Genomic DNA, 43,351 nt, shown 5'->3' with positions numbered 1-43,351 from the left:
TGATGCAGAAGCGTATAAAGGCAAAGCTGATGCATATTATCACTTAGCTAAGAATAATTATAAATATTCTAGCTTAGCTATAGAATGTTATGACAAGATGATAGAGTTAAACCCTAATTATGTGGAAGCATATAAAGGAAAAGCTGATACTTATTATCAATTAGCTAATAATACTTATGACAAAGAAAAATATTATAACTTGGCTATAGAATGTTATGATAAGGTTATAGAATTAAATCCTAATGATATAGAAGCATATAAAGGAAAAGCTGATATATGCAGCCATATAGGTAGTAAGTACGACTTAGCTATAGAATGTTATGATAAGGTTATAGAATTAAATCCTAATGATGCAGAAGCCTATAAATGGAAAGCTGATACTTGTTATCAATTAGCTGATACATATAGCGATAGTTATGACAAAGAAAAATATTATAAATTGGCTATAAAATCTTATGATAAGGCTATAGAGTTAGAGCCTAGCAGTGGGCTTTATTATGGTAAGAGGAATGCATTAAATAGTCTAAACAGGACATCTGAAGCTGAAGAGTGCTATAGAAAATATAATGAGTTAAGGGAGTTAGGATTGTGATTTTTTAGTGTATATTTATTTTTTGGCTGCGTTTTAGGGGGGATTTTTTATTTATATTTGTTGGCTTTCTAGTTCTAACTTTGTCTTTTAGTATTTGAAAATCTTTCCCAGCTTTTTTTAGAAAAAAAGCTCGCAAAAAAATCTTACCTACTTTTTTGTAAAAAAGTAGGACAAAAAACAATTTTTATTACTGTTAAGCTCGCCTACGCCTATAAATATCAAATAAATAAATTTATTTGATGGCTTCGGCTCGCTATTATTCTTGGGGGAATACTTTTTTACTTTCTGGGTTTGCTTTTTAGCATACATTATCTTTTATTTATTTTTTTATTGCTATTTAGTTATGGTATTGCTTTTTATTGTTAGATATCTTTTTATATTTGTTTTCTTTTTAGGGTTGGGAATGCATTTTAATATTTTATTGCTTATTAATTTATTCTTTTTGGTGTAATGAAAGGTAAAAAACCGCACCTATACTGGACTATCCTAAATATTAAGCAATGCGGTGCGGAATGCCAGTACGGCGAGTACAAAAAAGTAAGACAAAAAACAATTACAATCTTGAGGTAATACTTTTTATTTTTGGGTTTGATTTTCATTATTCGTTATATTTTTTTATTGCTATTTAGTTATGGGATTGCTTTCTAGTATCAGATATCTTTTTTTTCGTTCTTTTTTTGTTTGTACGGAACGCAGAGTGAGGGGCTTCGTCAAATGCAGTTCTTCGCGACTGCGGGCTGTGCCTGGTTCTTTTATACCAATAAAAGAACTGGGGTGTGGGGCAAAGCCCCGCAAATATATAAATTTAAAAAATTAATTTTTTGATAAACTATATTTGTTTAGGTATGCATTATATTTTATTTATCCTATAATTACTGGATTGCTTTTTGCCTGTCATTTTTTACTATGTAAATTTAGTCAAAGTTGATGCCAAAGCACACAGCTTAACAAAATAAGTGGGGGTTCTCTCTCTAGTTCCCGAAAATAATAAAAACTAATTTTTTACAAATTATAATTCTTTAGATATAGGTGATGATATGGATATACTTCAAAATGTGAGCGAGGTTCAGAGAGAAGGTATTTTGCATAGGGGTAGCCCTCTTCTTCTTCTTTCTGGGGCTGGAAGCGGTAAAACTTTGGTGATTACGAGAAAAATTGCCTACCTTATTAATGAGCTTGAAACTCCGCCCGAAAATATAATGGCTGTTACTTTTACTAATAAAGCCGCTTATGAGATGAAAGAGAGAGTATCGGCTCTTGTACCTGATATAAAGCCTAGCAGATTATTTATAAGAACTTTTCACTCTGCATGTCTTAGGATATTAAAAGAGAATGCTCATTTTTTGGGTTATAAGTCTAACTTTCTTATACTAGATGAAGGCGATAAATTATCCGTTATTAAAAGAATAATGAAAGAAGAGAAAGTACCTAAAAGTATTACTCCAAAAATGATAAACAAATTTATATCCGCTGTAAAAAACAATATGGATGACGGAATTACTTTTGACAGGGATATTTTTGAAAATGTATACAAAAAATATACAGAGCATGAATTAAATGAAAATGTGATGGATTTTGACGACCTTATATTAAACACCATAAAATTATTTGAAGAGGAGAAAAAAGTTCTTAACTTCTATAGAAACAGATTCAAATATGTTTTGGTAGATGAGTTTCAGGATACAAACCCTCAGCAGTACAAACTCATAAAATTATTAACGCAGAATGCTGATAATGATTTAACAGTTGTAGGAGATGATGATCAGAGTATATATGCATTTAGGGGTGCTGATGTTCTTAATATACTTGATTTTGAGAAAGACTATCCAAATACAAAAATAGTACGCCTTGAAGAAAATTACAGATGCCCAAAAGATGTAGTGGAAGCAGCTTTAAGCGTTATAAAAAATAATAAGAGCCGCCATGAAAAAAATGTATTTTCCAACAAGCCTAACGAATTTAAAATAGAAAATTGGATTTGCTATAGTGATTTGGAAGAGGCAAGAAGTGTGGTTAATGAAATAGAGAGTTTATTTGATAACGGATTTGAGGCTAAAGACATAGTAATACTATTTAGGACTAACAGCCAATCAAGAGCCTATGAAAAAGAATTACAACTTCATTCTATAAATTATAAAATAGTAGGAGGCGTAGGATTTTTTGAACGCATTGAGATAAAAGATTCTATTTCTTTTTTAAGGCTTATGATGGGCTTTGGAGATAATTTCAGCGTAAGACGTACTATTAATGTGCCTCCTAGAGGAATAGGCGAGAAGAGTTTTAACAGTATAGAAACTTTTGCTAATACCAGAAAAATAAGTCTTTATGAAGCTATCGATTATGCTGATGAAATATCATTAAGCAAAAAGGTTTCTTCATCAATTAAAGCATACAAAAGCATAATAGAAGAATACGGTATAAAAATAAAAGAAGATATTGCAAATGAAGACGGAATACATATAGAAGAAATATTTTTTAACTTTTTAAAAGATATAGATTATTTTTCAATATTTAAAAGCGAAGGCAATGAAAGAGTAATAACAGCAGAGGAAAATATAAAAGAGCTTTTCAGAGGCTTTTACGATTATAAAAATACAGAGCCTAATGCTTCACTCATAACATTTTTGGAAGAAAACACCTTATACAGAGACCTCAACACAGAAAATGAAAATGAAGATTACATTACACTTATGACAGTGCATAATGCAAAGGGGCTAGAATTTGACGCTGTATTTATAACAGGTTTAGAGCAGGGAGTTTTTCCTCATTATTTCTCGCTTGAAGAGGAAGGAGGCATTGATGAAGAGAGAAGGCTTCTTTATGTAGCAATAACAAGGGCTAAAAGAAAACTTTATCTCACCTACTCTAAAAAAAGAAGAATAAGTTCTGGAATAATGGAGCAGATACCTTCATCATTTTTAATGGAGATACCAAAGCGTTTAATGCTTATAAAAGAAAAGGCCAATTATTACTCTGGAAATTACATGGATATAGATGAAGATGCTTTTGATTATTAACCCGCACGCAAAACGCATTTTTAAAATATGTATTGATTAATAATTCTTATTAGCATTATTCATGATAAAAAAGCTAAACGTGCGTTGAATAATATTATAAAATTTAAAAACTCACTTGGGCGGGCAGCTAGAATAACAGTAAAAGTTAAAATATAAAAATAAGCTAAAAATAAAAAATAGTATTCAAAAATTTAAAGGGTGGGAATGAGAATAGATTTTTAAACTTTATCCTAATTCCCGCCCTTTTAGATTTTAAAACTTTATTTTCTTAAATAGAATTTTAATTACACCCAGATGTCAACACATTGAAAAGCAAACCCGCCCCAAAAATTTTTTTTAAACTTTGCAATTTCATTAACGCACGTTGAGCGGACTTTTTTAATATAATTAATTTAATAATTCTAATTTTGCACTATATAAGAATCGATTTAACGTGCGTTGAATAGCATTACAAATTTAAAAAGCACTTGGGTGGGCAGCCAGAATAACAGTAAAAGTTAAAATATAAAAATAAGCTAAAAATAACAAATAGTATTCAAAAATTTAATGGGTGGGAGTGAAAATAAATTTTATACTTTGACATTTATAAAATATTTCATTATAATATATGTTATGGAAAAGAAATTAAATACTAAACAAATAAAATATTTTAATCCTTTGAATGATTATTTTATAAGATATCTTTTTACTGATAAAGGAAGCAGTGAGACTATACTTTTAGATTTTATCAATTCTATAATGATTAATGCAAATATGAAGACATTTCACTCTGTCGAAATACTTACACCATTTAACTTAAAGAAAAATAGAAATTTAAAAGAAACAATTGTTGATGTTAAATGTATCACTCAAAACGGTTCAGTCGTTATTATAGAGATACAATTACAAGGCAATTCAAGATTTCCAGAACGCATACTCTATTATTGGGCAGCTAATTACAGTAAATTATTAAAGCATGGTGAAAGATATGATGAATTAACACCTGTAATAAGTATTAATCTTCTTAATTTTAATTTGGATAAAACTAAAAATATACATTCCTGCTATATGCTTTATGAAATGAATAATAAAAAGTTATTAACAGACCATCTACAGATACATATAATAGAATTAAAAAAGTTCAGGAAAAATGTATTGTCTAAAGATTTGAATTATTGGCTCAAAATATTCACAAGTAAAAATTTGGAGGCGTCTATGTCTGAAATAGTAAAAGAAAAACCTATAATGGAAGAAGTACAAAAAAAATATAATAATTTTGTGAAAAGCAAATTGATGATGATGGAATATGAGAAAAAAGAGGCTTATCTTTATGGCAATCAAATAATGCTTGATGAAGAAAGAAAATTAGGAAGAGAAGAGGGTATAAAAGAAGGTATAGAACAAGGAATTGAAAAAGGTAAAGAAGAAGGTATTAAAGAAACACAAATATCTATGGCTAAAAATATGAAAAATAAAAATATTGATATAAGTCTTATCAGTGAATTAACAGGATTAAGTATAGAAGAAATAGAGAAGCTATAATAAAAATATAAAAATTTTACTTTAATCCCCGCCCTTTTAGATTTAAAAGCTTTATTTTTTATATTGAGTTTAATTAAATATATAAGTCTATATTTCTTAAAGTACGCCCGCCCAAGCGTTTTTTAAATTTAACACTTTCCTAAATACAAGCAAAAGCAATAAATAAAAAAAGCGAAGCTCAAATATAAATATTCAAACTTCGCTAGTAATATGTTATTTAAAATTTATTATAATATCATATCTTAACGTCCAGACTATAATCAATACCCTCTTCATCAAAACCATGCATATTCATATAATCTTTTCTAAATAATGCTAAATCCGCTATTTCTTTTACATTATCTTTTGTAAGTTTATTCCACTCATCTAATACTTCTTTCTGAACATCTTCTCTTAATTCCCAGTCATCTAGTCTTATTCTATTATCACTGTCAACTGGTACTTCTCCCCCATTAAAAAGTTTTTCACTTATAAGTCTGTACATCTGCTCTATACAGCCCTCATGAATGCCTTTCTTTTGCATAACCTTAAATAATATACCTATATAAAGAGGAACTGTAGGTATAACAGCAGAAGATCTAGTTACAACAGCCTTATTTACTGATACATAAGCATGCCCTTTTACTTTCTCCTGCATCTCTTTGTCTAATTCATGAGCAGTTGCCTCAAGATGATCTTTAGCCTTTCCTATAGTACCATCTCTGTATACAGCTTTAGTCATTTCAGGACCTATATAAGAATATGCTATATTTATGGCATTTTCAGAAAGCATATCAGCATTAAGCAAAGCATCAGTCCATAATTTCCAGTCCTCTCCGCCCATAACTTTAACCGTAGATTTTATATCATCTTCATTTGCAGGCTCTATTGATACCTCAAGAAGCTCTTCAGTCATAAAATCAACACCTATACCATTATATTTTTTTCCTATAGGTTTTAATGATGAACGATAAACTGTTCCAGTAGATTCATCAGTTCTTACAGGTGCTGCCAAACTGTATATCACTAAATCTATTTTCTCTCCGTTAAAAAATGATTTAGCCTCTTTAATTACTTCCTCTTTTGAAGCATTTAAAAAAGCATCAAGTATCAAGTTTTTATCTTTAACTCCGTCTTTTTCAGCAAATGAAGAAAAAGCTTCATTATTATACCAGCCCGGTGTAGCAGTTCTTCTTTCTGTAGCAGCCTTCTCAAAAGATACACTCAAAGTTTTAGCCCCAAGTCCGTAGCTTATAGCTATTCTGCTTGCAAGTCCGTATCCGCCTGAAGCTCCTAATATAAGAGCATTTTTAACATTTGATTTTACTTTAGGTTTTGATTTCACATAATTAATCTGCTTTTCCACTTCTTTTGCACAGCCTAGAGGGTGAGCAGTAATACATATATTATTTAAAATTTTTGGCTCTACTACCATATATTTATTCTCCTATCATTTTTATTATATTCAACTTAACTTCAATACTTTATAATAAAATTGATTTTTTTTCAATTATATTAAAAGATTAATAATTATATCATTTCCAATTTTTCTCAGCAAGTTTATCCAAATTAACTTTTTTATACTTCTCTCTCAAAGTAATAGAAGGTATCCACCAAGCAATATCAAATACTTTTTTCTTAATAGATTCTATTTTGTCTAAATATACATTATAATCATCATAAGTTTTCATTATGTACATATTATAAGCATAAAAAGCATGTTTTTTTCTGTCTATTTCTGGATTAAGAGCTTTCATAAGTTCATGACATTTTTTATAGAACTCATTTTTATTATCAGCCTTATAATTATTAAACACAAATAAAAAAGAAGTGAAATTATAAAAATTACATTCTCCAAGCAAACTTATATCTTTTTCTTTGTAAAAATTAAATATATTTTTAAATACTTTCAAAGAGTCAGAAGCCATTTTATTATCTTTTTCTATAGAATGCGTTATAGATGACTTTCTCTGTACATAATAATATTGAGCATTATTGTTATAAAACATTTTTGGCATATAAAGCAGATATTTATAAAAAAATTCTGTGTCTTCAGATACTATAAAATTCTGAAATTTCATGTTATTTTTTATAATAAATTCTCTCTTAAATATTTTATTCACACTTGAAACCAAAGGATATTCTGGAGTATTTTCTTTTTCTGGTGTGCCAACATTAAAATTGCTTATTCCCTCCTGCCAAGTATTCTTAAACTTCTTCTTCCATATATGTATTCTATTATGATAGTAAGGCTTTATTATATTATCTCTAACAATATTAATATTATTAGTAAAAACTATATCTGCATCATATTTTAAAGCTGTTTTATAAAGCTCTTCTAAATAATTGCAAGAAATATAATCATCAGAATCTATAAAAGAAATATACTCTCCAACAGAAGTATTAATTCCTTCATTTCTCGTAATCCCTATACCAGAGTTTTTTTCATTACTAATAAGTTTTATTCTTTTGTCTTTTTGAATATACTCAAGAACGATATCTTTAGAACCATCTGTTGAACAGTCATTTATGCATATTATCTCTATATCTTTTAATGTCTGATTTATCACACTATCCAAACATTTTTTTAAATACTTCTCTACATTAAATATTGGAACAATTACAGAAACTTTTATCATAATAAAAACCTTATCAAAATACATTCATATTATCATTGCCAAGATATTCTATACTCTTCATCTTGTTTATTATACTGAGAATACGAAGGATCTGTAATATTGAAAGTGAGTTTCAGAGCATTGTCAGTAAAAACGAATTTAAGTGTAAAATTATAAACTGTTCCACTTTTTTCATTGGTAAAGCTCGCTGTTTTTGTAAAAACTGTATCTTCAGTGTATGGATTAGTTATATCAATATAAGCATCTGGAAAATAGCTCCAAGATATTCTCTCAGAGTTTACAGTTATATTATATAATTTATCCTTGCTATAATAAACACCAATTCTTTCACTTATTTTTATATTTGTACTGTCTGATTTTTTTTGAAAATTTACTTCATTTCCTGAATATCTCAATGTGTAATAAAAAAAATCTATAAAATACGTGTTAGGTTCTACTCCGTTTATAGTCTCTTTTATATCAAATGAAAAAGTTTTATTTGTGCTTTCAGGGTTTCCTAAAAAATATGTTCCTAAATTATTGGCAATATTATTTCTGCTTCCTATAAAATTAATATCTCCAGTATCAAATACTATAAAGTCAAGTTTAATATCTTCTTCAAAGTTTACATTAAGAGAATATCTGCCCGCCCTATCTTTCAGTTTCTGAGCACTTTTAATACCTGTAGTCAAATTACTGCATGATAAACATGATAAGAAAAAGATGAAAACTATAAAAAATATTATAGAGTTTTTAATGTATTTCATAAATATTATCCGAACATTATTATAACAATATTATATCAAAAATATAATAAATGTAAATTAATAAACCTTAATATTATTTTCAAACCTTTTATCTGATATTAAACTATTTAAATCGTTTATATCATCATATGTAATAAATATATTTCTTTTTCTATTTATAGTTTCCAAGAACGAATCAATTAAATTATTGCTGTTTTCTTCTTTTTTTATTTCTTCTTCTATGAATGAAAAATTTTCTACAAATACATTAAATGAATTATAATTTTTTAAAAACATTTTTATAAGTTCATATCTATTTTTTATATTATAATTACTATTTTTTTTATTATTATTTTCTTTTAAGTTAATCTCATGAACTTTGTAAATAAAATCTCTCACAGCCATATTCTTTTTAATAGCATAATCAAAATTAAAATCATTATAATCAGCAATATATGCGTTTCTATATATATTTCCCGTAAGAAGTATTTTTATAATATGCTCAATAACAAAAATAAAAATATCTATTTTCCTGCTGAAGAAAGCTCTTGAAGAGAAAGAAAAACTATTATTATAAATAAAAACTATATCTATAATATTGCTTTCATTATTAAAAGAGGAGTTAATATTTATATGATTATCTGAAGTACATAATATTGATAATTTTTCTATGCTTTTATTTCTATTTTCTGGAAACAATTTATTTAAAATATTATCTTTATTTTTTTCAAGTATATCATTGACAAAGTCTATGCATTCTATAATCATATTATTATCAATTACAGCAGAATACTCATAATGCTCTATTATACCGCTTATAGTTTTACTTATAGACATTATCTCATAATCATTAACTTTATAAAACTCAAAAAAATGCAAATCGCTTATATACCAAATTAAATTAGCCAAATAATTATATTTATTTGAAATCAAGGTAAGAGGATAAATTGATATTTCTTTTTCTTCTATTATAATACTATTATCAATTATAAAATTTTTTATATATATTTCTTCCATAAGATTAAACTTTTAATTATATTTTAATTTTTCTATTTTATAGAATGCAAATCAACTTTATCTCTCATACGTTCAAGCATTTTTATAGGTCTTATACCCAAACTTTTTAATATATTTTCTATATTAGCATAATCAAGACTAGGCACAAATATATGAACTTTGCTTATAAGATTTGGAGATAATACAATATTTTTGTCCATTTTTTTATCATTATTAATAACCTCTTTCCAGCCCAATATTTCCAAATTAATAAGTTTTATACCAAACCTGTCAAGTTCTGTTTCTATATCTATTTTGGAAGAACATTCTATTAAATAAATTATTGACTTTTTCTTATTTGCTATGAAGTATGGAATAAAAAATCGATAAATAGAAGTGCTTAAAAATATACAAATACAGCCTATAGTAGATAATACCCACTGACCAGAGCCTATAACTATTCCAAGACAGGCGGTAACCCATACTATAGCGGCTGTTGTTATGCCATGAAGTTTACCCCTATTTTGTATAATCATACCCGCTCCGAGAAATCCTATACCAGATACAATCTGAGCAGATATTCTGTTGTAATCGGGTGTAGTATACAAAAGCTCGCTTCCAAGCCTTATAAGCTCTTCATTTTCAAGCATAATAGCATGAGCGAAAACATCTTCATAACATGATAAAATAGCTGCCCCCATACATACTATACTTGTAGTTCTGCTTCCTATAGGTTTTTTATGCTGTGCTCTCTCCCAGCCTATAAATATACCCATGATATATGCTACAAATATTCTTCCAGTAATCTCCAATATACTGTAGTCAGCTAATACATGTTTAATAGATTCTTTTATCATAAAGTTTATTATACACTAAAGAAATTAAAAATCTATATCCTTATATATTTCATTTTCATTTTTAGAGTATAATGTTATAGAATCTCTGGAAACGCTTATAAGCTCATCAATAAGTTTCTTTGTATTATCATGCATATCTGAAGAAAAATATTCTATTACCATATCGAGGTTTACTCCGCTTATAAGGCAAATATTATCATTTTTTCTGTAGAATTTACTTGCTATATTAAAAGGTGTTCCGCCGTATATATCAGTCATTATTAAAATATTTTTATCTTTATGTTTATCCAGTACAGATATTAATTTTTCTTCTACATCATTAAATGTATCATCAAGCTGCATAGCAACTATATCATAATCTGACAAATCACCCAGTATCATCTTTGCTGACTCTATAAGTGCAGATGCCAAATTACCATGGCTCATTAATATTAAATTTGGCTTCATAATAAAAATCCTCCTGTACTTAAAAATCATTCATACAAATATCATATATTATAAATATAATAATTGTTTTTAATTATTCAATCTAAATGTAAACAAAATTCATTTTTTGTCTTAATATTTTTACAATATAGCCATCACAAATAAAAGTAATTGACAAAATAAAACCTTTGATTATATTATAAAAGGAGTGTGTAAATATGCAGAAATTATATAATAACCTTTATGTAGGAGGAGACAGCGACTGCAGAAAATTTAAAGGTGCTATAGTGCATGCATGTCAAAGCTGTTTTGTCAATGGTGTTCATGGTAATATAGGAGATAAAAAGGTTTTTGAAAGTAATAATAATCTTTATTTGAATCTATTAGATATATCAAGCCTTTCATTTGATTATGCTTTTCCTATGATAAAAAGATCGATAGAGTTTATCGATGAACATATAAAAGATATGGAAGTACTAGTGCACTGCAATTTTGGAATGTCAAGATCGCCTTCTATAGCATTATTATATATGGCTAGAAAAGGCTATATTAAAAATACTTCTTTTAAAGATGCCTTAAATGATTTCCGTAAGATATACAATTACTATTCGCCTGGTATGGGAATGTATAATTATTTTGACAGATACTGGAAAGAAATTATGATATTTTGAAAAAACTAATAAAGTTCAAAAATAATCAGTAAGTTTTTTATTATAATTTTTATATTTTAGTATTGAAATCTGCTTTTCCTTATATACTTTATATTAATTTTTTTAAATTACCGCTTGACAAAAAATAATTTTGTAGTATAATACAAGCATTCCTTAACTAGTTTGGAGTTGTAGCTCAGTTTGGTTAGAGCGCCTGCCTGTCACGCAGGAGGCCGCGGGTTCGAGCCCCGTCAACTCCGCTTTTTTTTATTTAAACCACGGAGAAATATAATGCCTAATATAGCTTCAGCATCTAAAAGATTAAGACAAAACGAAGTTAAAAATCTTTATAATAGAAAAATTAAAAGTTTCTTAAATACTCAAAAAAAGAAAGTTGTTAAGTCTATAGAAAGTAATGATAAATCTGCAGCTATGACAGAATTCAAAAAATATGCAAGTGCTTTAGATAAAGCTGCTAGAAAATCTGTTATACATTCTAATAGAGCTGCTGCCAAAAAATCTGATATGATGAAAAAAATTAATGCTATGAATTAATTTTTGATTTGGAATTTTATGAGACCTGTATGCTTTGTGCATATAGGTCTTTTTTTTTACACTATTAATATTTTTTTAAATTTTATGTAAAAAGTTATTGCATTTATCTGCTTATTTCTTATATTAATAATATAAGAGATTAATTATTAGTTACAATATATAATAACTTTATCACATAAAATGATTAGAATATATTAATTAAAAAACGGAGGATTTTATATGACAAAATTATTAAATAGTATAAATAATGATTGCACGGTTATAGATGATGAAGAGTATAATTTATTAATTAATGAATATAATGATATACTAATCGATAGTATAGAAGAATAAATAGTTTAAATTTTTTTTTCCTTTTTTATTAGCCTGTGCTTAATGCATGGGCTTTTTTATTTAATATTAATACTACAGAGGATTGTAGAAATTAATATATTTTTTACTTATAATGTTATAATATTTGATGACGATAATTCTAGTATTTCAGGATAATTTCTTATGAGATTAAAAATATCTAACTTTGCAAAGATAGAGAAAGCAGATATAAAAATAGACGGCATAACTGTAATATGTGGAGATAATGATACAGGAAAAAGCACAATAGGTAAGATTTTATTTTCAATATTTAGTTCAAATTATAATAGTGCTAAAAGAATACGAGGCGAGAAAGGTTTAAGCGTAATTAATAACATAGCTAAATTGCAATTAATACCATTACAATTAGATAATTTTTCAGACTTTGCAAATAAATGTACAAATGAAATATTAGATACATTAAATATAGATAATGTAAATATTAATAATATAAAAAATATTATTATCGATACTATACCTGAATCATTAATATCATTAAATAATATAGACAATGTAGCAAATGATATATTTAAAATAATGTCTGCACCGTATAATAAATTAATGATTGAAATAATAAATAGATATTTTTCTAATATTTTTTGTAAGCAAATTGATAATTTATTTAATAAAAATGCAAATGCTAAATTAGAGTTGGAAGTAAAAAAACAAAAAATGAATATAGAGTTTAAAAATAATGAATGTACAAGATTTGATTCAGAATTTAATATAACACATAGTATATTTTATATAGATAATCCTTTCATATTAGACAATATTTATGCTGATAATTTAAACTTTATATCAAGTAAATTAATCTCTAATTTAGTAAAAGAGAATTTAGAATATGAAGGTATCATTGAGGCAGTAACTAATAGAGAAATTTTAGAAAAAGTTTATGATGTATTTAATAGTGTTATGAATGCAGAAATTATAAATAAAAATAATGAGTATTATTTGCATTACAATGAAAATAATACAGAAATAAAATTAGAAAATCTTTCTGCTGGATTAAAATCTTTTGTAATAATAAAAAGGCTTTTAGAAAATGGTTCTTTGAATGAAAAAGATGTTCTTATATTAGATGAGCCTGAAATACATCTTCACCCAAAATGGCAGTTGATTTATGCTGAGTTAATTGTTTTATTACAGAAATATTTTAATTTAACTATTACTATAACTACTCATAGTCATTATTTTTTGGAGGCTATCAACAGATTTTCCAAAAGGCATAATATAGATGAAAGAGTTAATTTTTATATTACTGAATTAGCAGAAAATAAATGTAATGTAGTATTTAAAAATGTTAATGATAATTTGGATATAATTTATGAAAAAATGTATGAACCTTTAGAGATATTGTCTAATATGAGAGAAGAGCAGGATAATGAGAGAAATAATCCTTGATGAATTAAAACAGTCAATATTATCAGAAATTTATAATTTGGATTATTACAATTTAGAAGATACTTTAAAAGAAACATCTTTAAGCAAAGTTAAAAGTGATACTTTAAAAGATTATATTGTAACTTATATGACTGATGCAGAAAATAAAGTTATAAATGGAGATAAATTAATAAAAAAATATATTTCAAAATATAAATTTAGTTTAAAGGTAAGTTCTGTAGATGCTATTTATAAATTTACAAATGGCATTATATATTTAATAGAGTTTAAAAGCGGTTCAGTAAATAAAGAAGATGTGTACAAAAAAGCATATGATACTTATATTGCTTTATCAGAATTAAAATTAATAAAAGATATTAATGATTCTAAAAGCAGGGTTTTTTATATTATGGTTTATAAAGAAGAACATTCTGATTATAATACTAAAATAACAAATACTTTAAAAAAATATTTAAATAATATTCGTAAGAATAAAGATTATTATAAAATAGGTTATTTTGAAGGATATTTATTTAAAGAATCTTTTGCATGCAGTCAAGATGATTTTAATACATTTATAGTTAAAGAATTTGATAATGAAGAAAATATATAATACATATTTTATTTTAAACTAAAAATAATACATAAAAACTAATAAATCTTCATAAATATTCATTTTATACTTATCATACTTATATATTGACAAATAAATAAAAAATGTATATACTATATATTGATATAGTTTTTATTGGAGGATAAATTATGAACTTAGAAGAAAAACTTGAAGCATACTATAAGGTCTCTTCTATAGAAGATGATATGGAGAAATGTGAATCTACAAATGATTTCAGCAAAATAAGAAGGAATCCTTATGATTATTTTCATTATAAAGATGCTTTTTTGCAAGATTATTTTACTATAGAAGATGAAGCATTAAAGAAAAGATATGAACATTTTATGAAGATACTTATTTACGGAAACGATAAAGAAGGAGAAGGCGGAACTAGATATGTTATTTTTGATTATATAGTTAATAGAGATTTTGAAAAGTCACTCAGATATCTTGTTTATGGATATGAGAAAAGATATAAAGAGCAGGCAAGAACTTTAAATGGTGAAAAATTAATATATACAGTTTTTGAAGATTTTAATAAATACTTCAGTAAAGAGTTTGAAGAATACACAGATAAATATATTGATATTATTAATAACAATGACAATAAAAAAATATTAAAAAAAATGGACAGAGATGCTGTAATACCATTGATTGCAATATGTTCTGTTATAAAAAATAATAAAGAATGCGATGATAAATACATAAATGCTGCTATAAAATCATTTGATGTTTTGCCAAATCTTTATGACACTTTAAATGTAATTGCTTCTCTTTTAGATAAAAACGAAGCTATAAAAAATAAATTTGTAGAAGTATTAAATAATAATGAAGAATATATTATTGATATGAATATTGAACTTGGACAGTATTTAAGATTATTAGATTACAGTAATCCTTATAAAGCCAAAGATAAATTCCTCAAAGCAATAAATTATCCAAACTCTTTTATATTTATAGCAAAACATTTTGAAGATTATTTTCGTTATGAGTTTATTTATGGAGCAAGAGATTTATATTTAAACTATAAAGAAGATTTTTATAAAGTTTATAATTTAGTAGGAAATGATTTAAAAAATGATAGAAACAAAAGAATATTTATAGTACTTAGCGGTGTTTTATTAGAGCATAATGATAATAATATAGACGCAAATAATTTAAAAAAGTCTATACCTGTATTTCAAACTATAGTTAATAAATTTACAGAAGATAAATCTAATAGATATAATAAGAGACCAACATTTACAACTACAGTAAAAATAGAAGAAATATTTGATAAAGATAAAAATAAACTCTTTGATACGCTTATTGAATATTATACAGACAAAAAAAATGCATACAATCTATATAGCAACAGATGGGATAGCCTTCCTGAAGTTAGTCTTGATACAGAACTTTATTATTTATACTCTTTATTTAATTATGACAGCGATGAAATGAAAAACTATAAAAAGTTTGCTATTGATATTTTTAAATATTTACCAATTCAGCTTGGAATAAGAAAATATATAGAAGTGCAGGCATCTATAGGAAAGAAAACTTTAAAAGAAGTTATTGATAGTTTATTAAATAATAAAGAATTAAATATTACATTAAAAGAAATTCTCACTTCATACTATTTTGATTATGCAGGAGATTTTTCAAATTATTATTACGACTATGGCGGAAAATGTCTTCCTACATTATATAAAGAGCTTAGATGCGTAGATGAAAATAATAATGTTATTATAAATAGCGTAAAAGATGAATTATTTAAAAGCTATTTTGATGAAGTGGTAAATATATTAAATGATGATAAGTTTATAAAAGATAATATAGCATCAAATAAAAATACAGCATTAGATATATTAAAGACTTTGTATAATAAATGTCATTATAATGATTATCATTTAGTTTATACAGTTCTTGAAAATACAAAGAGAGCCGAAGTAAAAAGATATTGTATTAAAGCTATTTCTGATAATGAAGCTATTACAAGAGAATATGTTGAAAAGATGTCAGAGAAAATAAGATCATCAGAACTTAAAGGGGCATTAAAAAATATTATTAAGAATTGGAATCTTAAAAAATACGGCGATAATTTCAAAAGTATTGATGAGGCTTTGGAGTTTATAGATACTTATTACAATACAAATTATGAAAAAAATATTAAGTTTTTAGATGATGTTCATTTGACAAAAGTTTTATACAATAATGGAAAATTGGCTGATGAGAGAATATTTAAATATATTATTATGGAATATATGAACTTAGTTGAGCCTGCCAGATTAAAAGACTGCGATATGCTTACTGAGATTCTTGATATTGATTCATTTACCAATGCTTTGGAAATGTTATATATTTATTGGAAAGATTCTAATTACGAAGCAACAAAGAAAAATATTTTAATACCTTATCTTTTATATTCTAATAATTCAAAGATAGATAAAGTTTATCCTCTTATAAAAGAGTTTGCTAAAGGTTCCCGTACTGTTATGGGGGCATTTATTGTAAAATGTATCGCATTAAACGGAAAAAGCTATGCATTAATATTGGTAGACAGCCTCACAAGAAAAGCACCTACTGCAAAAATAAAAGAAGTAGCAATAGAGACTATGGAAAATGTTGCATACTTACTTGATATGACAGCCGATGAGCTTTCAGACAGAATAATACCTAATTTCGGATTTGACAGAAAAGGAGAAAAAGTTTTAAGCTATGGAGGAGAGGCAAAAAGAACATTTACATTATCAATAAACAATGATCTTGAACTCACAATAACAGATAATGACAAACAAAAAATAATAAAATCGCTCCCAGCTCCAAACAGCAAAGATGACAAAACAGAAGCAGATAACGCCAAAAAAGAATGCACTGCTCTCAAAAAAGAAATAAAAACTTTAATACAGAGTCAGAAAATAAGACTTCAGAAAGTATTATTAAACGGCAGAAAATGGACTTATAATAATTTCAAAACTGTATTTGTTGAAAACCCTATAATGAATCTATTCGCATTAAAACTAATATGGGGCGTTTATGATGAGAATAACAATTTAATAGAAAGTTTCAGATATATGGAAGACGGCACTTTCAATACAGTTGATGAAGAAGAATACACTCTCAAAGAAAATGCTTTAATAACTTTAGTACACCCTTCAGAATTAAACTCTGACACTATAGCAAAATGGAAAACTCAATTATCAGACTATGAGATATCACAGCCTATAGAACAGCTTGATTTCAAATATTCTGATATTACAGAAAAAGATATAAGTGAAAATAAAATTACTTCTCTTAATTCCAAAAAAATAAAAGCAGGCGTATTGATGTCATTAGCAAATAAATATGACATGGCTAGAGGCGAGACTATGGACGGCGGAACTTTCTCTGAGTACATATTAAAAGATACTTATCTTAATATTGCTGTTCATATTTCATTTGATTATATGTATTTTGGAATGGACGCTAATGAAGATATTGAGTTTGGCGATATAGAGTTTTGCGAGATAAATGACGGCATTGAAACTCTAATTAATCCTCTAAAAGTAGAAAAAAGATTTGCTTCTTCAATTTACAGTATAGTGAAAAGTGTTTTTGGAGATTAATTTTTATTTATTATAATACGCACGGTAAATAGATTAAAAAAATAAACTAGTTAATAATTCAGAGCGGATTATTAACTAGTTTTTTATTTATCGTGCGATGTATAAATTACAAATTTAAATAACGCTTGGGCGGGTGCACTTTTTGAAGTGAAGACTTAAAAGATTTAATCAAAGTTTATATAAAAAATAAAGCTTTTAAATCTAAAAGGGCGGGGATTAGAATAAAGTTAAAAAATAATGGCAGGGATAAATTGTAATACTATTTTTTAACCCTGCCTTTATATTTTATGACAACGATGTTTTACTGAGCATTAGGATTTAAAGAAGGTAAATACCAAGTTATACCAGTGTTGGCACCGAATGCTATAGGCAAACTATTTACTGGAGACTGTATTTTAGGTACTCCGTTATTTACGTCCATTTCAAAATACCATTCCAAAGCCTCTATAGGTCTTACATAAACTTCTCCGTATGCTGACCAATATAAACTGTGTACAAGTTTGCTTCCTTTTATTCCGTCATCTTCAACCCTATATCCTAAACCTGGTTCAAATATAAAGTTTACAATATCAGTATTAACGCTTAAAGATATACTAGGTAGTATTCTCAAGTCATAAGGGTTTCTGTCATATGCTTCCTGGCCAGCAGTTGCTTTAGAGGCACCTGCAACAGTCCATGCTTTAATATCAGTAGTATAACTGCCATTAAGAGTTCCAACTATAGCAGCTTTTCCTTTAGCATCTAAAGCAGAAGCGAAATCTATTCTTATAAATGGATTAACAACTACATTGTCTATTATAGTATTTAAGAAATGAAGTCTTAATTGGAAACTTAAATTTTTAGCTGAATATTCTTCTCCACCTTGTTTATAAGAGTTTTGACCATAGTTAAATTCAAATCTTATATAATTGAAAGCATCTATTCCAGTGTAGTATCTTACCTGTGCAGGTATGCTCAAACCTAAATAGTCAGTTCTTCCATTTCCTACATCATCTTTTTTACTTATACTTACAGGTATTGCCACTCTTAAATTATTATTAACAGCATTAAATACTACTACAGGGGTATGAGCATCAACCATTTTAATACCTGAAACATTATTCATAGTATAATTGTATCCCACGCCAACTCCGAAACCATCACCAGTATATCCTATACCTCCAGATATAGTAGCTTCTAAATTTGTATTTGCTCTTGATGTAAAAATCTGACCAGTTAATCCAGTATTAGCTTTAAAACCAAAAGTACCTTTAATAGTGCCGTTTCCTAGTGTAAAGCCAAGCTGATTCATTCTAGCTCTTAATTGATTTCCATGAATGAGGAAGAAAAGCCAAGTATTATCCGCACCGTACATACCAAACACTGAACCGCATGCCAATACAAAAATAGCCATTACCGTTAATAAAAATTTTCTCATTTTTCTCACTCCTAATGTTTTTTATTTTATAGCTTTAGTCTAGGAAAATTATTTATAGAATTCAAATTTTTTTCAAAAAATTTTTTGATTTTTTTAAAAAATCTAATTTTTTTTAATATTGTTTTTATATGCATTTTTCAAATAATCATTAATATATTTTCCAGAAAGTATAATAATAAGCCTGTATTTCATATAAGGATACGAGGTGAAAAAATAATGTAAATTTTATTTACAATCTACTGTACCCGCCCCCCCCCCCTTTATAGTTAAACAAATTTTTTTAACAAAATAAGCCAAGAAATGCTAATTTTTTTAATATAAATTTTACATATTAGAGCTGTGCCTACAACAGCCTAGCCACAGCAGCTATAAATAGTTTTGAAACAAGCCAATTATTTTTTATAGGCTAAAAATAATAGGTATTTGAAAACCGCCTAATGAAAAATGAATATTTTAATAATGAATTTAAGGTTATGACCTGTATTAATTGAAAGTTATATATATGAAGAAAAAAGAGGCCTAAACTATCGAAGTTTAAGCCTCTGTATAAAAACTCTATGAGTTATAGTCTGTCAAACTATTATTGATCTCCGCCCAAAGAAGGAAGATACCAAGTGATACCAGTAGAAGTTTCAAAGTATACTGGAGTAGAACCTTGTCTAACATATACAGTAGAATCTGTGTTATTAACATCAAGCTCGAAATACCATTCAAGGTCTTCAACAGGAGTCAAGTATAATTCAGCATAAGCACCCCAAGCAAGTTTGTGAGTCAAAGCAGAGTTTTTAGCACCACTTACACTGTAACCTAAAGAAGGTTCAAACCATACGCTTACTATATCGCTGTTAGCACCTAAACCCAATACTGGAGCTATAGTAAAGTCATATGCACCTGTATCGCCTGCTGATCCTGATGAATATGGACCATTAAAAACTCCTGCAGTATTAAGACTATTGTAAGAACCAACACTAGCAGAAGAACCTTTTATAGCTGTATTGTATACCAATTTGATGTATGGGTTAACATTAACATTTCCTATAGTAGTGTTTAAGAAATATAATCTTAATTGTAAACCCAAAGAAGAAGCAGCATATTTATTATCATATAAAGCTCTTGTAGAAGTAAATCCAGATTGACCGTATTTTAAGTAGAATCTTATAGCATTGAAAGCATCTATACCAGTATAATATCTTACTTGAATATCAGTTCTTATACCCATATAATCTTTTATACCATATGAATCTTGATTGTCTTTACTCATAGCAGCTATTTGGAAAGGTATAGCTATTCTTAAGTTGTCATTTAAAGCATTTATAGTTAATACTGGAGTATGTATTCCAGAACCATCATTAGCTTTCATAGTATAGTTATAACCAACACCTATACCAAATGCATCAGAAGTGTATCCTATACCAGCAGAAAGTGTTGCATCTAAACGAGTCCAATCAAACTCCTTATTGTCGTTTCCTGTTTGAGCAACAAGAATAGAACCCATATATCCTGTGTCAGCTTTGAAACCGAAAGTACCTTTAATAGTGCCGTTGCCTAATGTGAAACCTAATTGACCCATTCTAGCTCTGAATTGGTTGCCATGCACAAGGAAGTCAATCCAAGAATCAGCGTTACCATACATACCAAACACAGAAGCACTTGCTACGGTTAATATAGCCATAGCTGTCAATAAAACTTTTTTCATTGTTTTTTCTCCTAAATTTTTTATAGTCTTTTGACAGTGTCTACTGAGAGATTGCTTAAGTAACTCAATAGACACCATAAAGATCCTCTACTTATTAGTCTACATAATTTTTATAAAAAGTCAACATCGTAAGTATGAATTATTAGGAAAAATGTTCTGTTAACCATACAAATAATGAAAAAAATGTATGATTTATTTAAATTTTTCCGTATTTCCAGAATTTTTTAACATTATCTTTGATAAAAATTATGAATTTTTTTCAGTTTTTCGTAATTATATATATACATTTTAAATTTATTATGAAATTATAATATTATAAAAATAATGTTTTATATGCTGCATAGTCATATTTTTTCATATCTATTTTTTTATATCTATACATAACGCAGCAGAGCATTCATAAAAACTTATAAACTATCGACTAAAAAATGAATTTGTACAGCTTAAATATATAAGCCATACAAATGCTGAATTATTTATGCAGTAATATATCATCTCTGCTTAATACATAAAAATACTTTTACATATTAATAAAACCAGAATATATTTAAAAAATTAATTTTTGATAAATTATAGTTGTTTAGCTATATACTCGCATTTATGCTATACTCCAAAATTGCCAAATGTTAGTTAAACAAATTTTTTTATAAGAATAAACCTAAAATATATAACTTTTTTAGCTAAAAGTAGTATATGTATTATACCAATTAACAGTACGTAAAAAATGTCGTAATATGAAGCTTTATATCTAATTTTAAAGTTTTTTGCTTATAACATTAACCTTATTTAATTTATTGCTTAATATATGTAAATAGTATGTAATAAATATAAAAAGCCCCATTATAGCTAAATGATCAATAAGAAAAAATATAAAAGCCTCTTCATAAGGAGGTACTCTTGTAACTGAAAATAATCTTATATATATACCTCTCTTTATAAATGAAACCACTCCGTATACAGCTACTAATAAAGCAGTTATCATATATATTTGCTTTTTTATATTTATCAATTTCTTACTCATATTTATAAACATACCCCAATGCATGCCTAAATGTACAGACATCAATACAAGTCCCCAATAACAGCAGATTATATGCAGTCTTTTATTAAATACTTTAATGCCTTCAAGATTAAAAAATTCAACTACATTTCTATTAAATAATATTCCGCTTATAATTAATCCAAGCATACATATAAGAAACATAGAGTTTATAAATGTATTTAATATTCTATTTAAACTATATTTTCCTTTATTAAGATTTCTATACCAATGAAAATTCAGTATATGATGAAGTATAAAAAATATAAAAATCAAATAGCCCAAATATTCATGTATAGTACGACCTGTAAAACGATACCCAATTAATACAAAAAAAAGAACAGTCATTATTATATCTATAAGTATTTTAATTTTATTTTTCATATATAATTTTACCCCTATTGTGAAATTATGTAGTTTTAAGTTGTTATAATATAGCATGCTATTTAATCTATTAGACGAATTGTATTATTAAAAGTTCCTTATAATTTATTTTTAAGATAATTCTTTTATATGAAATTTATCAGATTTATATATTTTATGAAGTGTCAAGAGATTTATTATTTTTATACCACATAGATTATGAAATTGTATTTAAAAAACGGATCCATAGAAATCAAAATATAAAATTAAGTTTCTATGGATCATGGAGTAAGTATGAGCTTTTATAAACTAATTGTATTTTTATTTACTTGGTTTAAAAAAGTTAAGTCTTAAAGCATTAGTAACTACAGAAACAGAACTCAAACTCATAGCAAGAGCTGCAAATATAGGGTTCAAAAGTAAATCCTTACCCATAATAGCAACTAAAAAATCTCCTATAGAAGAAGCTATTAAAGGCTCTCTAAATACATGCAAAACTCCTGCAGCTATCGGTATACCTATAACATTATAGCAAAAAGCCCAAAAAAGATTCTGTTTAATATCTCTCATAGTGGCCTTGCTCAATTCTATTGCTGTTACTACATCATTGGTGTTTGACTTTACCAATACTATATCAGCACTCTCTATAGCAACATCAGTACCGCTTCCTATAGCAATACCAACATTAGCCTGAGTTAGAGCAGGAGCGTCATTTATACCATCTCCTACCATAGCAACAATGTTTCCTTCGTCCTGAAGTTTTTTAACCTCTTTGGATTTCTCTTCTGGTAAAACTTCGGCAAATACTATATCAATGCCTGCTTCTTTTGCTACAGAATTAGCAGTATTTTTATTGTCTCCTGTTATCATAGCTGTTTTTATACCCAATTTATGAAGTCTTCTTATTGCATCAATGCTTTCTTTTTTTAATTTATCAGCACAAGCTATAACACCTAAAAGTTCATTATCATAGGCAACATACATTGGGGTTTTGCCCTCTTTTGAAAGGCTATCCATATATGAATGATAATTCTCCGTATTTATATTTTCTTTATTCATAAGTTTATCATTACCCATTAAAACTTTTTTATTATCAATAAAAACTTCTATACCGAAACCAGCTATAGCTTTAAAATTTTCTATATCAAGGAGTTTAATATTTTTTTCTTTAGCCTCTCTTACTATAGCCTCCCCTAATGGGTGTTCGCTTCCGTTTTCAGCACTAGCTGCTATTAAAAGAAGTTTATCTTTATCATCAGAAATAATATCAGTAACATAAGGTTTGCCCTCTGTAAGAGTACCTGTTTTATCAAACATCACCGCATTTATTTTTTGAGATATTTCCAAAGCTTCAGCATTTTTAAAAAGTATTCCAAGCTCAGCACCTTTTCCAGTACCCACCATTATAGCAGTAGGAGTAGCAAGCCCCAAAGCACAAGGACAAGCTATAACTAATACTGACACAAATACGGTTAAAGAGAATACAAAATTATGCAAAGCTATAAACCAAATTATACCAGATATCAAAGCTATAGTGATAACAGCAGGTACAAAGTACGAAGATACAACATCAGCAATATGTGCAATAGGGGCTTTTGAGCCTTGTGCATCTTCTACTAACTTTATAATCTGAGCTAATGCCGTATCAGCACCAACTTTCTGTGCCTTAAACTTAAAACTTCCAGTCTTATTAATTGAAGCACCAACAACTTTATCACCAACACTTTTTTCAACTGGTATACTCTCACCAGTGAGCATTGATTCATCTACACTGCTGTATCCTTCTATAATCTCTCCGTCAACAGGTATCTTCTCCCCGGGTCGTACCAAAACTATATCATTAACTTTTACTTCTGAAATTTTTATCTCTTTCTCTTCACCGTCTTTTATAATAGTTGCAGTTTTTGGCTGAAGTCCCATAAGTTTTTTAATAGCCTCTCCAGTCTTTCCTTTGCTTCTAGCCTCTAGATATTTACCAAACTGTACCAATGTGATTATAACAGCAGCTGACTCATAATAAAGATTTTCGCCATGAGGATTAAGCCCCATAAATGCCAAAATACTAGAATATATACTATATACAAATGCTGCAGTTGTACCTATTGCTACAAGCGAGTCCATATTAGGTGATCCTCTGAAAAGTGCAGGATAACCTAATGTATAAAACTTATAACCTGATATCATAACAGGTACGCATAAAAGTATAGCTACTATAGAAAAAACCTGAGGGTTTATATGATGAACCAAAAAACTAGGTATAGGAAATTTAACTATACTAACCATCGGTGCCATAGATATATAAAAAAGAGGTATAGAAAATACAGCAGATACTATTAATCTTATCTTCTGCTCCTTTATCTCTTTAGCCTTTCTTTCAGCAGGATCTTCCTCCTTACCTACTACCTGATATCCAGCATTTACTACTACATTTACTATATCATTATATTTTAACTTCTTATCGTCAAAATTAAGAACAGCTTTTTCTGTAGCTATATTAACATTAGCTTCTTCAATGCCTTCTGTTTTTTTTAATGCTCTTTCTACTGCCCTAGAACAAGCAGCACAATGCATTCCGCCTATTCTTAAAGTCATTTTCATAAAACCAAATCCTTTATTATAAAAAATTAATCATTCAATTATACATCATTTAAATGTTAAAGCAATCTAACAATAGAATTATATCATAGCTTACATATTTTTTCAAGTAGGGTATATGGGTATATTGAAAAATATTGGTAAAAATTGATAAAAAATTAATTACATGTCTAATATGATAAAATGAATATTATATAAGAAATTATTTTTAGAACTTTCCTCCACGCACGCAGAGCAAATTCCTAAAATACAGATTGATTAATAATTCTAATTTTGTACTATATAAGAATCGATTAAACGTGCGTTGAAGAGTATGATAAATTTAAAAACCGCTTGGGTGGGAAGCCAGAGTAACAGTTAAAGATGAAAAATAAAAACTGTACAGAAATAACAGGATAATATTAAAAAATTTAGAGGGTGGGAATTAGGATAAATTTTTAAACTTTATTTTAATCCCCGCCCTTTTAGATTTTAAGGATTTATTTTTTAGTATTAGTTTGATTAAATACATAAGCTAATATTTTTTTAAGTACGCCCGCCCAGAGCATTATTTAAATTTAAGGCTTCCTAAACGCATGCAGAGCGGATTTTTAAAATATTGATTAATTTATAATTCTAATTTTATTACTTATAAGGATAAAGTTAAACGTGCGTTGCATATATCATAAATTTAAAAACCGCTTGGGTGGGAAGCCAGAATAACAGTAAAAGCTAAAGAATAAGAAATAATTCATAAATAACAAATAGAATTAAAAAATTTAGAGGGTGGGAGTTAGAATAAATTTCAAAATTTTATTTTAATCCCCACCATTTTAGATTTAAAAACTTTGTTTTTTATATTAGTTTGATTAAATCTTTTAAGTCTCCACTTTAAAAAGTGAACCCGCCCAAAGCATTATTTAAATTTAAGACTTTCCTACACGCACGCAGAGCGTGTTTCTTTAAATAAATTTAATTTAAAATACTGATTTATCTTATATATAAAATTTTGTTCTACGTGCGTTGAATTGTATTATAAAAGTTAAAAAGCAAAGTATATAAAAAATAAAAAATAAAAAATATTTTTTATAAATATTTTTACTACACTTTTTTATTTATATGTTTTGATTAATTTGTAATAAAATGCAATGCTTGAAATTGCAATAAAAAATTATTAGCTGTAAAATACATAAAAATTATACAAATAAATCAAAACTATGAATGAACATAACTCTAAACAAAGATATCTTGGAGAATTTTATACTCCACTCAATTTTGCTAATAAAGCTATGCATTATATTTACAATGTAATAGATGAAAAAGAACTTAAAAGCGGTAGATACAGAATATGGGATATGGCATGCGGAAGAGGTAATTTAGAATATTATCTTGATAAAGAATGCTATAAATATTTATATATGTCTACAATAGATAATGACGATATAAATTACTGCCAAAATAGTTTTGAGTGTTCATGCCTATTTCAGTATGATTATTTAAATGATGATATAGAAAACGATTCTTTTAACTATAAAAAACTTCCTCAAAAACTTCAAAATGATTTGAATAATAAAAATATAAAATGGCTTATACTTATAAACCCGCCTTATGCTACAAGCCAAGTTGCAGGAGCTAATTCTAAAAGCAAAAAAAGTGTAAGTATAAGCAAAATAAGAAATATTATGCATAGAGAAAAATTGGGTGATGCTTCAAGAGAACTTTATACTCAGTTTTTGTTTAGAATACATAAGGAGTTTGAAAATAACGATAATGTTTATCTTGCTTTATTTTCAAAGACTAATTATATAAAATACAATAACAATGAAAAGTTCAGAAATAAAGTATGCAGTTATAAGTTTAAAAAAGGATTTATATTTTCATCTTCAAATTTTGACAACACATCAAAAACAACGCCATTTCCAGTAAGTTTTATAATATGGAAAATAGATAAAAAAGAAAATATAAAAACACAGGATATAATATTAGATGTATTAGATGATAACGGAAATTTTATATACAAAAAAAATTATAGTGTAGTAGACAGCAGCAGACTTCTCAATAAATGGATAAATAGGATAAGAACTTCAAAAACATTTGTGCCTTTATCATCGGCTATAAAAGTAAAAAGTGACGGCAAAGATATAAGAGATAAAGTATGCGATGGATTTATAGGTTCTCTTATGAGCTGCGGAAGTGATTTGCAGAAACAAAATCTTACTGCTATATTTTCTGCTCCTCAGGCTTCGGCAGGGTCTCTCTCTATTACAGAAGAAAATTTTGAAAAGGCTATGATTATACATGCAGTAAGAAGATGTGCAAAGGTTGATTGGCTTAATGGAAGTGATCAGTTTTCCATACCTAAAAAAGAACTTAAAAAAACTTTTGTACTTGACTGTGTGGTTTGGACTTTATTTTCCACATCAAATCAAAGCTCTGCTATGGATAACATTGTTTATAAAGATAAGTATTACAGAATAATTAATCATTTCTACCCTTTTGATTATAAAGAAGTATATTCTAACTGCAGTATTTTTGAATATGATAATGAAACACGTTTTGCTTTTATTTATCTCAAAGAAAATAAAAAATATATTTCAAATGAGGCGTCTGAACTTATAAATGCTTCTAAAGAGCTTTATAAATATTTTTATTCTAATATAGATAAAATAAACACTGATAAGTTCAAAATAAGTTTATGGGACAGCGGATTTTGGCAGATAAGAAAATCTCTTAAAGATGCCAAATTAGCTTCAGACATTCTAAAAAATATAAAAAGTAAAAGAGAAGCCTTAAAGAAAAATATCTTAAAAGAGATAGATAATTTTATAAGCTAAATGTCCCATAATTTATTTTTATTTAAGAAGTCCTAAAATATATAAAGCAAGATCAGCAAATTCAATACCGCAGTTTTTTGCCATGGCAGGTACATCAGAAGTATCAGTCATACCGCTTTGAGTATTAACTTCCATCAAATAAACCTCATCATTAGCAATAATAGCATCTATTCTTGAAAGACCGCCGCATCCTAAAACTGTATATGCTCTCTTGCAGGTTTCTACAACTTTATCTTCAAGCTCTTTTGATATTTTGGCTGGAACTTCTAATTCTGTTTTACCAGGTGTGTATTTAGCGTCATAATCATATATTTCATTTTTTGAATTAATACCTAATATAGGAAACACATAAATATCATCTTCTTCTTTTACCAAACCTACAGTTATTTCTTTACCTTTTATATAAGGCTCTAAAAAATAATTATTAATATCTTCTATTTTTTTTATGGTATTATCAAACTCTTCTTTATTTTTTATTAAAGATACTCCTACACTGGAACCGCTTGATATAGGCTTTATTATAATAGGGAAGTTTAATCCGCCAGCAGAATTGTTATTAACATCTTTTACATCTTTAAGAAGTACAAAATCGGCAGTAGATACATTTGAAGATTTCCATATTCTTTTTGTATAAACTTTATTCATACAAACGGCACTAACTAAAATATTTTCGCCTGTATATTTTATATTAAGGCTTTCTAAAAGTCCCTGTATAGTTCCGTCCTCTCCAGAAGTACCATGTAATATATTATAGCAGTATTCTATATTATTTTCTTTAAGAGTTTTTACCAAATCATAAGTGTCTTGAACATCTATAAGTATGCAGTTGTCTTTAAGCTCTTCAAAACTTGTTAATGCTTTATAAACATTCTTACCGCTTCTTAAAGAAACTTCTCTCTCTTCATTTTGTCCGCCATGAAGAACTGCTATTTTTTTATTTTTAAATCTGTTTAATATATCTTTTCTTAATTTTTCATTTATCATCATATTATTTATCCATTAGTTTTATAGATTTATCGTATTATTCTGTAATTTTATAATTTAAATTTTATATAAAATAATAATTTTCATTTTCATAAAAATATTATAAACCTTATATTAATAAAATCAATATATACTAAAAATTTTTAAGTTTGTCAATTTTTTATTGTTCTTTTTCCCGCCGCAAAAAGAACCAAAAAGTGCAAGTATAAAAATAATACTAAATAGTACTAATTTATGTTTTACATGTAGAATAAATTACTAAATTTATACTGAAATGTAGCCTTTTTGATTCTTTGTGGCACACCGAAGGCGGACAGCGTCACAAAAGAAGTGGGGGTTCGGGGGCTAGTCCCCGAAAATAATAAAAACATAAAAACTAGTTTTTACAAATTATAATTGTTTAGGTATAAACACTTAATTATAGTATAAAGTGTTATAATTAGAAATAGTCCATCAGTGAAAAAAATTAAGGAGTATATAAATGGAAAAGTTAGATTTTAAATGCGTTGATTTTTTTAATAGATATATTGTAGAAGAAATTGTTTATAAAGATGACGGAGAAAATATTGTACCTGTTAAAGTGTTCAGCCGCTCTACTTTAGGAAGTAAGTTTAAAAGTGATGATGTAATATCTATTAATCGCCCTAGCTTTAATGAAAATATTAAATATGTAAGAGAGAAAGAAGAGAAGATTATTGATGATGATATTTTTAAATGGCTTGATGTTAGAATAAATGGAACACTTGCTGTAAGTCTTCTTGATGAATGGAGTACTAAAGATATTAATGAGTTTGCACAGGTGATAAAAAGTTTTTTACTAGAGAGAAGAATTATGTAGCTAGTAATTTATCTCAATTTTCTATAATAGAGCAGACAGAAATTGATAATCTTGTAAACTATGCTTTTAACAATAGAGAAGTAAAATATGATGACTTTTGCTATTTTAATAATTCTCTTATAAGTTTGTATACGGCTTCTTTGTTTTGGAACAAAATAATACTTGAGGCTTGGTATCAGATAATAAGCGGAAGATTTGTATATTGCCGTTATGATGAAGATGATTATTTGAGATTAGGTCTTAATTATGCTATTTTTAGATTTAAAATTTTAATAGATAAGGCTTTGAAAGTTTCTAATTAGATTTATTTGTTTTATATTTGTACTTGTTTCAAAATTATATTTGTAATGATTATAAGTTTTTAATTTATATTTTTATAAAATTATTTTGAAACAAGTCTATTATTGAGTTTTTTATATAAAGGTTTAAAAGTATGAATAATAATTTTGTAAGTACAAATAAAGAGTTACAGAATATAGAAGAAAGTATAAAGAAAATAAATTCAGCATATGAAACTTCTTTATTTTTTAATGCTTCAAAGGATTCTTTTAATGAGTTTTCAAGTTCAGCAGCAGAAGCAAAAACTTCTATAGATAATATAGAAACTTCTATAAACTCACTTGATAATAGTATAAATAAAGCTGATATAAAAAGTTTTTCTAGTGAAATAAAAGATTCTCTCTCAAGCATATCAAGTATATATAAGGATTTAAGTGCTAGTTTTTCAGATTTTTTTCATTATGATTTAAGCTCTTATGATGAGGCAATAGAAGAAGCTAAAAATAAATTACAGGAATTTGATGATTATCAAAAAGAGTTAAGAGAAAATAAAAAAACTCAAGATGATGAGGATTATGAAAACTATTTATCAAGGCTTGATGAAGAACTTGAACTAGCTATTGAAAGTAAAGATGCTATGAGTGCTGAAGCTATACGCATAAAGCAGGAAGAGTTAAAGAAAAAACAGGATAAAGAAAAAGAAGATTTACAGAAAGAAAAAGAAATACAAGTTCAAAGAGAATTGCTTGAAAAACAGCTTGCACAGGCAGAGTATAATAAAGCATATGCTGAGTGGGATAATAATGTAAAACTAGCAGAAATGGAAAAAGCCAAAGCTATAGCTGATGCAGTTTTAATACCGTCTCTTGCTATAGCACAATCTGCTTTGGGAGTTGCTGCTTCATTTGCTCAGGGAGGACCTGTCGGTTTTGCAGCAGGGCTTGTAATATCGGCTACTGCAATATCGTCTGCTATTTCTGCAGCTTCTGGTATAGTATCATCAGCTAATGCTTTAGACAGTGTGAAATCTAATCCTCCAGAGGCCCCGCAGTTTGCATTTGGTACAACAGGTTATATTATTCCAGATGGAGGTTCTGCAATAGTAGGAGAGATGGGGGCAGAGATTGTAACAAACAAATCTGGTAAAATACAAGTTCAAAGTAATGCACAATTTCAGGAACAAAGTTTTTCTAAAGGCGATATTTGGAATGTTACTATTAATGTTGAACAGGCTTTAAATCCTGATGAGGTTTATAAACTTATGAATAGATATAAAGCAAGAAATAGTCAGATGTATGCCAGATAATTTTTTTATTTATTTTTATTAAAAATAAATAAAAAAAATTAGAATTTTTTATTTTAAAAAATATTTTACATAATAATTTTATTTTTTTGTATCTGTAAAGCTAATTTATTTTTATATTTCATTGATATATATATTCTGTAAAAAAATATTTGTAATTATTTCTTATTGTGATATTTAGGTAAAGTTATATAAAAAATATTATGATTTATATATATTATCAATGTTTGTCTTTTTGTATAAAAATATTATATTTAATTTGTAATAAAAAAGCATAAGGAAATAAAAAATGAAAACAAAAATATTTTTAATATTAATTATAATAATATTTGCTGTGTCATGTACAAAAAATAATCCAGTGAATCCAGTGAATGTTTCAAACAATGGTCAAGAAAATAATATAACAGGAAATGAAGGCAATTTAGAAACAAAGGATAATACAGCAGCTTCATCAGATTTAGGCAGTACAAAAAATACAGGTGATACAAAGACATCTGATATTAGTGAAGATGTAGAAGAAATGTACATAAAAGATCCTATATCAGTATTTGATGGAGAAGGCGAATATTCAATAGATGGTATACAATTTCTAGATAAAGAAAATATCAGAATAGAAATTTATGATGATTGTATAGAGGTATACAGATCATCAAAATATTTTAGATTTGATATAACTAAACAAGATAATAAATATAATTTGGAAAAGTATAAAGATTTAGAAAGACATACTTTAGATATGACAATCAATGGAAATACAGCTTCAGTTACTTACACTATTACTGTACAGGGACATAAAAATGAAAATTATTATTTCCATTCTAACAGTTTGACTAAAAAACAATAATATATATTTAAGGAAACAAAAATGAAAACAAAAATATTTTTAATATTAATCATAATAATATTTGCTGTGTCATGTACAAAAAATAATCCAGCAAACCCAGTTAATGTTTCAGGAAATAATAGCAGTGACACTGAAACAAAAGATACATCATCTTCAGATGATTCAAAAAATAATAATACAGGTACTTCTAGTGATAATGGTAACAGTGCAGAAAATTCAGATACAAAAACTCATGAAAATGATGACAAAGCTACTGTATATAAAGGTGCCGCAAAACATACTATAAATACTAAAGGTATTATTACGCATCCTGAAGATATTGAAATATATGCTGATATATATGAAGATGAAAATATTGTTGAATTGTATATACCAAGAATAATATTATTTGAAAATGCAAGAAAAGAAAATGGCAATTATAACTTAACTAAAACAGAAGATGGAAAAACTTATATATTGTCTATGACAGTTTCAGGAGATTCTATAAATAATTTAGATCTTACAATACAAGGACAAGGAGAAACAGTATATATTAAAGCTGATAAATTGAATAAAACAGAATAATTATTTTTTATAAACTCATATATTATATCTTTTTACTTGAAAATGCTAAAATTTTATTATTTTAGCATTTTCTTTTTTTATATAGTCTTTTTATTTATTATTATATTTTCTGTGCAGATAAAGTACATTGCTTAAAAGCATTGCTACAGTTACACTTCCAACACCATTAGGTACAGGTGTAATACTTGAAGCTATTTTTGAAGCCTCTTCAAAGTTCACATCTCCTTTTAAAGATCCGTCTTCCATTACATTAATTCCTATATCTATAACAACGGCACCCTCTTTAATATAATCTCCAGTAATAAACTCTGATTTTCCTATTGATACGCATAATATATCAGCATTTTTGCAAATCTCTTTTAAATTTTTAGTTTTTGAATGAGCTATTGTTACAGTAGCAGATTTTTGAAGAAGTAAATGAGCTAAAGGTTTTCCTACTATCTCGCTTCTTCCTATTACAACAGCATTTGCCCCTTCTATATTTATACCAGATTTCTCTATTAAGGCCATTGCACTTTTAGCTGTACAAGGAGCTAAATCATTTTCTCCCATAAATATCCTTCCCAAATTAATATGAGATATAGCATCAGCATCTTTTTCTACTGATATAGTTTCATACACTTTCTTTTTGCTTATATGTTTAGGCAGAGGCATTTGTATCATTATTCCGCTTGTTTCTTTTTCTTTATTTAAATATTCTATTAGAGTAAGGAAATCTTCTTCTGTGGTATTTACAGGCAGATTATGAAGAGAGCCTATCATTCCAACACTTTCCGCCTGCTTTTTGGCTCTTGTAAAATATACTTCGCTTGATTTATCATCATCAAAATATAGAAAGTCTATTCTTGGTTTTTTGGGTAGCATTTCTACATCTTTTTTAATGTTTTCTTTTATGCTTTTTGATAGTTCTCTTCCGTCTAATATCATATAATCTCCTATTATAATTTTTTAATATAATTTTCTCTAATAATATAGTGTTCATAAATAAAATACAAGTATAGATTTTTTTATATTTATATTGTATATTTTTTAAATGATAAAAAAAATTATTATTATATTCTTAATTATTGTTTTATACGCTTCAGCAGAGAAAAGAATTATTATATTTGAAACTTCTTACTCTAATAATTATACACTTTATGCTGTAAATGATCTTGTAAAGAAGAATATATTTTTGTATTCTGATTTTGATATAGTGCCTAATAATAATATAAAAGATGATGATTATAAATCAATAAAATCAAAAATTAAAGAACTTACTTTGATAAACAATGCTGATGTTTCTGTAACTTATGATATATTAAGATATAAAAAAGAGTTTATACTTAATTATGTGATTTTTGATAAAACTAAATCTGGTATGTGGCTTGAAAAAAGACTTTATTCTAAAGAGGATAAATTATTTGAATCTATTAATCAAATGCTTAAAGATATATACGATTATACTTCTGTACATAATAGTAAAGTATATATTAAAGAAGATGAATATATTTCTTTAATAGGATACTATTCTCAAAAGATATATGAAGCAGAAGACAGCAAAAATATTTATGATGTATTTTTTAATTTTTATAAAGACAATATTTATTTTAATGTAGATTATTTGGATTATTTAGTATTAAAAAGTGATAGAACAGCAGTAGATAATATTAAAATAATGACTGATAATATGAATAAAAAACTTGATAAAAATAATCATTATTATTTATCAGCTTTGGGAGATTATTATTACAGCAGATACAAAGTTAATGTTATACCAGATGATATAGAGTTAAGTATAGAAAATTATATTAAGGCAATAGAGGCAAAAAAGAATAATTATATTTATTATAAGAAATTAGCAAATGCCTATATATTAAAAAATGATTATGATAATGCTGCAAGAAGTTATAATATGGCTATAGAGATATACGATAAAGATATAGCTCTTATAAAGGATGCTGTATATTTGCTTAAAAGAGATATGAATAAAAACGGCAATCTTGTAATAGAATATTTGAAAAAAATTATTGATGTAAATAAAAATGATGATGAAGCTTTAGAGAATCTTGCTCAAATATATGACACTTTGGGAGATAAATATAATTCAGAGATATATTATAATAAACTTCTTGATGCTGTAAATTATAATCTCTATATTATTAATAATGAAAGTCCAAATCCAGTATTATATGATAAATACATGAAAAAGCGAAATGAAGTATCAAAAAAAATAAACAGCTTTAAATAATATATGTTACCATTTGCACATTATAAGTATTTGATATATAATAAAAAAATACTATAATGGGGATAAACAATGGGACTTATTAATAATATAATCACATCAGTAAATAATGTAATGTACGGTTATTTGCTTCTTGTTGTATTTTTGGTTGTTTCTATATTTTTTACTTTCAGATTAAGAGCAATACAAATTTCGCATTCTATACATGCTCTAAAACTTTTACTTTCCACGCATGAAAAAGGGGACGGTGTTTCTGGGTTTGCTAGTTTTTGTATAAGTACAGCCTCAAGGGTTGGAACTGGTAATATTACTGGAGTTATGGCGGCAGTTTCTGCAGGAGGACCTGGAGCATTATTTTGGATGTGGCTAATGGCTATACTTGGAGGAAGTTTAGCTTTTACAGAAAGTACTTTAGCTCAGCTCTATAAAGAAAAAGATTCTCAAGGTAAGTTTATAGGAGGGGCTTCTTTTTATATAAAAAGTAAATTAAAAAAACCTATACTTGCAGGAGTATTTGCTGTTTGTATGATATTCACTTATACTACATTTAATGGTATGCAGGCAAATACTATATCGGGTGCTTTATCAAAATACAATATATCTGTTAAAATTACAGCTGTAATTTTAACAGTTATAACTGGATTAATTTTATTCAGTAAAAGAAGAGATACTATAACTCATGCATGCGTATTTATAGTGCCTGTAATGGCAATACCTTATATACTTATAGGTCTTTATATATTTGTTACTAATTTGCCTTCAGTGCCTAGTGTATTTCAAACTATTTTTGTTCAGGCATTTAAGCCAAGTGCATTTTTCGGAGGTGCTATAGGTACTACAATTTCTAATGGATTAAAAAGAGGCTTGTTTTCAAATGAGGCTGGTATGGGAGGTGCTCCTCATGCAGCAGCTGCAGCACATTCTTCCCACCCCTGCAAACAAGGACTTATACAAATGTTCTCAGTATTTACTGATACTATATTAATATGTTCTATATCTGGATTTATACTTCTATTATCTCCAGAAGCTATGAAGGCAATAAAAGATATGGAAGGAATTAATTTATTTCAATATGCTATGGAATCGCATCTTGGAAGTTTCGGTTCTTATTTTATAACAGTATGTATATTGTTTTTCTCTTATAGTTCTATACTAGGTAATTTCTTCTATATAAAAACAGGAGCCTTTGCTTTGAAAGACAGTATAGTTTCGTATATAATAGTTGGAGCTATGACAGTTATAATGGTATTTGCAGGTTCACTTGCCGATTTTAAAACTATATGGGGGGCAGGAGATATGTTTATGGGATTTATGGCTTTGCTTAATATTATCGTTATAGTGATACTTAATAAGCCAGTATATTTGCTAACTAAACATTATGTAAGTAAATTAAAAGATCATAAAGACCCTGCTTTTAATAAGAAGTCTATTGAAGAGTTATCTAATGATGATGCCATTACTCAGTGGAATGAAAATGTATAATAAAATTATGATTTTTTGTTTTTTAGGTATTGACATTTTTTGAGTTTTTTGTATAATACTTAAATCTAATGACAAAATTTAGGGGCCAGTAGCTCAGTCGGTTAGAGCAGATGACTCATAATCATCGGGTCCGGGGTTCAAGTCCCTGCTGGCCCAATCCCCTTAATTTTTTCCTTATTATATTTATTATTATCTCCTTTAATTTGACTTATAAGGTTAATTTTTTGGGGTCTAAAAAAGACACTTCATATTTTTCAGTGTCTTTTTTTTATTTTGATAAATCTCTTATACTCTATTTAATGTTACATTTCTTGTTACTATTAAACTGCCGCTTATATTTTTTGGAAGTTCTATATCTATTGATTCGTTAGAATTAAACTTTATATAAAAATTATCTTCATTAAATTTCATATTATAATCATCTCTATCATAATCAGAACCCAAAGATATGCTATGACTTAATTTTCCTACTATTGGTGCTAATGTATTAACTGTAATATCTCCTTGTTCTGATATGATAGCCTCCAAATCTATATCCAATTTTACGAAATTCTTAATTGTAGCTTTTCCTTTATAAACACCATTTCTCTCTTTTAATAGCATAAAATAATCTCCATACATAATATTCATATATTATATAATAACATTTTTTTAAAAAAAGACAAATTTTAATAAATGTCTATATTATATAAAACTATTAATTATCCCTCACACATATATATGTTATGTATTTCATAAAGGCTGTAAAAGTTCAAAAAATTATTTTATAATAAAAAAGAGCCTCCAATATAGAAGCTCTTTTTACTTTTTAAGTATTAAAAAATTAATAAAATTATTTAGCTAACTTTGCATAGAAAAACTTATGAGAACCTAGAGGATCAAATACAACCCCTGATAATTTTTTACTAATCATAATAGGATCAGTATAAAAATAAATTGGTATTAATGCCATATCATTCATAAGTATATCTTCAGCTTCATGCATAGCTTTCATTCTTATATTCTGATCTATAGTAGACATAGCCAATTTTAATTTATCATCATAAGCCTTATTTGAATATCCTCCATTATTTTGAACACTGTAGCTTAAGAATACTCCCAAAAAGCTCATAGGATCATTATAATCAGCAATCCAGCCATGACGAGCTATAACAAAGTTTTTATGCTGTCTTGTGTCTTGGAAAGTAGCCCATTCTTCCTGTGATATGGTAGAGTCTATACCCAAGCCTTCTTTCCACATCTGCTGTACGGCTTCAAATATCTGTATATGCTCTCCAGAATTGGATTTAAACTCTATTACTGGGAAACCTTCTCCATTAGTGTAGCCTGCTTCTTCCATAAGTTTTTTGGCCTCTTCAAGATTTTTCTGATAATCTTCAGATTTTACACTATAATAATCGCCTCCTACTTCCCTAAAATCAGCATTATCAATATCACTTACTCCGCTAGGTACCCAAGCACTTGCAGGAAGCTGTCCACCTCTTGTTACCTGCTCTGTCAAATAGTTTCTGTCTATTGCTAGTGTTAATGCTTTACGTACTCTTTCATCTTTTAATGCTTCATTTGTGATATTAAGACAATAATAATATGTACCTAAGTATGGTGAGATATGCATTAAGCCTTCGCTTTTTAAGTTTTCAATATCCTGAAGCGGAGGATTATTAGCAAAATGTATAGATCCTTCTTTTATACCAGCAACTGCTGCAGTACCGTTTTGCATAAGTATAAACACTAATTTTTCAGGAACTATACTTGATGCATTCCAGTAATTAGTATTTTTTGACATTATTAATCTGTCATCAGTTCTTCTTTCAGTCATTACAAAATGACCGTTTCCTATATAAGTTTCAGGAGATAAAGTCCAGTTATCGCCATTTTCTTCTATTATATCTTTTCTAATAGGATAGAAAGTAGGAAAAGCAACAAGCTCTAAAAAATAAGCTGTAGGAGCATTTAATTTTACCTCTAAAGTATTTTCATCTATTGCTTTTACTCCTAATTCAGAAACTTCTTTTTTGCCGGAATTAATATCCATAGCATTTAATACAGGTTCCAACTGATAAGCATATTCACATGCTGTTACAGGATCTACTGCTCTTTGCCAAGCATAAACAAAATCTTCAGCTGTTACTTTTTTGCCGTCTGACCATTTGGCATTATCTCTTATATGAAATGTATAAGTTAAACCGTCTTCACTTATATCCCAGCTTTCAGCAACGCCCCCTACTATTTTATTATCTTTATCTCTTGTAGCTAGTCCTTCAAAAGCATGCTGAATATAAATGCTGCCGTCAACTGTAGAGTTTAAAGCAGGATCTATGGTTTTTGGTTCTGGACCAACATTGATATATATTGCTCCTTCATCAGTTTTATTTTTGCCGCATGATAAAACAAATATCATTAAGGCAAAAGAGAGTATTAATAATAATTTACGCTTCATAATAATGTCCTATGATTTTTTTATTTATATATTTATATAAGATTATATTTTATATAATATATTAGTCAATGATTTTTTGAATTAATATTATTAAGTTAAATATTGATAAAAAATAATATGGATCTAAAAAAAGCGAGTAAAGTTATTCATGATTTTTACAAGTGTATAAATAAATTATAAAAAGCTTTTATTCATTCTTTCTAAAAATATTTTTGAAGCCTTTGAAAACTCCTGATTTTTCTTCCATACAACATTAAGCCCTGATTCCAATTTAGGCTTTAAAGGCAAAAAACATATATATTCATTATTCATATTATCTATAAGCCTATCCAAAGCAAAAGCATAACCCATACCTTCGCGTACCATAATCAAGGCATTATAAATAAGATTATAAGTAGCAGCTATCTCCAAACCGCTGAAACTACCACCCAACCATTTTAAAAAATCATTATTCTGCATATCATTTTGAATAGTCTGTCTTGATACTATTAAAGGAATATTATATAAATCCTTTTTTACTATATACTTTTTTTGTGCGAGCTTTGAATCTCTTCTCATAATAAGACCCCAAGTATCTTTGGCAGGCATTTTTAAATAATCATATTTTGACAAATCGGCAGGGTCTATCAATACTCCGAAATCTAATAATCCTTTGTCTAGCTTCTCTGTAATATCTTCAGAGTTGCCGCTGTAAATATTATATTTTATATGTGGATAGTCCTTTTGCATATCCCGCATAATAGAGGCAAGTAAAGAAATAGCCCAAGTCTCCCCCGCACCTATAAATATATCTCCTGCTATTAATTCATCAGTAAAATTGAACTCAGCTCTTGTTTTATCTATCATATTTAATATTTCTTCTGCTCTTTTTTTAAGTAAAATACCCTCTGGAGTAAGCTCTATATTATTATGCTTTCTTTCAAATAATTTATGCCCTATATCTCTTTCTAGCATGTTTATCTGACGTGATAAATTAGGCTGTGTTAAATTAAGATATTTTGCTGCCTTTGTAATGTTTCCCTCTCTTACTGTAGTTAAAAAATATTTTAAAGCTCTTATCTCCATGTATTTAAATCTCCTTTACTTATGTACTAATTATCATAATACAGAATTATCAATTTTTAATCAATACCTAAAAAGTATATATATTCATAATTAATAAATATTTGCTATAGTTGATTAATTATTATATTCTATGAATAATTAAAAAGGAGGATATTATAATGTTTAAAAATTTTTTAAAAAGAGCTTTATTATTTTCAGCATATATGCTTTTTCCTATAGGAAGTATTATGGCACAGAACAATACATTACAATGGGATAAAACTTTCAAAAAGAGCGATAAAGTAAATGTAAAAAAAGTATCATTTTATAACAGACTAGGTATAAATATATCAGCAGACTTATACACACCTATAGATATTAATACCAATCAAAAATATAAGGCATTAGTTATAGGAGGTCCATATGGTGCCGTAAAAGAACAGGCTGCAGGAGTATATGCTCAGGCTATGGCAGAGAGAGGCTTTATTACTATAGCATTTGATGCATCATATAATGGAGAAAGCGGAGGCTCTCCTCATTATACAGCTTCACCAGAGGCATTTGCAGAAGATTTTAGTGCCGCAGTAGATTTTATAGGTTCATTAAACTATGTTGACAGAGAAGAAATAGGAGCTATAGGAATATGCGGAAGCGGAAGTTTTGTTTTAAGTGCTGCTAAAATTGACAGCCGAATAAAAGCAATAGCTACAGCAAGTATGTATGATATGGGAAGAGTAGCCAGAAGCGGAATGTATGATTCTTTAACTGATGAAGAGAGAAAAAAAATGATTGAAACAGCTTCCATGCAAAGATGGAATGAATATCAAGGCGGAGAAAAACAATTTCAAATAGGTACTCCTGAAACTATAGATGAAAACTCTCCAGATATATTAAAAGAGTTCTACAGCTATTATCGTACAAAAAGAGGTTTTCACCCTCGTGCTACAACTGCTATGTCTGTTATAAGTAGTATTAGTTTGATGAATTATTATCCTTTGGAAAATATTGATATTATATCTCCAAGACCTATACTATTTATAGCAGGAGAAAAAGCTCATTCAAGATATTTCAGCGAAGATGCATATAAAAAAGCTAAAGAACCAAAAGAGTTAATCATAATACCTAATGCTAATCATGTTGATCTATATGACAGAACAGATTTAATCCCTTTTGATAAATTAGCAGATTTTTTTAATACAAACCTAACAAATAAAAATCTTTAAGTTATTATTTCTTAAATTACATAAAACACTATTATGGGGCTTTGAAATATATAAAAAGCCCCTATATTAATTTTTAAGCATGAAGTTTGAAATATTCAAGTTCTGAATAAACATTATCAGTACCATTAGCAACTTCTCTACCTAATACAGCACTGTTATGCACAAGATTGGCATTTTCCTGAGTAATTTTATTTAATTCATTCATGGCAAGAGCAATCTCTTTAACACTTCCCTCTTCATCGGATACTGCATTATGCAAATCTATAAGTACATCAGATACTTCTTTTGCTGAGTTTTCTATATTTAAAAGCACATCAAGAGAATGTTTTACAGATTCATTTCCAGTCTCTATTTTAGCTACAGTATTTTCTATTATATTAGTAATCTTACCATCAGCGTCATTAACATTCTGAGCAAGCGAACGTATTTCAGAAGCAACAACAGCAAATCCCTTACCCTGCTCTCCAGCACGTGCTGCCTCTACTGCTGCATTAAGTGATAATATATTAGTTTGAAAAGCTATTGACTGTATAAGTTTAATAATATCTGATATCTCTTTGCTGGATTCTGATATATCAAGCATATTAGTTGATATCTGAGTTACCGCTTCAACTCCTGCTTTAGTTTCTTCAGCTACTTTATTGCTCATATCTTTTACATTATTAGTATGTTTTGAAGTATCTGATATTGAGGAAAATAAACTTTCTATAGAACCGCTTACCTCTTCTATAGCTGCTGCCTGAGATGAAGTTCTATCCGATAAATTATCTATGCCGTTTGATATCTGACTGCTTGAATTATTAATAGAAGACATATGCATTTTTATACCAGAAACTATCGAAGATATTTTGTTTTGCATATCATTAACAGAATTGACCAAATGCCCAGACTCATCCTGCAAAGCCAAATCATTTTTGTCAAATACGCTATTAAAATTACCGTCTTTCATTAAATCTATTATTTTTATAGTATTTTTTAAAGGCTTAACTATTTTTCCTACAAGAAGCCATTCTATAATAAGTATAAGAATCATAACAATAAATACTGCAAGCATCAAAAGTCTAAACTGATTATGAACTATACTTGCATCACCTTTGAATATCAAAATCCAAGGAGCATTATCTGTTTTCTCTATAGCATACCATTCATTGCCTTCTATTTTTATTTCGCCTATATGAGAAGTAAGATTTCCTTTAAACTCAGCAAACATAGGGTCTTTAAATAAATTATTATTTTCATTTAAGACATAATCACTTTTTTCATGTGTCATATATATACCGTTTTCTGATACTATATAAAAACTGCCGTCAAAATGCTTCTTAACATCCTCCATAATTTTATTCATATTTATAAAGTCTATTGCAAATACCCCTTTTAAACTGCCATTTGTATATATTGCCTTGCTGAATGTAACTGTAAGCTCATTAACTGCAAAATCTATATATGGATCGCTTATCACTATATCTTTTGTTTTAAGTGCATCTATATACCAAGGTCTTGAAGTCTGATTATAAGTGCGGGAATATTCTTCTAAAGTATTTATATATATGCCCCCTTCAGAATATGGAACAGTATCCCCAAAGTACATATTTAAATATCCGTCATTAGATTTTTCTACATTTGTAATAAACTTTCCGAAACTTATTAAATCAGGATTAGCCTCCAAATTATTAACTATTAGATTAACAGTATTTTTTATTTCTCTTATATAACCTTCTGTTTCATTTTTCGCATTTATGGTCTGAAAATATTTTTCATTCAAAAATTTAGACTTATAAACAGGCTTATAGAATATATAAAAAGCAAAAAAAGCAATAAATAAAAATATAGAAAATATGCTTAAAAATTTAAACATTAATCCTTTTCTCATACATAAATCTCCGTGAATAATATATAAAACTAATTAAAAACCAAAAATATTGTAAAAAAGAGAGTAATAAAAAATCATTTGCTAATAGAGAGTTAAAGAAATAAAACAAATTATGAGCGGGCGAACGGAATCGAACCGTCATCTTTAGATTGGAAGTCTAAGGTAATAACCATTATACGACGCCCGCGTTTTTTAAGTGTTAAAATTATAGCATAACAATAAAAAAAATCAATAGCATGGATAATATTTTTATAAAAATTAACGCACGTTAAACTAATCCTTATATATAAAATAAATTATATTTGTTAATCAAACTATATTAAAAAAAATCGTTCTGCGTGCGTTTAGGAAAGCCTTAAATTTAAATAATGCTTTGGGCGGGTGTGCTTTTTGAAGTGAAAACTCAAAAGATTTAATTAAAACATATTAAAAAAAATAAAGC

33 protein-coding genes and 3 tRNA genes are annotated in these 43,351 nt (G+C 27.5%); 19 read left to right on the top strand and 17 right to left on the bottom strand.

What is annotated here, in order from left to right; genetic code table 11:
- From F811_RS16220 to F811_RS0106775, 3 genes are all read left to right on the top strand, one after another.
- A partial coding sequence (locus F811_RS16220; RefSeq protein ID WP_020004519.1) for a tetratricopeptide repeat protein occupies positions 1-592 on the top strand: 592 nt, incomplete at its 5' end.
- A gap of 1,037 nt (positions 593-1,629) precedes the next feature.
- Positions 1,630-3,609 (top strand): ATP-dependent helicase, encoded by a 1,980-nt coding sequence (locus F811_RS0106780; RefSeq protein WP_020004517.1) that lies wholly within the window; start codon positions 1,630-1,632, stop codon positions 3,607-3,609.
- A 612-nt stretch (positions 3,610-4,221) separates the two neighbouring features.
- Entirely contained in the window at positions 4,222-5,130 is a 909-nt protein-coding gene (locus tag F811_RS0106775) for an Rpn family recombination-promoting nuclease/putative transposase (RefSeq protein ID WP_026364375.1), read from the top strand.
- Positions 5,131-5,365: 235 nt separating this feature from the next.
- On the opposite strand, the gene fabV is transcribed toward F811_RS0106775, so the two are convergent.
- From fabV to F811_RS0106745, 6 genes are all read right to left on the bottom strand, one after another.
- A complete protein-coding gene (gene fabV / locus F811_RS0106770; protein WP_020004515.1) occupies positions 5,366-6,544 on the bottom strand; it encodes an enoyl-ACP reductase FabV in 1,179 nt (392 codons plus the stop codon).
- A gap of 100 nt (positions 6,545-6,644) precedes the next feature.
- Positions 6,645-7,748, bottom strand: a complete 1,104-nt coding sequence (locus F811_RS0106765; RefSeq protein ID WP_026364374.1) for a glycosyltransferase family 2 protein — start codon at positions 7,746-7,748, stop codon at positions 6,645-6,647.
- Between the two features lie 32 nt (positions 7,749-7,780).
- Entirely contained in the window at positions 7,781-8,494 is a 714-nt protein-coding gene (locus tag F811_RS0106760) for a hypothetical protein (RefSeq protein ID WP_020004513.1), read from the bottom strand.
- Between the two features lie 57 nt (positions 8,495-8,551).
- A complete protein-coding gene (locus tag F811_RS0106755) occupies positions 8,552-9,490 on the bottom strand; it encodes a hypothetical protein (RefSeq protein WP_020004512.1) in 939 nt (312 codons plus the stop codon).
- A 32-nt stretch (positions 9,491-9,522) separates the two neighbouring features.
- Positions 9,523-10,326, bottom strand: a complete 804-nt coding sequence (locus F811_RS0106750; RefSeq protein WP_020004511.1) for an MgtC/SapB family protein — start codon at positions 10,324-10,326, stop codon at positions 9,523-9,525.
- 24 nt (positions 10,327-10,350) lie between these two features.
- Positions 10,351-10,773 carry a PTS sugar transporter subunit IIA gene (locus F811_RS0106745; RefSeq protein ID WP_020004510.1) on the bottom strand — a complete coding sequence of 141 codons (423 nt, stop codon included), beginning with the start codon at positions 10,771-10,773 and terminating at the stop codon, positions 10,351-10,353.
- A 197-nt stretch (positions 10,774-10,970) separates the two neighbouring features.
- Between F811_RS0106745 and F811_RS0106740 the strand changes: the two genes are divergently transcribed.
- From F811_RS0106740 to F811_RS0106710, 6 genes are all read left to right on the top strand, one after another.
- Positions 10,971-11,423, top strand: coding sequence for a dual specificity protein phosphatase family protein (locus F811_RS0106740; RefSeq protein ID WP_020004509.1), 453 nt, complete (start codon positions 10,971-10,973; stop codon positions 11,421-11,423).
- Between the two features lie 164 nt (positions 11,424-11,587).
- Positions 11,588-11,662 (top strand) — tRNA-Asp (locus tag F811_RS0106735).
- A gap of 31 nt (positions 11,663-11,693) precedes the next feature.
- On the top strand, positions 11,694-11,957 hold the full coding sequence (gene rpsT, locus F811_RS0106730; RefSeq protein WP_020004508.1) for a 30S ribosomal protein S20: 264 nt from the start codon (positions 11,694-11,696) through the stop codon (positions 11,955-11,957).
- 495 nt (positions 11,958-12,452) lie between these two features.
- Positions 12,453-13,712, top strand: coding sequence for an AAA family ATPase (locus tag F811_RS0106720; RefSeq protein WP_020004506.1), 1,260 nt, complete (start codon positions 12,453-12,455; stop codon positions 13,710-13,712).
- Positions 13,693-14,304 (top strand): hypothetical protein, encoded by a 612-nt coding sequence (locus tag F811_RS0106715; RefSeq protein WP_020004505.1) that lies wholly within the window; start codon positions 13,693-13,695, stop codon positions 14,302-14,304. Before F811_RS0106720 ends, F811_RS0106715 begins: the two co-directional genes overlap by 20 nt.
- A gap of 149 nt (positions 14,305-14,453) precedes the next feature.
- Positions 14,454-17,888, top strand: coding sequence for a DUF4132 domain-containing protein (locus tag F811_RS0106710; protein ID WP_020004504.1), 3,435 nt, complete (start codon positions 14,454-14,456; stop codon positions 17,886-17,888).
- Between the two features lie 301 nt (positions 17,889-18,189).
- Here F811_RS0106710 and F811_RS0106705 read toward each other — a convergent pair whose 3' ends face one another.
- The 4 genes from F811_RS0106705 to F811_RS0106690 all read right to left on the bottom strand — a co-directional run bounded on the left by F811_RS0106705 (position 18,190) and on the right by F811_RS0106690 (position 25,001).
- The gene (locus F811_RS0106705; protein WP_020004503.1) at positions 18,190-19,305 is read right to left on the bottom strand and encodes a hypothetical protein; all 1,116 of its coding nucleotides are present in this window, start codon (positions 19,303-19,305) and stop codon (positions 18,190-18,192) included.
- Between the two features lie 580 nt (positions 19,306-19,885).
- Positions 19,886-21,001, bottom strand: a complete 1,116-nt coding sequence (locus F811_RS0106700; protein ID WP_020004502.1) for a hypothetical protein — start codon at positions 20,999-21,001, stop codon at positions 19,886-19,888.
- Positions 21,002-21,755: 754 nt separating this feature from the next.
- The gene (locus tag F811_RS0106695) at positions 21,756-22,424 is read right to left on the bottom strand and encodes a DUF4405 domain-containing protein (protein ID WP_020004501.1); all 669 of its coding nucleotides are present in this window, start codon (positions 22,422-22,424) and stop codon (positions 21,756-21,758) included.
- A gap of 300 nt (positions 22,425-22,724) precedes the next feature.
- The gene (locus F811_RS0106690; protein ID WP_020004500.1) at positions 22,725-25,001 is read right to left on the bottom strand and encodes a heavy metal translocating P-type ATPase; all 2,277 of its coding nucleotides are present in this window, start codon (positions 24,999-25,001) and stop codon (positions 22,725-22,727) included.
- A 1,193-nt stretch (positions 25,002-26,194) separates the two neighbouring features.
- Between F811_RS0106690 and F811_RS0106685 the strand changes: the two genes are divergently transcribed.
- On the top strand, positions 26,195-27,811 hold the full coding sequence (locus F811_RS0106685; protein WP_020004499.1) for a hypothetical protein: 1,617 nt from the start codon (positions 26,195-26,197) through the stop codon (positions 27,809-27,811).
- An 18-nt stretch (positions 27,812-27,829) separates the two neighbouring features.
- Here F811_RS0106685 and F811_RS0106680 read toward each other — a convergent pair whose 3' ends face one another.
- Positions 27,830-28,798: a D-alanine--D-alanine ligase family protein gene (locus F811_RS0106680; RefSeq protein ID WP_020004498.1), complete on the bottom strand. Its 969-nt coding sequence runs from the start codon at positions 28,796-28,798 to the stop codon at positions 27,830-27,832.
- A 478-nt stretch (positions 28,799-29,276) separates the two neighbouring features.
- On the opposite strand from F811_RS0106680, the gene F811_RS0106675 reads away from it, so the two are divergent.
- The 5 genes from F811_RS0106675 to F811_RS0106655 all read left to right on the top strand — a co-directional run bounded on the left by F811_RS0106675 (position 29,277) and on the right by F811_RS0106655 (position 32,623).
- Entirely contained in the window at positions 29,277-29,633 is a 357-nt protein-coding gene (locus F811_RS0106675; protein ID WP_020004497.1) for a hypothetical protein, read from the top strand.
- Between the two features lie 140 nt (positions 29,634-29,773).
- Entirely contained in the window at positions 29,774-29,935 is a 162-nt protein-coding gene (locus F811_RS16975) for a hypothetical protein (protein ID WP_169337208.1), read from the top strand.
- A 131-nt stretch (positions 29,936-30,066) separates the two neighbouring features.
- Positions 30,067-31,218, top strand: a complete 1,152-nt coding sequence (locus F811_RS0106665; RefSeq protein ID WP_020004495.1) for a V-type ATP synthase subunit I domain-containing protein — start codon at positions 30,067-30,069, stop codon at positions 31,216-31,218.
- 286 nt (positions 31,219-31,504) lie between these two features.
- Positions 31,505-32,059 carry a hypothetical protein gene (locus tag F811_RS0106660; RefSeq protein WP_020004494.1) on the top strand — a complete coding sequence of 185 codons (555 nt, stop codon included), beginning with the start codon at positions 31,505-31,507 and terminating at the stop codon, positions 32,057-32,059.
- 21 nt (positions 32,060-32,080) lie between these two features.
- Positions 32,081-32,623, top strand: a complete 543-nt coding sequence (locus F811_RS0106655; RefSeq protein ID WP_020004493.1) for a hypothetical protein — start codon at positions 32,081-32,083, stop codon at positions 32,621-32,623.
- 90 nt (positions 32,624-32,713) lie between these two features.
- Here the strand turns inward: F811_RS0106655 and F811_RS0106650 are convergent, their stop codons facing one another.
- Positions 32,714-33,550 (bottom strand): bifunctional 5,10-methylenetetrahydrofolate dehydrogenase/5,10-methenyltetrahydrofolate cyclohydrolase, encoded by an 837-nt coding sequence (locus F811_RS0106650; RefSeq protein WP_020004492.1) that lies wholly within the window; start codon positions 33,548-33,550, stop codon positions 32,714-32,716.
- A 106-nt stretch (positions 33,551-33,656) separates the two neighbouring features.
- On the opposite strand from F811_RS0106650, the gene F811_RS0106645 reads away from it, so the two are divergent.
- From F811_RS0106645 to F811_RS0106635, 3 genes are all read left to right on the top strand, one after another.
- On the top strand, positions 33,657-34,853 hold the full coding sequence (locus F811_RS0106645; RefSeq protein ID WP_020004491.1) for a tetratricopeptide repeat protein: 1,197 nt from the start codon (positions 33,657-33,659) through the stop codon (positions 34,851-34,853).
- A gap of 69 nt (positions 34,854-34,922) precedes the next feature.
- Entirely contained in the window at positions 34,923-36,332 is a 1,410-nt protein-coding gene (locus F811_RS0106640; RefSeq protein WP_020004490.1) for an alanine/glycine:cation symporter family protein, read from the top strand.
- A gap of 82 nt (positions 36,333-36,414) precedes the next feature.
- Positions 36,415-36,488, top strand: a tRNA-Ile gene (locus F811_RS0106635).
- Between the two features lie 129 nt (positions 36,489-36,617).
- On the opposite strand, the gene F811_RS0106630 is transcribed toward F811_RS0106635, so the two are convergent.
- The 3 genes from F811_RS0106630 to F811_RS0106620 all read right to left on the bottom strand — a co-directional run bounded on the left by F811_RS0106630 (position 36,618) and on the right by F811_RS0106620 (position 39,837).
- Positions 36,618-36,935: a hypothetical protein gene (locus F811_RS0106630; RefSeq protein ID WP_020004489.1), complete on the bottom strand. Its 318-nt coding sequence runs from the start codon at positions 36,933-36,935 to the stop codon at positions 36,618-36,620.
- 229 nt (positions 36,936-37,164) lie between these two features.
- Complete coding sequence (locus tag F811_RS0106625) at positions 37,165-38,772, bottom strand: peptide ABC transporter substrate-binding protein (protein ID WP_020004488.1); 1,608 nt, start codon at positions 38,770-38,772, stop codon at positions 37,165-37,167.
- 174 nt (positions 38,773-38,946) lie between these two features.
- The gene (locus F811_RS0106620) at positions 38,947-39,837 is read right to left on the bottom strand and encodes a LysR family transcriptional regulator (protein ID WP_020004487.1); all 891 of its coding nucleotides are present in this window, start codon (positions 39,835-39,837) and stop codon (positions 38,947-38,949) included.
- A gap of 158 nt (positions 39,838-39,995) precedes the next feature.
- Here F811_RS0106620 and F811_RS0106615 point away from each other — a divergent pair, with 158 nt between their 5' ends.
- Entirely contained in the window at positions 39,996-41,039 is a 1,044-nt protein-coding gene (locus F811_RS0106615; RefSeq protein ID WP_020004486.1) for an alpha/beta hydrolase, read from the top strand.
- A 73-nt stretch (positions 41,040-41,112) separates the two neighbouring features.
- Here the strand turns inward: F811_RS0106615 and F811_RS0106610 are convergent, their stop codons facing one another.
- A complete protein-coding gene (locus tag F811_RS0106610) occupies positions 41,113-42,909 on the bottom strand; it encodes a methyl-accepting chemotaxis protein (protein ID WP_020004485.1) in 1,797 nt (598 codons plus the stop codon).
- A 115-nt stretch (positions 42,910-43,024) separates the two neighbouring features.
- Positions 43,025-43,096 (bottom strand) — tRNA-Gly (locus tag F811_RS0106605).
- Positions 43,097-43,351 lie beyond the last annotated feature (255 nt).

Origin of the sequence: Brachyspira innocens ATCC 29796, assembly GCF_000384655.1 — a bacterium.
GTDB lineage: Bacteria > Spirochaetota > Brachyspiria > Brachyspirales > Brachyspiraceae > Brachyspira > Brachyspira innocens.
Note: the sequence above shows the minus strand (reverse complement) of the source record. Positions and strands in the feature narration are given on the sequence as shown.

Bases quoted from the DNA above. Each gene is read 5' to 3' on its own strand.
- F811_RS0106780 (WP_020004517.1), top strand. From the start codon at position 1,630: ATGGATATACTTCAAAATGTGAGCGAGGTTCAGAGAGAAGGTATTTTG.
- F811_RS0106775 (WP_026364375.1), top strand. From the start codon at position 4,222: ATGGAAAAGAAATTAAATACTAAACAAATAAAATATTTTAATCCTTTG.
- fabV (WP_020004515.1), bottom strand. From the start codon at position 6,544: ATGGTAGTAGAGCCAAAAATTTTAAATAATATATGTATTACTGCTCAC.
- F811_RS0106765 (WP_026364374.1), bottom strand. From the start codon at position 7,748: ATGATAAAAGTTTCTGTAATTGTTCCAATATTTAATGTAGAGAAGTAT.
- F811_RS0106760 (WP_020004513.1), bottom strand. From the start codon at position 8,494: ATGAAATACATTAAAAACTCTATAATATTTTTTATAGTTTTCATCTTT.
- F811_RS0106755 (WP_020004512.1), bottom strand. From the start codon at position 9,490: ATGGAAGAAATATATATAAAAAATTTTATAATTGATAATAGTATTATA.
- F811_RS0106750 (WP_020004511.1), bottom strand. From the start codon at position 10,326: ATGATAAAAGAATCTATTAAACATGTATTAGCTGACTACAGTATATTG.
- F811_RS0106745 (WP_020004510.1), bottom strand. From the start codon at position 10,773: ATGAAGCCAAATTTAATATTAATGAGCCATGGTAATTTGGCATCTGCA.
- F811_RS0106740 (WP_020004509.1), top strand. From the start codon at position 10,971: ATGCAGAAATTATATAATAACCTTTATGTAGGAGGAGACAGCGACTGC.
- rpsT (WP_020004508.1), top strand. From the start codon at position 11,694: ATGCCTAATATAGCTTCAGCATCTAAAAGATTAAGACAAAACGAAGTT.
- F811_RS0106720 (WP_020004506.1), top strand. From the start codon at position 12,453: ATGAGATTAAAAATATCTAACTTTGCAAAGATAGAGAAAGCAGATATA.
- F811_RS0106715 (WP_020004505.1), top strand. From the start codon at position 13,693: ATGAGAGAAATAATCCTTGATGAATTAAAACAGTCAATATTATCAGAA.
- F811_RS0106710 (WP_020004504.1), top strand. From the start codon at position 14,454: ATGAACTTAGAAGAAAAACTTGAAGCATACTATAAGGTCTCTTCTATA.
- F811_RS0106705 (WP_020004503.1), bottom strand. From the start codon at position 19,305: ATGAGAAAATTTTTATTAACGGTAATGGCTATTTTTGTATTGGCATGC.
- F811_RS0106700 (WP_020004502.1), bottom strand. From the start codon at position 21,001: ATGAAAAAAGTTTTATTGACAGCTATGGCTATATTAACCGTAGCAAGT.
- F811_RS0106695 (WP_020004501.1), bottom strand. From the start codon at position 22,424: ATGAAAAATAAAATTAAAATACTTATAGATATAATAATGACTGTTCTT.
- F811_RS0106690 (WP_020004500.1), bottom strand. From the start codon at position 25,001: ATGAAAATGACTTTAAGAATAGGCGGAATGCATTGTGCTGCTTGTTCT.
- F811_RS0106685 (WP_020004499.1), top strand. From the start codon at position 26,195: ATGAATGAACATAACTCTAAACAAAGATATCTTGGAGAATTTTATACT.
- F811_RS0106680 (WP_020004498.1), bottom strand. From the start codon at position 28,798: ATGATGATAAATGAAAAATTAAGAAAAGATATATTAAACAGATTTAAA.
- F811_RS0106675 (WP_020004497.1), top strand. From the start codon at position 29,277: ATGGAAAAGTTAGATTTTAAATGCGTTGATTTTTTTAATAGATATATT.
- F811_RS0106665 (WP_020004495.1), top strand. From the start codon at position 30,067: ATGAATAATAATTTTGTAAGTACAAATAAAGAGTTACAGAATATAGAA.
- F811_RS0106660 (WP_020004494.1), top strand. From the start codon at position 31,505: ATGAAAACAAAAATATTTTTAATATTAATTATAATAATATTTGCTGTG.
- F811_RS0106655 (WP_020004493.1), top strand. From the start codon at position 32,081: ATGAAAACAAAAATATTTTTAATATTAATCATAATAATATTTGCTGTG.
- F811_RS0106650 (WP_020004492.1), bottom strand. From the start codon at position 33,550: ATGATATTAGACGGAAGAGAACTATCAAAAAGCATAAAAGAAAACATT.
- F811_RS0106645 (WP_020004491.1), top strand. From the start codon at position 33,657: ATGATAAAAAAAATTATTATTATATTCTTAATTATTGTTTTATACGCT.
- F811_RS0106640 (WP_020004490.1), top strand. From the start codon at position 34,923: ATGGGACTTATTAATAATATAATCACATCAGTAAATAATGTAATGTAC.
- F811_RS0106630 (WP_020004489.1), bottom strand. From the start codon at position 36,935: ATGCTATTAAAAGAGAGAAATGGTGTTTATAAAGGAAAAGCTACAATT.
- F811_RS0106625 (WP_020004488.1), bottom strand. From the start codon at position 38,772: ATGAAGCGTAAATTATTATTAATACTCTCTTTTGCCTTAATGATATTT.
- F811_RS0106620 (WP_020004487.1), bottom strand. From the start codon at position 39,837: ATGGAGATAAGAGCTTTAAAATATTTTTTAACTACAGTAAGAGAGGGA.
- F811_RS0106615 (WP_020004486.1), top strand. From the start codon at position 39,996: ATGTTTAAAAATTTTTTAAAAAGAGCTTTATTATTTTCAGCATATATG.
- F811_RS0106610 (WP_020004485.1), bottom strand. From the start codon at position 42,909: ATGAGAAAAGGATTAATGTTTAAATTTTTAAGCATATTTTCTATATTT.